Here is a 57,671-nt window from a genome sequence, read left to right on the forward strand (position 1 = left end):
ATCACCGTGGGCGGGCAGGGCACCTATGACGTGGTGCGGCGCAAGGCCGACCTGCTGCTGTCGCGCTACACCAGCCGCCCGGTGGGCGCGCGGGTCACGCTAACCCGTGGCATCACCGACGTCGAGACCATCTGGAACCACCTGTTCAACGAAATGGGCTTCGCCGAAGTGGGCTTTGCCCCGGTCACCTCCGGCGACATGGCCGACTTCAACCTCACTGGCGAAGAGCTGGTGCAGGTGTTCGCCAATATGAAAGCGCTGGGCCGCAAGTACCTGGAGGCGGCGCTGGAGCACCGCAACATCGGATTCTCCAACCTGCACCAGTTGATTACCGACATCCACGAAGGCCACAAGAAGGCGCTGCCGTGCGGCGCCGGGTTGAAGATGCTGGCGGTGGACCACGAAGGCGAGCTGAACCTGTGCCACCGCTTCACCGGCTCTAGCCTGCCGACCTTCGGCAACGTGCACCAGGGCGTGAAGCAGGCGCAGCTCAACGACTTCCTGTCGCAGCGCCTGGACCGCAGCAACACCGGCTGCGAGAGCTGCCGTATCCGCAACCTGTGCTCTGGCGGCTGCTACCACGAAAGCTATGCGCGCTACGGCGACCCGCAGCACCCGACGTACCACTACTGCGAACTGATGCGCGACTGGGTCGACTTCGGCATCGAAGTCTACAGCCGCATCATGGCCGCCAACCCGGCCTTCATCGATCGCTACATCACTCCGCGGAAGGCGCACTGACATGAAGCACTTGAAGCCCCTGAACAACAAGGCGCGCATCCTCGAACAGGCCGCTGCCGAAGACCGCGTCGAAGAAGTCATGGCCATGAGTGCAGTGGCCGGCTGTACGGCCACCACCGACCCGGGTTGGGAAGTGGACGCCTTTGGTGGCGTGAGCTCGCTGTGCCAGCCGATGGAAGCCGACCTGTATGGTTGCTCCGACCCTTGCTGGTGGCCGGCCCAGGTGCCGGACATGATGAGCACCTATCAGGACTGGAACGCCCAGGCCACCAACTCGGCGGATGACTGGCGCAACCTCGGCACTGTGTTCCCGAAAGACAAGTGACCGGCCCAACAAGAATGACAAGGGGAAACCGCATGAAAGCTGGACGCTGCGCGTCACTCGCGCTCACCATCGCCGCCATGGCGTGTACCGGCCTGGCACAGGCCGACGATACCGGGCCGGCACTGAAGGCTGGCCACGAATACATGATCGTGACCAACTACCCGAACAACCTGCATGTGGTCGATGTGGCCACTGATACGGTGTACAAGAGCTGTGTCATGCCCGACAAGTTCGGCCCCGGCACCGCAATGATGGCGCCGGACAACCGCACTGCCTACGTGTTGAACAACCACTACGGTGACATCTACGGCATCGACCTGGACACCTGCAAGAACACCTTCCACGCCAACCTGTCCAGCGTGGCAGGCGAAGTGGGCCGGTCGATGTACTCGTTCGCCATCAGCCCCGACGGCAAGGAAGTGTACGCCACGGTCAACCCGACCCAGATGCTGAACGACCACTACGTGGTCAAGCCACCACGGCTGGAAGTGTTCAACACCGCCGATGGATTGCAGGCAAAGCCAGTGCGGACCTTCCCGATGCCGCGTCAGGTGTACCTGATGCGTACCGCCGACGATGGCACCTTGTATTTTGCCGGGCCGGATATTTACAAGATGGACGTGAAGACCGGCAAGCATTCGGTGGCCTTGCCGCTGCGCAACTGGAACCGTAAAGGCTACAGCGCCCCGGACGTGCTGTACTTCTGGCCGCACCAGAACCCCCGCCACGAGTTCTCGATGCTGTACACCATTGCCAAGTTCAAGGATGCCAAGCAGGACCCGAACGAGGCCGAGCTGTTGTACGGCTACCTGAGCGTCGACCTGAAGACCGGCAAGACCCACACGCAGGAGTTCGCCGACCTGACCGAGCTGTACTTCACCGGCTTGCGTTCGCCCAAGGACCCGAACCAGATCTACGGCGTGCTCAACCGCCTGGCCAAGTACGACATCAAGCAGCGCAAGCTGATCAAGGCGGCTAATCTGGAGCACACCTATTACTGCGTCACCTTCGACAAGAAGGGCGACAAACTGTACCTGGGCGGCACCTTCAACGACCTGGCGGTGTTCAACCCGGATACGCTGGAGAAAGTGAACAACATCAGGTTGCCGGGTGGTGACATGTCGACTACGACGCCGCAGGTGTTCATCCGCTAGATCGGTGTTGGCCTCTTCGCGGGCAAGCCTGCGAAGAGGCCGGCTCAGACAATACAAAAACAACAAGAGAACACCCATGCCCCAGCCAAGCTACTCCCAGGGCAACCCCGACAAAGCCCTGCTCAGCCAATGCATCGGCGATGCCTTCGACGCGACCGTCGCCCGCTACCCCGACCGCGAAGCGTTGGTAGTCCGCCATCAAGCCCTGCGTTACACCTGGCAGCAACTGGCTGAGGCCGTCGACCAGCACGCCCGCGCCCTGATGGCCTTGGGCGTACAACCCGGCGACCGCCTGGGCATCTGGGCACCCAACTGCGCCGAGTGGTGCATCACCCAGTTCGCCAGTGCCAAGGTTGGCGCGATCCTGGTCAACATCAACCCGGCCTACCGCTCCAGCGAGCTGGACTACGCCCTGGGCCAGTCCGGCTGCCGCTGGGTGATCTGCGCCGACGCGTTCAAGACCTCCGACTACCACGCCATGCTGCTGGGCCTGGTGCCGGGCCTGAGTACAGGCCAGCCGGGGGCGCTGATCTGCGAGCGCTTCCCGGAGCTGCGCGGCGTGGTCAGCCTGGCGGCCGCACCACCATCAGGATTTCTGGCCTGGCATGAATTACAGGCCCGTGCCGACGCAATCAGCCGTGAGGCCCTGACCGAGCGCCAGGCGCAACTGCGCTGCGACGACCCGATCAACATCCAGTACACCTCGGGTACCACCGGTTTCCCCAAGGGCGCGACCCTCAGCCACAGCAATATCCTCAACAACGGCTACATGGTCGGCGAAAGCCTGGGCCTGACCGAGCACGACCGGCTGGTTGTGCCGGTGCCGCTGTACCACTGCTTTGGCATGGTCATGGCCAACCTTGGCTGCATGACCCACGGCAGCACCCTGATCTACCCCAACGATGCCTTCGACCCACTGGCCACGCTACGCGCTGTGGCAGAGGAAAAGGCGACCGCGCTGTATGGCGTGCCGACCATGTTCATCGCCGAACTGGACCACCCGCAACGCGCGGAATTCGACCTGTCGAGCCTGCGCACCGGGATCATGGCCGGTGCGACCTGCCCGATCGAGGTGATGCGCCGGGTAATCGGCGAAATGCACATGGCCGAGGTGCAGATTGCCTACGGCATGACCGAGACCAGCCCGGTGTCATTGCAGACCGGGCCGGACGATGACCTGGAGCGCCGGGTGACCAGTGTCGGTCGTACCCAGCCACGGCTGGAGAACAAGGTGGTCGACGTTGACGGCAACACCGTGCCGCGTGGCGAGATAGGCGAGCTGTGTACCCGTGGCTACAGCGTGATGCTCGGTTACTGGAACAACTCCAAGGCCACGACCGAAAGTATCGATGAAGAGGGATGGATGCACACCGGTGACCTGGCGGTGATGGACGAGCAGGGCTATGTGCGCATCGTCGGGCGCAGCAAGGACATGATCATTCGTGGCGGCGAAAACATCTACCCGCGCGAGCTGGAAGAGTTTTTCTTCACCCACCCGGCGGTGGCCGATGTGCAGGTGATTGGCGTGCCGTGCAGCAAGTACGGCGAAGAGATCGTGGCCTGGGTGCGGCTGCACCCGGGGCATACCGCCAGTGAGCATGAACTGCGTGAGTGGGCGAGGGCGCGGATTGCGCACTTCAAGGTGCCCCGGTACTTCCGCTTTGTCGACGAGTTTCCGATGACGGTGACTGGCAAGGTACAGAAGTTCAGGATGCGAGAGATCAGTGTCGAGGAATTGTCTGCCGGATGACTTACTGCCTGTTCCGGCCTCTTCGCGGGCTCGCCCGCAAAGAGGCCGGAACAGGCGGGAGATGCCTTCAGCCTTTCAGCAACTCCGGGCTATTGAAGTTGCTCAACCGGGAATCATTTTCGGTACATTCCAACCCCTGAACCGACTCGCGCAGCAAGGCCCTCTGCAAACTCCGCTCACCCTGTGCCCAAGCCTGCTCCAGCATCGGCAGCACCCGCCGTGGCAGCACGCTGAACATCGGCTGCCAATACCCACCCTGGCGCACCATCGCCGCACTGTCATTCGCCACTGCCAACCGCAGCAGATCCTCGATCAACGCGCGGTCAACCTGCGGCGCATCGCATGCCAGCAGCACCACCCACTCATACCGCGCCACCTTGAGCCCGGCAATCACCCCCGCCAGCGGGCCGGGGAAGTCCGCCTCGGCATCGCCCACCAACTGGTCGGCATACGCCCGGTAGGCCTCCTGGTTGCGGTTGCAGGAAATCACCAGGTCGTCGCTCAGTGGCCGCACCACCCGCTGCACATGCGCCACCAGCGGTTCGCCCTTCCATTCGATCAGCCCCTTGTCACGGCCGCCCATGCGCTGGCCACGGCCGCCGGCAAGGATGAGGGTGGAGCAGGGGGGGAGTGAATCAGGCATGAAAAAGGGCTCCGGGCAGTCATTGCCGGGAACCCTCCCATGTCACGCGGGGCTTGTCCAGTCAGCTTTCCTTGGCAACCGGTTGTGTGTCGGCGTAATGCGCTTGGCGATGCCCCGCCAGCCGCATCACCACTACAAAGAACACCGGCACAAACACCACCGCCAAGGTGGCGCTGAGCATGCCGCCGATCACCCCGGTACCGATGGCCTGCTGGCTGGCCGAGCTGGCGCCGCTGGCGATGGCCAGCGGTACCACGCCGAGGATGAATGCCAGCGAGGTCATCACGATGGGGCGCAGGCGCAGGCGGGCGGCCTGCACCGCAGCGTCGACGGCATCCACGCCCTGGTCGACCAGGTGCTTGGCGAACTCGATGATCAGGATGGCGTTTTTCGCCGACAGACCGATCAGGGTAATCAGGCCAACCTTAAAGAACACGTCGTTGGGCATGCCGCGCAGGGTCACGGCCAGCACCGCACCCAATACGCCGAGGGGCACTACCAGCAGCACAGCGGTGGGTATCGACCAGCTTTCGTACAGCGCCGCCAGGCACAGGAACACCACCAGCAACGACAGCGCCATCAGCATCGGTGCCTGGCTGCCGGACAAGCGTTCCTGCAGCGACAGCCCCGTCCATTCCAGGCCGGCGCCAGGCGGCAGCTGGGCGACCAGGCGCTCGACTTCCGCCATCGCCTCGCCCGAGCTGTAGCCTGCTGCCGGTTCGCCGGAAATCGACACCGCCGGGTAGCCGTTGTAACGGGTCAGCTGCACCGGCCCGCTCACCCACTTGGCCTGGACGAACGCGCCCAGTGGCACCATCTTGCCGCTGTTATTGCGCACGTGAATTTTCAGCAAGTCTTCGACCTGGCTGCGCTGGTCGCCTTCGGCCTGCACCACCACCCGCTGCATGCGGCCCTGGTTGGGGAAGTCGTTGACATAGCTGGAGCCCACCGCCACGTCCAGTACCGAGCCGATATCGGCAAACGAAACGCCCAGGGCATTGGCCTGGCGGCGGTCGATTTCCAGTTGCACCTGCGGGCTTTCGGCCAGCGATGCTTCACGCACGTTGGTCAATACCTTGCTTTTGCCGGCACTGGCCAGCAGCGTGTCGCGGGCAGCCATCAACGCGGCGTGCCCCATGCCCCCACGGTCCTGCAGGCGGAATTCGAAGCCGGTGGACTCGCCCAGGCCGTCGATAGGCGGCGGCAGCACGGCATAGGCCACGGCATCCTTGAGCTGGGTGAAGGCCATGGTCGCGCGGTCGGCAATCGACTGGGCGCTGTCGTCGGCACCACGCTCGGACCAGTCCTTGAGCGTGGTGAATGCCAGTGCTGCGTTCTGCCCGCTACCCGAGAAGCTGAAACCCAGGATCAGCGTGGTGTTGCCTACGCCCGCTTCCTCGGCGTTATGCGCCTCGATCTGCGCGGCCACCTGTTCGGTGCGCATGCGGCTGGCGCCGGGTGGCAGCTGAATGTCGGTAATGGTGTAGCCTTGGTCTTCGGTGGGCAGGAACGCTGTGGGCAACTGACTGAAACCGTAGCCCAGCACCGCCAGCAGCACCGCGTACACCAGCAGGTAGCGGCCGCTGCGCTTGAGCGCCTGCATCACCCAGCCCTGGTAGCCATTGCTCAGGCTTTCGAAGCGGCAGTTGAACCAGCCGAAGAAGCCTTTGCGCTCATGGAGCTCGCCCTTGGCGACCGGTTTGAGCAAGGTGGCGCACAGCGCCGGGGTCAGGCTGAGGGCCAGGAATGCCGAGAACAGGATCGACACCGCCATCGACACCGAGAACTGCTGGTAGATCACCCCCACCGAACCTTGCATGAAAGCCATGGGCAGGAACACCGCCACCAGCACCAGGGTGATGCCGACAATCGCGCCGCTGATCTGGCCCATGGCCTTGCGCGTGGCCTCTTTGGGCGGCAGGCCTTCTTCGGCCATGATGCGTTCGACGTTTTCCACCACCACGATGGCGTCGTCGACCAGGATGCCGATGGCCAGCACCATGCCGAACAGGGTCAGCACGTTGACGGAGAAACCCATGGCCAGCATGACCGCGAAGGTGCCCATTAGCGCCACCGGCACCACCAAAGTCGGGATCAACGTATAGCGCAGGTTCTGCAGGAACAGGAACATCACTGCGAACACGAGCAGCATGGCTTCGAACAGGGTGTTGATGACCTGCTCGATCGACACCTTGACGAACGGTGAGGTGTCGTAGGGGATGTCGTACTTGACGCCTTCCGGGAAGTAGCGCGCCAGGTCCTGCATTTTCGCCCGCACCAGGGTGGCGGTTTCCATGGCGTTGGCCCCCGGCGACAGCTGCACACTGAACGCGGTGGCCGGCTTGCCGTTCAGGCGGGTGCCGTACTGGTATTCCTGGGCGCCGATCTCGACCCGGGCGACGTCACCGACAGTGACCGTGGAACCGTCCGGGTTGGCGCGCAGGACGATGGCGCTGAACTCTTCCGGTGTGCTGAGCTGGCCTTTGACCACCACGTTGGCGGTGATTTCCTGGGTGCCACGGGTGGGCAGGTCGCCAATGCTGCCGGGCGCGACCTGGGCGTTCTGCGCGGCGATGGCCTCGGCCACGTCGTTGGGCGTGAGGTTGAAGCCGATCAGCTTGCGCGGGTCGATCCAGATGCGCATGGCGCGTTCCGAACCGTACAGCTGGGCTTTACCGACGCCCTTGAGGCGGCGGATTTCGTCCATCACGTTGCGCGCGAGAATGTCCGACAGCGCGGTTTCGTCGAGTTTGCCATCTTCAGAGGTGAGGGTGGCCAGCAGCAGGAAACCGGTAGACACCTTTTCTACCTGCAGGCCCTGCTGGGTGACCGGGCGCGGCAGGCGCGACTCGACCACCTTCAGGCGGTTCTGCACGTCAACCTGGGCCAGGTCCGGGTTGGTGCCCGGGGCGAAGGTGGCGGTGATGGTGGCGCTGCCCAGGCTGCTTTGCGACTCGAAGTACAGCAGGTTGTCGGCGCCGTTGAGCTCCTGCTCGATCAGGCTGACCACGCTTTCGTCCATGGTCGCGGCGGAGGCGCCTGGGTATACGGCGTAGATTTCCACCTGCGGCGGGGCCACGTTCGGGTACTGGGCTACCGGCAACTGCGGGATGGCCAGCGCGCCGGCCAACAGGATGAACAGTGCGACCACCCAGGCGAACACCGGGCGGTCGATGAAGAATTGCGGCATGAATCAGGCCCTCACTGGCCGGTGTGCTGTGCGATGGGCGCTGTGCCCGTTGCGTTGTCGACCTGCACCTGGTCACCGGCCTTGACGTGTTGCAGGCCTTCGACCACCACCTGCTCGCCTGGCGTCAGGCCTTCGCTGACGACCCAGCGATCACCCTGGGCGCTGCCCAGTACCACCTGGCGGTCGCTGACCCGGGCCTGTGCGTCGACCACCAGCACCTTGGGCACCCCGGCACTGTCGCGCAGGATGGCCCGCTGCGGCACGCTCAGGCCTTTGGGTTGTACGGCCTGCTCCAGGCGCACACGCACATAGCTGCCGGGCAGCAGGTCGAGGTCCGGGTTGGGGAACTCGCTGCGCAGGGTGATCTGGTTGGTGCTGGGGTCGACGCTGATGTCGGAGAACAGCAGCTTGCCTGGCAGCGGGTAGGCACTGCCATCGTCCTGGATCAGCGTGGCGCGGGCCTGGCCGTCGCCCACCTGCTGCAGCTCGCCTGCGCGCAAGGCGCGGCGCAAGGCGTTGAGCTCGCGGGTGGACTGGGTGACGTCGGCATGGATCGGGTCCAGCTGCTGGATGGTCGCCAGCGGCGTGCTTTCGTTTTGCCCGACCAGGGCGCCTTCGGTGACCTGGGCGCGGCCGATACGGCCGGAAATCGGCGCGGTTACCGTGGCGTAGCCGAGGTTCAGGCGGGTGCGCTCCAGGGCAGCCTTGGCGGCGGCCACGTCGGCGTCGGCCTGCAGGAAGCTCGCTTTGGCGTTGTCGTATTCCTGGCGGCTGACGGCCTTGTCGTCGACCAGCTCGCGGTAGCGCTGCTCTTGCAGGCGTGCCTGGTACAGGGTGGCCTCGGCCCTGGCCAGGGTGGCGCGGGCACTGTCATGGTCGGCCTTGAATGGCGCCGGGTCGATCAGGAACAGCACATCGCCTTGCTTCACGTCACTGCCTTCGCGGTAGACGCGTTTGAGTACCACGCCCGCGACCCGTGCGCGCACTTCGGCGGTGCGCGGGGCGAGAATGCGGCCACTGAGCTCGCTGCTTATCGCCAAGGGCTGCAATTGCAGGGTTTCCACCCGCACCTGCGGGGTAGGGGCCTTTTCGTCTTGCTCGGCGCTGTCGCCACAGCCGGCCAGGGACAAGCTCATAAACGTCAGAAGCGCCACTGGGCGCAGGCGAGGGGGGAAGTTAGTAGGCATGCGGATCTTCCGATGATGACCGGGTGTATGCTACGGCAGCTGTTGCACTGGCGGCTGTTAATACCTGTAGGGTGAGTGTGAAAAAGTGTGAAGATCAATCCTCTGGGCCGGTAGGGTTATATATTCTGCGTACACCTGCACCCGGATTCTCTATCGCCTATGCCGAATATTTTCCTGGTCGAAGACGACAGCGCCCTGTCCGAACTGATCGCCAGCTACCTGCAACGCAACGACTTTCATGTCCAGGTGATCGCCCGGGGAGACCATGTGCTGGACGAGTACCGCCGGCAAAAGCCGGACCTGGTCATCCTCGACCTGATGCTGCCGGGCATCGACGGCTTGCAACTGTGCCGCCTGTTGCGCCAGGAGTCGCAGAGCCTGCCCATCCTGATGCTGACGGCTCGTGATGACAGCCATGACCAGGTACTGGGGCTGGAAATGGGGGCCGATGATTACGTGACCAAACCCTGTGAACCACGCGTGCTGCTGGCCCGGGTGCGTACGCTGCTGCGTCGCAGCAGCATCAATGAGCCGCGCCTGGACCACGACCTGATCCTGATCGGGGGGTTGCGCATCGACCTGGCCGAGCGCACGGTCAGCTGGCGTGGCGAAGAAGTGGAGCTGTCCAGTGGTGAGTACAACCTGCTGGTGGTGCTGGCACGCAATGCGGGCGAGGTGATGAACCGCGACCGTATCCTGCAACAACTGCGCGGTATCGAGTTCAATGGCACCGATCGTTCCGTGGACGTGGCCATCTCCAAACTGAGGCGCAAGTTCGACGACAACGCCGGCGAAGCACGCAAGATCAAGACCGTGTGGGGCAAGGGTTACTTGTTCAGCCGTGTCGAGTGGGAGTGCTGATCGACCATGCTCAAGATCCTGGTGCGGCTGTACCTGGTGATCATCGTTGCCTACGCCGGTGCGTTGCTGTTCATCCCCGACACCATTGTCGGCCTGTTCCGCGACCGCTTCATGGCCTACAACCTGGACCAGGCCAAGGGCGTGCAGGCGTTGATCGTGCGCCAGTTCCGCCAGGCCCCGCGCGAGCAGTGGCCAGCCGTGGCGCAAGAACTGGCCAGCGATTTCGCGCCGCTGGAATTGCAACTGCTGCGCATTGACCAGGCCAGCCTGAGCGATGAGGAACAGGCGCGCCTGGAGCATGGTTTGTACGCGGTGCGCATTGCCGAGTGGGGTTACTACGAAACGGTGCTGGCACCGCTGGACAAGGAATGGCTGGTGCGCCTGCACTCACCGCCAGACCCGCTGGACATCAACGTGTTGTCGTGGGGGGTGACCGTACTGATCGGTGCGGCCATGCTGGGGTGCCTGCTGCTGTGGGTATGGCCGCACTGGCGCGACCTGGAGCGCCTGAAGGAAACCGCCCGGCGCCTGGGCCAGGGGCAGATGGCCGAACGTACGCACATTTCGCCGCACTCCAACATTGGTGAGCTGGCCGGCGTGTTCGACACCATGGCCAGCGACCTGGAGCGCCACGTCAACCAGCAGCGCGAGCTGCTGAATGCAGTGTCGCACGAATTGCGCACACCCCTGACCCGGCTGGATTTCGGCTTGGTATTGCTGTTCGACGAAGTACCGCCGGCCAGCCGCAAACGTCTGCTGGAACTGGTGGGGCATGTGCGTGAGCTGGATGAACTGGTGCTGGAACTGCTGTCGTACAGCCGGCTGTACAATGCTGACCAGGCCCGCGAGCGGGTTGAAGTATCGTTGCTGGAGCTGGTCGACAGCGTGCTCGGTGGTTTTGCCGAGGAACTCGATGGCCGGGGTATCCGTTGGGAAGTGCAGGCCGAGGGTAATCTGCCCCGGTTCGTGCTGGACCCGCGCTTGACGGCGCGTGCGGTGCAGAACCTGGTGCGCAATGCCATGCGTTATTGCGATGAAAGCCTGTTGCTGCGCCTGCGGCTGGAGGGCGATGGTGCCTGCCTGCTGACAGTGGAGGATGACGGCATTGGCATACCGGTTGAGGAGCGCGAGCGGATTTTCCAACCGTTCTACCGCCTGGACCGCAGCCGCGATCGCAACACCGGCGGGTTTGGCCTTGGCTTGGCGATCAGCCGGCGAGCGATCGAGGGGCAGGGCGGGACCTTGACGGTCGCGCAGTCGGCACTGGGCGGTGCGCAGTTCAGGATTCGGCTGCCAGCCGGGTAGTCCACAACACAAACCGGTCTTTGCCCGTGTGCTTGGCTTCATACAGCGCCTGGTCAGCCTTGATCAGCGCCATGGTCAACGTATCGCCTGGGGACACCTGCGCCAGGCCGATACTGATGGTTACCGGGTGTGTGCCTGCATCTTCACGCACTCTGCGTACCAATGCCTCCACCTGCTGTTCAGCACTTTGCTGGTCGAGCCCTTCAAGAAAAATGGCAAATTCCTCACCGCCCAATCTTGCAAACTCGGAATCGACCATCGCCGCCTTGATGTGCAGTGCCACGCGTCTGAGCACTTCGTCACCCACGTCGTGGCCAAAACGGTCATTGACCTTCTTGAAATTGTCTATGTCGACCATCGCCAGATACTGCCTGGGCGTCGCCCGTTTCAATTGCTGCTCTGTTTTTGCCATGAACGAGCGGCGGTTGGGGATTCCGGTCAGGGCGTCGACATAAGCCTGCTCAAGCAGCACCTTCGACAGGTAGAAATTGTGCAGCTTGGCCTTGCGGATTTGCAGGTAGCTGTAGCTCACCAGGCTGCTGAGAAAAATGGCGTAGCTGATGAGCATGGCGCCTTCGAGTGCGTCCGGTTCAATGCGCGTGTGGTAGAAGGGGTTGAGCATCACCCAGGTGATGACCATGGCGCAGAAGAACGACCAGCGCCGCACCGGCTGCACCGACACGGCATACAGCACGGTGGAGACGCCGAGCACCAGCCACACCGGGCGCAGGGCTACCGGGATGCCTTCGATCACCAGGCGCATGCCCAAGGTGATGACGGTAATGAACAGCAGGTTGAGCACGTCGAAGTGATGGCTGCGCCGTGTGAAGCGCAGCACGATGGTCAGGCAGCCCAGCAGGGCGATGAACAGGTAGGACAGCCAGGTGAAACCCTGGCCGCCGAGGAAGCTGACGATCAGGTCGAAGACCAGCCAGATCAGGATACTGATGCAGAACACCAGCAGGCAGAACGGGCGCATGGACTCGAATTCGTGCTGGCGGAATTCGGCGCGCAGGGCGGCGGGGGCGACCTGCTGGCGTACGTGTGCTTCGATGGTCTTGAACATCGGTGGGCTCCTGAGACTACTGCTTGTCCAGGCCCGGCCCTATCGCTGGCCGGCGATAGGGCCGGGCCTGGTGACTCAATTCTGTGGCAACACACCTCGGGCCCAGGGCCGGTAGCGCAAGGCGAACACCGCCTCGGCATGGCACCCGCTACCCAGCTTCGGTTCGGCAGGCTCAGCCCTGAATGCCTGCCCTGGCCCGCTCACCTGGCGGAACGCCTCGCGCACCACGCCCACCCGGCACGGCAAAGCCTGTTCGTAGCTTTGGCGCACCAACGCGGGCAAACGCCCGGTCCCGGCGCCATCCTGCCACCAGACAGTCAAGCCCAACCCGGCCAGTTGCTCCAGCCACGCGGCGTTGATTCCTGGCGACAATCTGCCCGCGCTGAACGCACTGATATGCAACGGTTTGTCCAGCTGGCGGTTGAAGGCCTGCAACTGGATGTACAGCGCATCGCGCCGTTCAGCCTCGCGAAAATGCTGGTCGTCCAGCTCCATGGGGAGGTACCAGCCATCCACCGGCAACTGCCAGGCGTTGCGCAGGTGCTGGTATTGGCTGAGCGAGCGGCCCAACTGCGCTTTCCAGTAGCTGTTCTGACCTTCGCCGTCCAACGCTTCAAGGCGTTGGTAATAGGCCGGGTCCATGTACAACCCCAAGACCAGTTGCAGCCCTTGGGCATGCGCCGAGCGCAGGCTGTTTGCCAGCCAGCCCTGGGCACCGCCAAAATCGCTGTCACCATACGCGCTCCACTGCACGATCAGGGTCTTGCCACCCTGCGCCACGGTGGCGTGCCACAGCTGTTGCCACTGGGCAGGGGTGATACTGGCGTCGCGGTTCAGGGGTTGGTAGAACAGGCGTTGGTCAGCTGTGGCCGGCAGGCACAGGGCAAGCAGGCAGAAGGCGAGGATCTTGCGCATCAGAAGGTCATCTCCGCACCGACCAGCACGCCGTTGGCGCGCTCGTAAAGATTGCCGCCCAGCGACTGCTGGTATTCGGCGCGCACTTTCAGCGAGCCGCGGTAGGCGTTGTAGCGGTCGTCGTCGAACCACCATTGCCAACGCACACCCACCCCCGCACGGGCGTCCTGGCGCCAGTCGTTGCTCGGGTCCTGGCTGGAGAACTCGACAAAACCGTAGGGCATTATGGTTTGCGGTGAGCTGCCCGGCAGCTTCCAGGCATGCCCCTGCTGGTAGCGCGACAGCCAGGCATGGTCGCCGGCGCGTGTCCACCAGGCGGCGTCGAGATACAGGAAGCGCTCGTTCCAGTCGTCTTCATCCACCCGCCAGTCGTTGCGCCAGTCACCTTGGTCAAGGAATGAGGCCGTGGCGCGCAGCAACAGGTCGTTGCTCGACTCGGCGTTGTGGCGCAGGTCGCCCCAATTACCGCCGACCTTGGCCGGGCTCAACAACTGCCCCAGGCTCAGGCCGCGATAATGATCTTCGTCGATCTGTCGTTGGTGATACAGCTCGGCGTACAGGTTGAGGTTGGCCTGGCCGAGCGGCTTGTAGCGCAGGCCAACGCCGGTGCCCATGCTTTGCGCGTAATCGGTACGGCTCTGACCACCGAACAGTACCCTGCCATAGACCGAGAAGGTGCTGCCGTTGCGGCTGGGCTCTTCACCCAGGGCGTGGTCCCACATGGCCAGTTGCACGTTTTGCGATTGTGCGCGGCGCGAGCTGCCGCTGCGTTGGCCGTTGTCGAGGAACTTGTCGTTGGTCGAGGTGCCGGCGGGCGACCAGGTGCTGGCCAGGGTGATGGTGTCACGGCGTGACAGGGCTTCATGGGCCCTGCGCTGGCGGTATTTGCGGGCTTCCAGGCTGCCGTACTCGTCGTCACCGTCGACCAGGTTCTGCTCCACATCGAGGATACGGCGCAGTTCGCGGCGTGCCGAGGCGCTGTCTTCGGCTTCGTCGTAGCGCAAGGCCAGCGTTTCGCCGAGGCGGTAGTCCTCGGGGAAGTCGTGGGTCGCCCGCTCCAGGTATGGGATCGACTGGCGGCGCTGGGCCTTGTCTGTGGCGCCGGCCAGGCGCATGCCGTAATCGGCGCGGTAGCGTGGCTGATCGGGGGCCAGGCGCATCGCTTCGGCCAGCCAGGCCATGCTCTGCGCGCTGTCGCCGGCCAGCTGCGCGGTGCTTGCGGCCGCATAGTAGTGGTCGGCGCGAGGGTTGCTGGCCAAGGCTTGGCGTTGGAAGCCCAAGGCGGACGGGTAATCGCCCTGGCGCTGGGCAATGGCGGCGCCCAGCGCCCAGTCATCAGCGCTGTGGTGCGCGGCGGCGTCCCAGTAGCGTCGAGCGGCTTCTGCATCGCCGGCATTCAGCGCGCCACGGGCGGCAGTGAGGCGGGCGTTGTCGGTCCAGGCGCCGTCCGGGACGCTGCGCCAGATGGGCAGGGCCGCCTCGGAGTCGCCCGCCGCTTCGAGGGCATAGGCCAAGGGCAGGCGATCGCCGCCGCCGCCAAAACGTTCGGCGGCCTGGTAGTAGACCACCGCTTCGCCGGGCTGGTCAGGCATGGCACAGCGGCCCAGTGCGCGGTACTGGCCGGGTTCGCTCGGGGTGGCCGGTATCGCCTGGTGTACGGCATCGCACTGGCCGGCTTCGGCCAGGCGGCCGAGCAACTGGGCGCGGGTGTTGGCATCCACCCGGGGTATCAGGCCAAGCATGCGGCGGCTGTCCAGCGCCCCGTCAGTACGTGCATACAGGTTGCCCAGGCGCTGCAGCAACGACGGGCTGAGGCGGCCTTGGCGGCGGTCGTAGGCGTGCTCCAGCAGTTCCCGGGCATGTGCCACCTGGCCTTGTTCCACCAACAGGAAGGTGGCTTGCTCCAGCGCGGCCAGGTCGCCGCTTTGTCGGTAGCGCTTTTCCCATTCGCTGGCGGTACGCGGTTGCGGCGGCTGTGGCGGGTCGCCGTACAGGCGTTGCTTGAGTACAGCGTAGGCGCGTGGATCGGTGCTGGGGGTGCAGCCTTTGAACTGCTCGCGGGCTTGGTCAGGGTCCTGACGTGACAACCAGTCGACGGTTTCCAGGCAGGGGCGCTGCAGGTCGTTGCTCAGGCGGCGCAGCAGTATGGCATCATCACCTTCGCGGGCCAGCTCCCACAATTGCTGGCGCTGGTCGGGCTGATTCAGCTGATCGGGCGGCAGCGACTGCAACCAGCGTTGGGCCTGTTGGTTGTGGCCCACGGCAATGGCGCGGTTGGCCATGGCCAGGCGTGCCTGGTTGGCTGCCTGGGGGGAAGGCGCGCTGGCCAGCAGCGTGTTCAGCCCTTTTTCGTCCACCTGCTGGATATACGCATTGGCCAGGCGTTGCCAGTCTTCGGCGGGTAACTGGCCCTTGTCGGCGAGCGGCTGCAGTTGCTCGATGGTTTCCTTCCAGTTGCGCAGCTGTTCGGCAAAGTTGGCGCGGGCCAGGCGCAGTACCTGACCATCATCGCGCGGTGGCAGCTGGTTGAGCCATTCCAGCGCTTTGCCAGCACCCCCGAACTTGGCCAGGCTCAGGCTGTAAGCCTGCCACAGGCGCACCCGGTGCATGCCATCGCTGGTGGCCAGCCATTGCTCGACATGGCTGGCTGGCGGTGGATCCTGCTCGATCCACGTCAGGCGAAGTTCGAGCAGCGCGTCGGCGTATTCGGGGCTGCCGTCCAGTTGTTCGGCCAGCGCTTCGGCCTCCTTGTAGCGGCGTTGGTGGGCCAGGGCCTCTACCAGCAGTGCGCGGGCTTCGTCGTTGTTCGGCACGCGGCCCAGCACGTGACGGGTCAGGCGCTCGACCTCGGCCCAGTTCTCTTTCTTGGCCTCACGATAACTGCGGTCCATGAACGGAAAGCTGGTGAACCGCTGGAAATCGGTCATCGGTGCCGAGGCGGCGACGGGCAGTGCGGCGGAGCACAGCAACAGGCCAGTGAAGGTGAGAGTAAAACGCGGCTTCATGCCACCTCCCGGGTCAGGTCAAGGGCAGCCTGCTGTTCGCTGGCCTGTTCGTCGAGTGCTTGCTGCAACACCTGCTCGGTGATGATGCCGCGAGCGATCAGGTGCTCGCCCAGGCTCTGGTGTTCGGCGTCGAAGTCGATCAATGCCTGGTTGAACAAGGTGACGGGCACCATACCGCGCACCTGCAGCAGGGTACCGAGCATGACCTGGTGGTGGCTGACCCGTTCCAGCAGCGCCTCGTCGTCCTGATGGCGTGCGAGCGTGGCCAGCATGTCGCGGGTTTCCGGCTTCTGCCAGGGGCTTGGGTAGTGGTAGCGCAGGCCCAGGGTTACCCGGCCTTGTGGTGCCAGGCGCACGCGTACCGGGCGCTTGAGGTGGCGGCTGATTACCCCCAGTGACACTTGGCTGACCGGGCTTTCGCTGGCCAGGATCAGCGTGTCGCCGTCCTCGGCCACCGGCAGCACGCCATAGTGCGTCGCCAGTTTACGCGGCAGTTTGGCGATCAGTTGCGGTTCGAGCTTGAACGGATTCAGCGGGGCCCATGGAATGTCTAGCTGCTCGGCCAGGGTGGCCACCAACTGTTCGCTGCTTACCCAACCACGCAGCAGCAGTTCGCGGCCCAGGCGGCGGCGTACAGGGCTGTTGATTGCCTGTTGCAGCTGTTCGTCGCTGATCAACCCTTTGGCCACCAGTCGCTGGCCCAGTGGCGTGCGGGCAGGGGCAGCGATGGCGGGGAACTCGTGCGTGGTCTTGTCCCAGGCCACACGCCGCGAGTCGCCCATCTCCATAACCTGGCGCAGGGCACGCAGGTTGGCGAAGAAGTTGACGAAGTTGCTCCACATCATGCGCGGCGCCGACAGCAGGCCTTCGCCAATGCCGTAGAAACGGGTAACGAACCAGCCGCGCTGGAACAGGCGGTTGAACAGCATCAGACCGTTGAGCCACAGCAGGGTCGAGAGCAGCCAGCTGTCGCTAAGGATCGACATGAAGCGCCACGAATCCGGCGCAATCACCGTGACCAGCCACATCGCCAGCAATACCAGCAGCAACAGGTTGACCAGAAAACTCAGCAAATAGGCGAACAGCCCGCGGCGGTCGCGCCACAGGAAGTAGTTGAGCGCGCCTTTGCGGCTCCAGCCCAGGTTGCTGGTGCCCTGGAACACAATGCCGACGATCCACCGCGACTTTTGCCGGATGGCATGCTGCCAGTCGCGCGGGAAGTGCTCGCGTACGCAGATTACCTGGGAAAACTCACGGCTCATGCCCGGGCGCCATTCCTGTTTCAGGGTCAGCGCCGGGTCGCTGATGGAGTAGCGGGCGAAAATGCACTTCATGCCTTTTTGCTTCAGGCGAAAACCAATGTCGTAGTCTTCGGTGAGGCTTTGCACGTCGAAGGCGATGCCGTCGCCGTCCTCCAGCAGTGCACTGATGGCGCGACGGCTGAAACAGGTACCGACCCCGGCACTGGGTACCTGGCCCGTGAGTGCTTCGCGAACGACAACGTCCTTGCCGTGGTTTTCGGCGAACTCGTCGACATAGTGGCCGGCGGTAAAGCCCTTCCATTCGGGTGCATAGGGGTACACCGGGATCTGGATCATGTCCTTGTTCGGCAGCAGGTAATTGAACAGGCGCAGTTCCATCGGCGAAATCACGTCTTCGGCGTCGTGCAGGATAAAACCGGCGAACTCGATACCGGCGTCCTGCTGAAAGCGCAGCAGCGCGTCGATGATGTTGTTCAGGCAGTCGGCCTTGCTGGTGGGGCCGGGGCGGGCGCACACCACCTTGTGCACGTTGGGGTAGTGCAGGCACACCGCGTCGACGTCGGCCTGGGTTTGCGGGTCGTTCGGGTAGGTGCCGACAAAGATCTGGTAGTTCTCGTAGTCGATGGTGGAGGCCGCCAGGCGCGCCATTTCACCGACCACGCCCACTTCATTCCAGGCCGGGACCATGATGGCCAAAGGTTTTTCCGGGACTTCGTACAGGCGTTTCTCGTCGGCCTTCTCAAACTTGTCGTAGATGCGAAAACGCCGGATCAGCTTTCGCCCCCAGTAGCACAGGTCGATGAACAGGTCGTCCAGGCCCAGCAGGAACATCAGCGAGGCGAGGGTGATCGCCAGGATCTTTAGGCCGAACAGCACATAGGTGAGAAAATCGATGAATGCCAGGCTCATGCGGCAGTCACCGGCAGGGTGGAGTAGGCCATCGTCTGTATCCTCGCTCGGTTCCCTCGACGAAGTTGTACGACATGTCGCCGTTTGTACGGGATAAATACAAGCAGCCGAATACGAGGTTGTCCAAATTTCGGGCTTTTTCTTGTGGGCCACATCTTGTAGTTTTACAGGTCGTTTACCCAGGGAGCTGAACATGCAAGGCAAGGCGCGCAAGATCGTCCAGGCCATTCTTTACGAGGCCATCGCTGTGGCCTGCGTGGCGCCTGCACTGGAGCTGGCGTTCGGTGCCGGTATGGCGCAGTCGACCGTGCTGTCGGTGCTGATGTCGGGCATCGCGATGAGCTGGAACATGGGCTACAACTGGGTGTTCGAGCGTTGGGAAGCGCGCCAGCATCAGCGTGAGCGCACCTTCATGCGGCGCTTGCTGCATGCGCTGGGTTTCGAGGGTGGTCTGGTGGTGATTTTGCTGCCGCTGGTGGCGTACTGGCTGGACGTCAGCCTGTGGGCGGCGCTGCTGACCAACCTGGCGTTGTTCGTGTTCTTCTTCGTTTACGCCTTTGTCTTCCAGTGGGGGTTCGACAAGGTGTTCGATGTGCCGCTTTCGGCGCAGCAAGCCAAGTGTTGACTTTGTGCTGCGCTACCGGCTAAGTTCCTACCCCATGAATACTTTCCCGCACGTGAACGCCATTATTATTACCGCCATTATCAGCTTGGCGGGCTAGCGCGTACGTGCACCGAACCCGCCCTGGAGGCGGGTTTCTTCTCTCTGACTCCTGGGCACACTGAAAACAGCCAAGGAGTCATCGATGACCAGCTTCAGCGTCCCGCGTACTGCAGTCACCCCCCAGCAACTGCTGTCGGAACAGGTGCGGCGCATTCTTGCCGCCCCGGTGTACGACCTGGCCATCGAAACGCCCCTGCAAGCCGCGCCTGCCTTGTCTGCCAGCCTGTGTAACCAGGTATTGCTCAAGCGCGAAGACCTGCAGCCGACCTTCTCGTTCAAGATCCGTGGTGCCTACACCCGGCTGTCGCGCCTGACCCGTGCGCAGCGTGAGCGGGGGGTCATTACCGCTTCGGCCGGCAACCATGCCCAAGGTGTGGCCCTGGCAGCCTCGCATCTGGGCATGAAGGCTACCATCGTCATGCCCACCACCACGCCATCGCTGAAGGTGGAAGGGGTGCGTTCGCGTGGCGGCCATGTAGTGCTGCACGGTGAGAGCTTCCCGCACGCCCTGGCACACGCGTTGACACTGGCCGACAGCGAAGGCGCTACCTTCGTGCCGCCGTTCGATGACCCGGACGTGATCGCCGGGCAGGGCACGGTGGCCATGGAAATTCTGCGTCAGCGCCCGGGTGCGCTGGATGCCATCTTCGTACCGGTCGGTGGTGGCGGCTTGATCGCTGGCATTGCTGCCTATGTGAAATACCTGCGCCCGGAGGTGAAGGTGATCGGCGTGGAGCCGGAAGACTCCAACTGCCTGCAGGCTGCCATGGCTGCTGGTGAGCGGGTGATCCTGCCGCAAGTCGGCACGTTCGCCGATGGTGTAGCAGTGGCGCAGATCGGCGCCCATTGTTTCGAGCTGTGCCGGCACTTCGTCGACGAGGTGGTGACCGTGAGCAGCGATGAGCTGTGTGCGGCGATCAAGGACATCTACGACGATACCCGCTCGATCACCGAGCCGTCCGGCGCCTTGGCGGTGGCCGGGATCAAGAAGTACGTGGCACGCGATGGCGTACAGGGGCAGACCTTGGTGGCCATCGATTCCGGGGCGAACGTCAACTTCGACCGCCTGCGCCATGTGGCCGAGCGGGCCGAGCTGGGGGAACGGCGCGAGGCGATCATTGCCGTGACCATTCCGGAACAGCCGGGCAGCTTCCGCGCGTTTTGCCAGGCGCTGGGCAAACGGCAGATCACCGAATTCAACTATCGCTATTACCCCGGCAAAGAGGCGCGATTGTTTGTCGGGGTGCAGACCCACCCTGTTCACGACCCGCGTGAGCAGTTGCTGGCCAACCTGCGCGAGCAGGGCTACAGCGTGCTGGACCTGACCGAAAACGAGCTGGCCAAGCTGCATGTGCGTCATACCGTGGGTGGCCACGCCGCGCCGGGTGCGGATGAGCGGGTCATGCGCTTCGAGTTCCCCGAGCGGCCTGGGGCGTTGTTGGGCTTTTTGGAGCGGCTGGGCAAGCGCTGGAACATCAGCCTGTTCCACTACCGCAACCATGGGGCGGCGGAGGCCCGGGTATTCGCGGCGTTGGAGGTGCCGGGGGACGAGGTAGCGGGGTTGCCGTTGGCGCTGGATGAGATGGGGTATCGGTATTGGGATGAGACGGATAACCCGGCTTACAAGCTGTTCCTAGGGTGACCTGAAAGCTTGGGGCTGCCTGTACTGAGTACTGCGTAGCTATTCAGCATTGCGCGGTCCCCGTGGGAGCTGGCTTGCCGGCGCTGGGCCGCGAAGCGGCCCTAGGATTTCAGCGTTCACGCATGAAAAAGCCGGCAACGAACTTGCGGAAGGTTTCCAGGCTCTTGAAGTCGGCATAGCGCTTGAAGTTCTCGGCATCTGGCTCGGGCCCGATCGGCTGCTCCAGCAATGACACCGACAGCACGCGGTCCTGGTCCGAGGTCAGCACCAGTTCATCCATGACCTGCCCGCCGATGACCGGCCGGCGCATTTGCACTTTCACACCTTTGCTGGCCATCCAGTCAATCAACGACACCAGCGCCTTGAGCGGCTCACGCTCTTCATCGCGATACACAGGGAACAAGTGGGCACGGGACAGCACCGGTACGCTGGCCACATGGATCAGCTCATAGAAATGGCTACCGGCGCTGGTGGGTGAGTAGATCATCAGCGCCAGTAATGGCCCGGTGGTACGGCTACCGCCCCAATACAGGTGGTGCCCCTGGAAGTCGAAACCATCTTCACTGCGGTTGTTGAACAGCTTGCGCCCTTTGATCTGGTCGACACAGTCCAGCAGCAAGCCGTGGCGGCGGTGGTTACCGAACACCGTGGCTTCGCGAAGTCGGGACTTGAGCATCATCATGTGCTTCATGTCCAGGCGGGTTTCCAGGTAATTGCTGGCGGGCACCCGCTCCAGCAGCGGGTAGCGGCTGGCCACGCTGCGCAATTCAGCAAACTGGGTGGTCAGGTCCTTTTTCAGGTGGGTGGCGTAAAGATTGAGGCCGCTGGTTTCGATCCAGGTCAGCAGCAGTGACAGCAGGCGCTGTTGTTCGCGGCGGTCGTTGCTATCGCCGCTGGCACTGCTGGTGGCGCTGCGAAAGTCGCCGATCAGGCGCAGTGGCGTGTCGGGCGGCAGCCAGGCTGCAGGGGGGGCAGGGTCGTTTTCACGCTCGTCGGCCTCACGCTCGTCCTTGGTGAACGGGCAGCCGGGTGTGTGTTCTGCCGTGCCCGGGTTGTTTTTGAGAAACAGCGTGCCGGTGCTGCCGTTGAGGGTGACATTGAGCACCGGCAAGGCGTCGCTGCGGCAGTCACAGGCCAGCCACTGGTTTGCATTGCGCACTTTCATCAGCAGCTGGTTGGCCTGCAGCAGGCGTGGGCCGCCGAGGCTGCCGGTGGCAAAGCCGACCAGCAGGTCTTCTTCGGCGGGGGTCAGGCTGCGCACCTGTGCGGCGGATTTGTCGATGATTCGCATGAAGCAGCTCCGAGCTACGAGCCTCAAGCTTCAAGCAAAGTCGCGCCGCTTTCAACTTGCCGCTCAGTTGCCGCCAAACATCTTCGCGGCGCGGGCACGAATTTCGTCCGGGGTGAGGTCCTCCTTGTGGGTGGAGACGAACCAGATATTGCCGAACGGGTCTTTCAGGGTGCCGCTGCGGTCGCCGTAGAACTGGTCCGTCAACGGATGCAACTGGGTGCCGCCGGCCGCCAATGCTTGGTCGTAGACCTTGTCGCAGTCCTCGACATACAGGTGCAGGCCCACGCCTGCGCCGCTGAGTTTCTGGCTGGCGGTGAGGCCGCCCTCCATGTCGCAGGGGTCGCCCAGCATCAGTGACGAATCACCGATTTTCAGCTCGGCATGGCCCACACGGCCACCTGGCGCATCGAGGCGGAACATCTCGACCGCACCAAAGGCCTGCTTGTAGAACTCGATGGCCTTGGCGGCGTCGTTGATGGCCAAGTACGGGGTAATGCTGTGCTGGCCTTCGGGGATGGGTTTGGCTGCCATGTTCGACTCTCCTTCGCAGTGGGCGCCGGAGGGCGCCCTGTTGCTTAGAGTCGTTTGCACCGGTGGAAAATCGACAAGGGCGCTAGATCGATTTCCTATAAGCGCGGCCGTCAGAAGATGTAGTCGGTGGTCAGGAAGCTCGACTGGCGGTTGCGGATGATTTCGCTGATCAGCGCCTTGTTGGCCTCCTGGAAGCGGGTGGCGACCAGTGTGCGGATGGAGAACACACGCAAGGCGTCATGCACCGACAGGGTGCCTTCGGCGCTGTTCTTGCGTCCGTTGAACGGGTAGGTGTCCGGGCCACGTTGGCACTGGGCGTTGATGTTGATGCGCCCGACCTGGTTGGCGAAGGTGTCGACCAGGCTGCCGATGGTAGCCGGGTCGTTGCCGAACAGGCTCAGTTGCTGGCCGTAATCGGAGTCCAGTACGTAGTCGATCACGGTTTGCAGGTCGCGGTAGGGCACTACAGGCACCAGGGGGCCGAATTGCTCTTCATGGTATATGCGCATTTCGTGGTTAACCGGGTACAGCAAGGCGGGGTAGAAGAATGAGCCGCGGCTCTGCCCGCCACCTTCGTTGAGCACGCGTGCGCCCTTGGCCGTGGCATCGGCGACCAAGGAGTCGAGGTAGTCGACCTTGCCAGGCTCGGGCAGCGGTGTCAGTGCTACACCGGGCTCCCACGGCATGCCAGGTTTGAGCGCGGCCAGTTTGCGCTGGAACTTGTCGAGGAAGGCGTCGACCACATCCTCGTGGACAAACAGGATTTTCAGTGCCGTGCAGCGCTGGCCGTTGAACGACAGCGCACCGGTCACCGCCTCTTCGACGGCGTTGTCGAGGTCGACCTGCGGTAGCACGATACCCGGGTTCTTGGCATCCAGCCCCAGTGCGGCGCGCAGGCGGTGAGGGCGTGGGTGCAGCTTTTTCAGGTCGCTGGCGGCCTTATGCGTACCGATGAAGGCGAACACATCGACGTTGCCGCTGGCCATCAGCGCGCTGACGGTTTCCCGGCCTCGACCATAGATGACGTTGATCACCCCGGGCGGGAAGCTGTCACGGAAGGCTTCGAGCAGCGGGCGGATCAACAGCACACCGAACTTGGCGGGCTTGAACACCACGGTATTGCCCATGATCAGCGCGGGGATCAGCGTGGTGAAGGTTTCGTTGAGCGGGTAGTTGTAGGGGCCCATGCACAAGGCGACACCCAGCGGCGCCCGTCGGATCTGGCCCAGCGTGCCTTGTTCAAGCTCGAAGCGGCTGGAGCGGCGGTCGAGGTCCTTGAGGGCGTTGATGGTGTCGACGATGTAGTCGCAGGTGCGGTCGAATTCCTTTTCCGAGTCCTTTAGGTTTTTACCGATCTCCCACATCAGCAACTTGACCACAGCCTGGCGCTGCTCGCGCATGCGTGCCAGGAAGGTTTCGACGTGCTGGATACGCTCGGCCACACGCATGTTCGGCCAGGCACCGCGGCCCTTGTCGTAGGCCTGAACGGCAGCGTCGAGCGCGGTAAGGGCGGTGTCGGCATCAAGCAGTGGGGCGCTGCCAAGCACCACTTGGCGTTCTTCGCCGCCTTCCTTGAGCCAGATCGGGCTGCGTACCGTGGCCAGGGGGCCGTCCCAGCGCCTGAGCTCGCCGTTCACCAGGTAATCACGTTGTTCCAGGGGGGCTTCCAGGCGCCAGATTTGGGGGATGCTTTCGGCGTTGGGGAAGAGTGAATCGAGCAGACGGTCCATGGGTACTGCACCTCACTTGGCAGGGCGGTTTTCAAGCCGGGTGAATCGCTTCAGCTGCGAGCATGCACCGGCTGCCGAAAAAACACCAGTCTGGCTCAACATGGCCCCTCGTGCTTGTCGACAGGTCAACGTAGGGTTCCAGGGCTGTTATGCAAAGACGGCATCAAGGGTTATCAATTGATAGCGAAGTGATAATTGCAGCGGCCCGCGCCGGGCACGGTTATAGCAAAGTACTTGTTGGGTATGCACTTCATGCAGGAATTTTGACGCCATTAAACTTGATCTAAAGTTAGCGGGGAGCCGCTTGCCAAAGCGTTTGCAGGCATCTTAAATTGTTACTGAATGTGATAAAGAAGTTTAAGTCCATACTATAAAAATCAAGACGTTAGGTGTTTTTGCTGATTTTTTCTCTTTTTCCGATAGACCATAGAGCACTTCAAAGGACGTCGAAGAAGAAATGAAAGAGACCTTGACGGCTGTGGCGCGAAAATTCCTGTCGCCCTCCATGCGCTACGAAATGAGGCTGCTGGCCAGCAAGGTGCGTGAAGTGTTGGCGCGTGCCTGTTTCTGGCGTTGGGAAGTTGCCAGGTTTCGGATGCAGGAGGAAAGCCCGTACGAAATCCTCTACATAGGGCGCAAGCAGCAACGGGAAATGGCCAAACTGCTGATTGGCGGCAAGGGCCAGGGCAGCGCATCGGTCGTGGAGGGTGCAAGCGCGACTGCGGCGGCCAACCATGTTGTGGTGATCAGCGAAATGCCGACGTCGGGCGCGTTGTCGGTGCCACATTACCTGAGCGCCGTGGTTCCGCTGGGGCGCCCGCTGGAAGACATCACGGCCCGCTACGACAGCGAACTGCGCCGCAGCATCCGCAAGAACCGCCCGCTTTACCAGATGCGTAAAACCCTCTCGGACGACGAGATCGCCATGGCTGACCGGGACCTGCTGCGCCCCTATGCCACGGCCAGGCAAGGCATTCATGCGGCACAGTTCCCCACGGACGAAGTGTTCCGGATTGCCAAGAGCGTTGGCCGGCTCGACCTGATTACCTTGGGCGATGAGGTAATCGGCTGCCACTTGGGGTGCGAAGTGGTGCGCGGCGGCAAACGCTACTGGAGCACCTTGCGCTTTGGCTATTGCGAAGCGGTGTTTTCCGATGCCAAGAAGCTACGTGAGGTGAACTCCATCACCACGTTCATGGCCCTTGAGTGGGCCTTGGAACAGGGCTTCGATTATTACGACATTGGCCTGTGCCTGGCGCGGCCAGATGACGGGCTGTTGAAGTGGAAGCGCCGGCGTGGCGGCGATATCGACTCGTTGGGCAACCATGCCTACCTGTTCGTTCGCTTGCCCAAGGCCGGCGCGGCGAAGTTTTTGTGGGACACGCCGATGTTCGCGGTCGAAGGCGACAAGCTCACGTTGCACCTGGGGTTGCCCGAGGGGCCGAGTGAAGAAGAATTTGCCAGCCGCTACCACGAAATGGTGTTTGGCGGGCTGCACAAGATTTACCTGTATGGCGGCAACGGCGCAGGCGAACCGTTCGTGGAAGCGCTGCGCAGCCGGTATGCCAACCTGCAATCCCCTCCCGCGATGGAAAGGGTGATGTCCAACTGAGTGTTAGCCAGGGATGCGTAGAGAGGGCGCGATGCGCCCGGTTTCTCATTTCGTTACCAAGGGAGGACGCTTCATGGGAAGCGACATCTCGCAGTTCAGTGCATCGCTCGCAGCCAGGCAGCACACCTGGACACTGGCTGCCTACCGCTACATGGCCCGCAAGCGCCTGGGCAAGAACACGGCCATCGACCTCAAGAGTGTGGCTGCCAAGAGCTGGGACATTGCGCCGGGCGAGACCACGGTGTCGCCACCAGCCATCTACCTGCCCGGCCAGCTGGAGCGGGTGACGGGCTGGGAGGGCAAGCGTTTTTACCCCTACGTACACCCTGCGCGCACCATGGAGGGCGGCATCAGTACGCTGCAAGGGCCAACCCGGGGCTACCTGATCAAGAATGTGTGGTTGGTCGATGGTGCGTTGTACAAGGGCAAGGCCAGCCATTGGTTGTCACTCAAACCCAGCACCTTTCCGGGCATCATCGTGGACAACGAAATTGACCGGGCAGCCATTTATTGCACGCAAAACGGCAATTCCTGGTTCGGTACCTGGCTGATGGAAGATTGCCCGACCTATGCGCTGGCTTGCAACGAGGGCGTCCCGGTGACCACCGCACCCTCTGCCAAGTACCCGTTGTTTACCCAGGCGCCCGCCTATGAAGACTGGCTGGATATGAAGCCGCTGCGCTTGCGCAGTGCGTTTTTCCGTGAGCTGGTGCTGTTCGACGACCAGAGCAACAACCGCAGCCGGCACGCCCGCTACCGGGCCATGGGGGACAAGCTGCTGTCGCATGTGCCGCATGCCCCACACCCGGGTGTGTTCCTGCTGCGGGGCGGTGACGGCGACCTGCGTCTGCTGCGTAATGAGCTGGAGCTTGCCGAACACTTGCGGGTTACGCGTGGTTTTCGCGTGGTCAACCCGCTCAAGTCTGACGTGCCGAGCATTGTCGCAGCCTGTGCCGGGGCAAAAGTGGTCATTGGCGTAGAGGGTAGCCAACTGGTGCATGGTGTGAATGTGCTGCAGCCTGGCGGTAGCCTGCTGACCTTGCAGCCGCCTAACCGGTTCGTCAGCTACTACAAATACCTGACGGACCGCGACCACCAGCAGTTCGGCTTTGTGGTGGGCATACCGGAGGGCGATGGTTTCAGGATCGATATTGGTGAAGTGGAACGCACGCTCGATCTGTTTGCGCGATAACCGTGTAGTATCGGGGGGATCTGAGCAACGTGTGGGCGAGGGGATGATCGAGGTATCACGGTTCTGGCGTGACCCTGCGTTGCCCTTTGTCGAAGCCCGGCGGGTAGGGGACGGGCGGCAGGTGTGTTATGCCGCACACTCCCACGAGAGCTTTTCCATCGGGGTGATCACCGGTGGGCGCAGCACTTACCTGAACGGGGGCCTGCGCATTGAGGTGGGGGCCGGCACCACGGTGCTGATGAACCCGGGCGTGGTGCATACCTGCAACCCCATCGATCGCGAGCCTTGGTCCTACCTGATGCTGTTCGTCGACTTGCCCTGGCTACAGGCGTTGGGTTTCACCTTGCCGACGCAAACCTGGAGTAGCTCGCCTGCGTTGTACCAACGTTTGATGCAGGCCTTTGCCGACCTGTTCGACGCCAGCGTGCCTGACAGGGAGGCGCGCCTGGCGACCCTGTTTAGTGCATTGCCGGGCTTTCTCTCGGGTGAAACTGGCACGGGTGAAGCAGGTAACCCACGGCTGGACGCGGCGGCAGCCTTCATACGTGCCCATCGTAGCGATCCGCTGAGCCTGGAAGACATCTGCACCGCCTGCGGCCTGTCACGTTCCTACCTGATTCGTGCTTTTGGCCAACGCTTCGGGCTGACGCCGCATGGCTACCTGCTCGATCAGCGCGTACAGCTGGCCAGGGCGCAGCTGCGCCAAGGCCGCGCGATTGCCGAGGTTGCGCAGGAGGCCGGGTTTGCCGACCAGGCGCACCTGCAGCGGGCATTCAAGCAGCACCTGGCGGCGACACCGGGGCATTACCGCGATGCCGCTGGCGTCAGATAACCAGGTAGACCGCACTGCCCACCAGCAATACCGCCAACCCTCGATTGAGCAAGCGCACGTGCCGTGGGTTGCCCAGATACTGGCGAATCATGCTCCCGGCCCATGCCCAACACGCGACCGAAACAAAACAGATCGGGCCATATATCCAGGCAAAGAGCCACAGCAGGTGCTGCTCACCCCCCGTGTAAGCGCCGACCCCGGCCACTGCTGCCAGCCAAGCCTTGGGATTCAACCATTGCATCGCCACGCCGTGCCAGGCTGAAGGCGCTGTTGTCGAGTGTGTATTGGTCAGCCGGCCGTTGTCGCTGGCCAGCTTCCACGCCATGTACAGCAGAAACGCGACCCCGCCCCAGTGCAGCAGCATGCCCAGTAGCGACCAGCGTAGCAGGAGTTGATGCAGGCCCAGCCCGACCAGCACCAGCAACAGGCAGAAGCCCAGCGTGGCGCCGGCCACATGCGCCAGGCTGGCGCGTAAGCCATGGTTGGCCCCGCTGCTCAGGGCAACGATGTTGACCGGGCCGGGGGAAATCGACGCCGCCAGTGCGAAGGCGGCCATGGACAGGGACAGGCTCATGAGAAAGATCCGGTGGCTGGAAGGAACCGTGATTTTCAGCCGTTGGCTGTCGAGGGTATTGAAGAAAAGTACCCCCAAATACCGCCTCACAACTGATACAGGTTTTGTAATAGTTTTGCGCTATCACAGAAACCAGCGCTGCTTGTACGATCATTTTCCCAATTTTTTAACAAGGTCTATATGAGCACCTTCGCGGAGCCCCCCAGTTTTCGGCCGTTCTGGCCATCCTTCCCCCGTCCTCGTGACGCTTCCCCGGTGAGTACCCGCTAATGGAATGGCTAGCCGATCCCACGGCCTGGCTAGGCCTGTTGACGCTTATCGTCCTTGAGCTGGTGCTGGGTATCGACAACCTGGTGTTCATCGCCATCCTGGCAGACAAGCTGCCGCCGCATCAGCGTGACCGTGCGCGGGTGATTGGCCTGAGCCTGGCCTTGATCATGCGACTGGGCTTGTTGGCGAGTATCTCGTGGATGGTCACCCTCACCGCGCCACTGTTCGAAGTGTTCGAAAAGAGCTTCTCCGGCCGTGACCTGATCATGCTGTTTGGTGGTGTGTTCCTGCTGTTCAAGGCCACCATGGAACTGCATGAACGCCTTGAGGGCCATGTAACCCAGGCCAGTGGGGCGGTACGTCATGCGGCGTTCTGGCCGATCGTTGCGCAGATCGTGGTGCTTGACGCGGTGTTCTCGCTGGACGCGGTCATTACCGCGGTGGGCATGGTCGAACATCTGTCGGTAATGATGATCGCGGTGATCTTCTCGATCGGTATCATGATCGTTGCCAGCAAACCGCTGACCCGCTTCGTCAACGCCCACCCCACGGTAATCATGCTGTGCCTGGGCTTCCTGATGATGATCGGTTTCAGCCTGACCGCCGAAGGCTTGGGCTTCCATATCCCGAAAGGCTACCTGTACGCGGCCATCGGCTTCTCGATCCTTATCGAGCTGTTCAACCAGCTGGCCCGTGCCCGCCGCAAGCGCAGCTTGCAGCAGCACCGGCCGTTGCGTGAACGCACTGCCCATGCCGTGCTGCGCCTGCTGGGTGGCCGCCGTGTCGAGGCGGACGAAGTGGGTGAGGAAATCGCCGACCTGGTCGAGGGTGGTGAGGAGCAGGTGCTGTTCGACCGGCGTGAGCGGGTGATGATCAGTGGCGTGCTGAACCTGGCCGAGCGGCCTATCCGTACGGTGATGACCGCCCGCACCGAGGTCGACATGATCGACCTGGCGCAACCGGCCGACGCCATTACCCAGGCCCTGGCCAACTCGCCGTACTCGCGCCTGCCGCTGATCCGCAATGGCCGTGTCGACGATCCTCTGGGCTTCGTGCACAAGAAGGAACTGCTCAAGGAGCTGCTGTCGGGCAGCCAGCCGGACCTGGAAGGCATGGCGCGTGTGCCGCTGAACCTGCTGGAGAGCTTCAGCATTCTCAACGCCCTGGAGCAGATGCGAGGCCAGTCGACTCACATCGCCTTCGTGGTCAACGAGTTCGGTGACTTCACCGGCCTGCTGACCATGACCGACATCCTTGAGTCGATTGCCGGTGAACTGCCGGATGCCAGCGAGGTTGAAGGCCCCGGCATCGTCCAGGAGGGCGAGGGCTTCGTGGTCAGTGGTGCACTGAACCTGAGCCAGGTCCAGGCGCGTACCGGCTTCAGTGCCCGTGCTACCGAGGATTACCAGACCCTCGCGGGCTTGGTGATGAGCCTGCTCGACCGCCTGCCGATGGTGGGTGACCGCCTGGCCTGGAATGGCTGGACGCTGACCGTGGAGGCGGTGGAAGAGCGGCGGGTGCGCCAGGTTCGGCTTACACCGAACGGCGACGTTGACGCAGCAGGTGCTTGAAACCCTCGAGCACCAGCACCAGCACTGCGGCCCAGATCGGCAGGTAGGTCAGCCACTGATCCGGGCCGATGGTTTCGCCCAGCAGCAATGCCACGCCCACCAGCAGTACGGGCTCGACGTAGCTGAGCAGGCCGAACAGGCTGAATGGCAGCATGCGGCTGGCCAGCACGTAGGCGATCAGGGCCGAGGCGCTGATCGCCCCAAGGATCGGGATCAACGCATACAGCCCAGGGTGGGTTTGCAGGTCAGCGCTGGAAAGCGGGCCCTGGATAACGAAGTACAACGCCCACGGTAGCAGCAGGCACATGTCGCACCACAGGCCGCCCAGGTGGTCGGTGCGGCAGCGTCGGCGCAGCACGAAATAGATCGGGTAGCCGATCGTCACCAACAGGGTTTCCCAGGCAAAACTGCCGTTTTGGTACAGCTCGTGGCCCACGCCCAGTGCGGCACAAGCCACGGCCACCTTTTGCAGGCGTGACAGGCGCTCGCCGTACACCAGCCGCCCGGTAAGAACCATGGCCAGTGGCAGCAGGAAATAGCCCATCGACACTTCCAGGCTGCGCCCATGCAAGGGTGCCCAGAGGAACAGCCACAACTGTACGCCCATCAGCCACGACGTGCCGACCATGCCCAGCAACAGCACAGGCGTGCGCTTTACCCGGGCCAGCAGCTCGCCCACCCGTTTCCAGTCTTTCGAGACCAGCATGAACAAGGTGAGGCAGGGCAGCGTCAGCAGGGTGCGCCAGCCAAAGATCTCTTCGCCATCCAGTGGCGTGAGCAGCGAGGTATAGAAGTACATCACAGCGAACAGACAGGACGCCATGACCGATGAAACGATGCCTTTTGACACGAGTGCCTCGAATAGGGGAGTTGAGCGGGTGGATCAGCCGCGCATGATCTCAGGGGCCGCGCGTTGCGGCAACTGCGCAGCGCCCGGGCGTGTGGCCAGTGCCTCCAGGAACTGGGCGGCCGGCATGGGCCTGGCAAACAGGTAGCCCTGCTGGAAGTCCACCCCATGGCAGGCCAGGTAGTCGCGCTGGGTGTTCGTTTCCACACCTTCGGCCACGATACCCAGGCCCAGCTTGGCCGACAGGTCGATGATGCTTTCCAGAATGTGCACGGACAGCGCATCGCCGCCGATCATGGCGACAAAGCTCTGGTCGATCTTCAGGTAGTCGACCTGGAACTGGCGCAGGTAGTTGAGGCTCGACTGGCCGGTGCCGAAGTCGTCGAGCGCAATCATCACGCCCATGGCGTGGAGCTTTTCGAACAGTTCCAGGGTCACCGGGGTAGGCTCGATGAGTTTGCGCTCGGTCAGTTCCAGGGTCAGCACCACCCGGCCCGGCGGAAAGTGCTGCAGGAAGGTGCGGCAGTCGTCCAGCAGGCTGAGGTCGCGGCAATGATCGGCGGTGATGTTGACACCGATATGGAACCCGTCCTCCAGCAGCCCGGCATAGGGTGCCAGGCTTTGCGCGGTATGCATCATCAGCGCCCGGGTCATGGCGACGATCTGCCCGCTGTGCTCGGCATAAGGGATGAACAGGTCGGGCCTTACCAGGCCCTCGCGCGGGTGGTTCCAGCGCATCAGCACTTCGGCGCCGGCCCAGCGGTAGTCGCCTTTGCGCACCACAGGCTGGAAATACGGCAGAAATTCGTCGGCCTGCAGCGCGCGGTCCAGCTCGGCGCGGGGTGAGGTGGCCCGGCGAATCTGCCAGCGGCATACCAGCGCCGCCACGGCACCCAGCACCAGCAGCAAGCTGATAAGGGCAGGGTAGTGGCTGCGTAACAGCTGGCCCTGTTTGCCGGTGCTGTAGCCGCCCTGCACGCTGAACGGGTAACGGGTCGAACCCAGCAGTACGTTGGCGCTGGCGGCGGCAGGTGGTACGCCTTTGTGCACGACACCGTCCTTGCCCATCCAGGCATCGCCCACGCGGATTTGCAAGTCTTCGTCAGGGCCGATCAGGCGCAGTGCCGTTAGCAGGTGGTCGCCATCCACCGTGGTGATTGCCCCTTTGTCGCCCTCGCTGGCACGGTACACCAGCAGCGCGTGCCCCGGGGTGACCGAGTTGCCGTCCATCAGCCACAGTTTGCCGTCGGTATAGTCGGTGGCGTTGACCGGTTCGTCGAACTCGCCGAACAGCGAGGTGCAATACAGGTTGTTGTGCCTGAACAGGTTGGTCGAGCGCACGAAGGCGTTGCGGGTCACCTGGGCACGCAGCGTAAGCTGGGTCTGATCGCAGGGGCTGCCAGCCAGGGGCAGCAATGCATTGGCAGCACTGGACAAGTTGTCGAGGATGCGCTCGACGTGCTCCACCGTCTGGCGGGTGGTGGCCTGGCTGCTGGCCTGCATCTCGCGCTCGACCTGCCAGTTCATGATGGCCAGGCCGCACACCACTGGCAGCACACCGACGCCCCAGGGCAACAGGGTACGCCAGCTGAATGCGGCGCGGCGTTTTACGGTAAGGGGCATGCTGACCTGGCTACGATGAGAGATAACGAGAGAATAGCCGTTTGTCGGCGCTCAGGACCAACTAAAACGCGACAAACCATTTTACGCAATGTAGAATCCGTTTACGAATACAACAATAAGGTCCTTCAGCTCCGAAGGATCAAGCCCGCCGAGAATGGGTCCATATGACATACCATGGGTTCAAGCTGATCATAGGTGACTTCCTCGCCCGCAGCGTGCGGGGCATCCCGTGCTCACCGCCGTTTCTGTTCCACATCCCACGCAATCAATAATTTTTCGCTGCAGATGAGGACACGAACATGGCTGATATCTTCGACAATCCAATGGGCCTGATGGGCTTCGAGTTCATTGAGCTGGCTTCGCCTACGCCTGGCGTACTCGAGCCGGTCTTCCAGATACTCGGTTTCACCAAGGTGGCTACCCACCGCTCCAAGGATGTGCACCTGTATCGCCAGGGTGGCATCAACCTGATCCTGAACAACGAACCCAAGAGCATCGCCTCGTACTTCGCGGCGGAACACGGCCCTTCTGTGTGCGGCATGGCGTTCCGCGTGCGCAATGCCCATGAAGCCTATGCCCGCGCCCTGGAGCTGGGTGCCCAGCCGGTAGAAATCGAAACCGGCCCGATGGAGTTGCGCCTGCCGGCAATCAAAGGCATTGGCGGTGCGCCGTTGTACCTGATCGACCGCTTCGACGAAGGCAGTTCGATCTACGACATCGACTTCAACTTTATCGAAGGCGTGGATCGCAACCCGGTAGGTGCCGGCCTGAAAATCATCGACCACCTCACCCATAACGTTTACCGCGGGCGCATGGCTTACTGGGCCGGCTTCTACGAGAAACTGTTCAACTTCCGTGAGATCCGCTATTTCGATATCAAGGGTGAGTACACCGGCCTGACCTCCAAGGCCATGACTGCGCCCGATGGCATGATCCGCATCCCGCTCAACGAAGAGTCGTCCAAGGGTGCCGGGCAGATCGAAGAGTTCCTGATGCAGTTCAACGGTGAAGGCATCCAGCACGTAGCCTTCCTCACCGACGACTTGCTCAAGACCTGGGACGCGCTGAAGGGCTTTGGCATGCGCTTCATGACGGCGCCACCGCAGACCTATTACGAAATGCTCGAAGAGCGCCTGCCTGGCCACGGCGAGCCGGTGGATCAGCTGCAAGCGCGAGGCATCCTGCTCGATGGCGCCTCGCAACCTGAAGACAAGCGCCTGCTGCTGCAGATCTTCTCGGAAACCCTGCTTGGTCCGGTGTTCTTCGAGTTCATCCAGCGCAAGGGTGATGATGGCTTTGGTGAAGGCAACTTCAAGGCGCTGTTCGAATCCATCGAGCGGGACCAGGTGCGCCGTGGTGTGCTGAGCACTGACTGATCCGACCTGAGGGGCGCCGCCATCATGCATGCTTGGTGGTCGCCTCACGCCTGTGGGCGCTCGCCCTGTACAGGCCCAGATACACGATCGAGCCGGTCACGATCCCTACCAGCATCAGTGAGGGAAAGATCTGCACCATTGACTGCTGTATTTCCTGGGCGGTGAAGCCTTCGGCGTAACCGCCTTTGACCCTATACCCATACTTGCTCGACAGCGCGCTCGCAAAAAACTCGGACTGCGAAGGGCGCTGTGGGTCTCGACTATCGCCTTTGCTCCAGATGTAGCGGTCGTCGAACTCCAGCAGCAGTGTCAGCCCATCCTGAAAAGCGTCCAGTTCGTTGCGTAGCGAAATGGCATAGGCGGTCACGATCACCCCGCCATGATTCCCCTGCAAGTAATAGTTGACCAGCAGCTTGCGGCGCTTGTCGGGTTGCCCATAGGACAACTCGACCTGCTGGCCGGATCCGGCAAAGGACGATAGGTATTCCAGAGAATCTGAAGTACTGCTGCAGGAGGCTTCATTACCTTCTACCAAGGTCAGCGATCTGATCATGGAGCGGCTCACAACTTGCTCCTGTAATGCGCTCCTGACCCTGTCGCAAGGCTTGCCTGCGAGCGGCAAGGCACGCTGGGCAGCTTCATGCATCCGGTTCAGCGCCTGGTCAATGCTGAACACTGCCTCCTGAACGGAGATGGCGGCATTTTCCGCAAGTTTCATTTCCAGTTGAACAACCATTACCAGCAAACCGGAGATCACAGGCACGAGGCCCACCGTGGAGAGCAGTAGCAGCTCTCGCAGGCGGTATCCTGCGTTCAGGATTTTCAACATAGGGCAATCGCTCTCCGGGCCGAGGCTGTTCGTGGTGAACAACTGAACCCTGAGCCTATGCACTCAATGACCGATCGGCTGTAGTCCTTTTGCAGTGTGCGGCAGAGGAAAACTACAAGGTTGATGTCAGGCTTTGGCCGGCTTGAGTTGCGCCAGCACGTGTTCGGCGAGCAAGGCGGTCGAGGCCGGGTTCTGCCCAGTGATCAATCGACCATCTTCGACCACGTGTGGCATCCACGGATCATCATGCTTGCTGTAAACGCCGCCGCGGCCAACCATCTCGTTTTCGGTCAGAAAGGGAACCACCTTATCCAGTTCGGCCAGCTTTTCTTCGGTGTTGGAAAAGCCGGTGACCTGACGGTGTTTCAGCAATAGGCTGTTGTCGCTCAGTTTGATATTGAGCAGGCCAACTACACCATGGCAGACCGCCGCGATGATGCCTCCATTTTCGTAGAGTTTGCGCGCCAACTCTTGCAGCGGCTGATTGTCGGGAAAGTCGTACATCACTCCATGCCCACCGGTGTAATAGATGACGCTGTAATCGTCGGCCTTCACCTGCCCGGGGCTCAAGGTGGTGCCCAAGCGTGTCATGAAGCGTTTGTCGTCATACCATTGCCAGTCCAAGTCTGGCGCCATCTGCAGGCTGTGCGGGTCGATGGGCACGTAACCGCCCTGTGGGCTGACATAGTCCACCGTATAGCCGGCCGCATCGACCTTCTCGACAAAGTGCACGGCCTCACCCAGCCACAACCCGGTCGCCCGCTTGAGGGTTGGGTATTTGGCTGTGTTGGTCAGCACCACCAGCATTTTCTTGCTCATGACCGTGCTCCTTTCTGCAGCCTGGATAGCCGATGCTCCCTGGCCCAAGGGAAAACCTAATCAGCATAGCTGCCCCCTGCAAGTGCGCCATGGTAAGTGGTGCGTGCTGTGCTAACGTGAACAGATTCCATGGGTGAGCCTGTCTGTTCAGGCAGCACCGTGGCCAACCCGGAGCATTGCTGGAGTCACGATATTGGTCGCAAACAGTACGCCACGCGGGCCTTCGCAGCCGGCCATGCCGCAGCCGCCTGTTTCCCAACCGGTCGATTTGATGGCGCAGCGGATTGCACGTTTCGACTGGGGGCGTACTTCGCTCGGGCCATTGCCGCGCTGGCCGGCTTCGTTGCGTATTGCCGTCGACATGATGCATTTGTCACCGTTCCCTTGTGCCGTGGTCTGGGGGGCTGACCTTTGTGTGCTGCACAACGAAGGCTACAGGGCGCTGCGGGCCGTGCCGGACGCCTTGGGTACAGCGTTCGACAGGCTGTGGCACGATGTCTGGCCGGCAGTGGGACCCCAGGTGTTCCAGGCGCTGGAGGGGCGCTCGAGTTTTGTCGAGGATCCCCCCCTGAGTATTCCCGGCGTCGCGGACGAGGAGCCGATATGGTGCGCGTTCGGTTTTGCACCGTTGCATGATGAGCTGGGCAATGTGGCGGGTTTTCTGCATACGGTGATTGAAACCACGGCCAGTGTCGAGGCGCACCGCCATTGGCGCGCGCAGGCGCTGGGGTTCGAGCAGCAGGCCGAACGCTATGTTGCTGAGCGCGAACAGTTCTGGCAACTGTCGCGCGACGCGATGATGACGGTGACTGCGGAACTGAAACTGCGTGCCGTGAACCCGGCCTGGTACCGTATTCTGGGCTGGACCCAAGAGCAGGTGCAGGATATGCCGGTGCTGGAACTGGTACACCCGGCAGATCGCACCGACGTGCAGCTGGCAGTGTCGGGGCTGCTGCAAGGCATCAACCCGGAACAGATCGAGACCCGCCTGCGGCACCGTGATGGTCATTACCACTGGTTTCGCTGGAGCGCGCGGTTTGATGGCAGGCTGCTGACGGCGGTTGGCCGGGACATCACCGCAGACCGTGAAGAGGCTGTACGGCAGTCCAAGGCGCTGATTCGCAACAGCGAGCGTATGCAGGTGGTCGGCCAATTGGCGGGGGGCGTGGGCCACGAAATGAATAACCTGCTGTCCGGTGTTGGCGGCAGTCTTGAGTTGTTGCAACGGCGCCTGCAGGAGGGGCGCCTGGAGCGGGTGGAGGCCTACGTGGAAGTAGCCCGCGAGTCGGTGCAGCGCGCCATGGAACTGACCCGCCGCTTGCTGGCGTTGTCTAGCCAACAACCCTTGGCCAAGCGGCCGCTGGACTTGAATCGGCAACTGCGCCTTTGTGAGCCATTACTGCTGAAGACGTTGGGCGCGGAGGTCGGCTTGCACTGGCAGCTGGATGTAGTGGCATGGGCGGTAGACCTGGACGTTAGTGAGCTTGAAGGTGCCTTGATCAACCTTTGTACCAACGCCCGGGAAGCATGCCTGACGCAGGGCAATGTTACGCTGCGTACTGTCAACAAGCGGTTGACCGCCCCATTCACGGATGCATGTGGCCTGCCACCTGGCGATTATGTAGCGTTGGATGTCGAGGATGACGGCCTTGGAATGTCGGTAGCGGACATCGCCAGGGCCTTTGAACCGTTCTTCACCACCAAACCCATCGGTCGGGGAGCCGGATTAGGGTTATCGACCGTGTATGGTTTCGTCAGCCGATCGGGAGGGTATGTCTGGATCGAGTCTGCCCCGGAGCAGGGCACCAAAGTTTCCATGCTTTTTCCAAGGTGTCATGACCCGGTCCCGGAAGAGCCCAAGCCTGTGCCGCCGTCGCAGCGTATGGCCCGGGGCGAACGTCTGCTGCTGGTGGATGACGAAGTGAATTTGCGCGTGGTCATGCATGAATACCTGGCCGAGCGTGGTTTCAACGTGACGGTAGCAGGCGATGCGAATACTGCCCTGGCGCGCTTCCGCCATGATGGCCCCTTCGACCTGGTGATCACCGACATCGGCTTGCCAGGTGGCTTCAGTGGCCGGCAAGTGGCCAGGGCCATGCGCATGCAGATTGCGCAACAGAAAATCCTGTTCATCACCGGTTATGCGGACCAGCCCATCGAAGCGCAATTGCTTGATCAACCAGGCACCGCATTGATGAACAAGCCGTTCCTGCTGGCAGAGCTTGCTGACAACGCACTGCGCATGCTTGATGCATAGTGGGCATCACGGCTTGCCAAGAATCTGCGTCACTTGTGCTTGCAGCTGCTTCAGCTCGAACGGCTTGCAGATCAAGTGCATGCCTGCCCCCAGAAAGCCGGCTCGGGCCATGGCCGTTTCCGCGTACCCAGTGATGAACAGCACCGGCAGCTGGGGGCGCAGTGTGCGGGCTATCTCGGCCAGTTGCCGGCCGTTCATACCGGGTAAGCCGACATCGCTGATCAGTAAATTTACCGTTTGCGCCGAGCGCAGCATCTTCAGCCCCTCGTTGCCGTTGGCGGCGCTGTGGCAGGTGAAGCCGTCATCGCGCAGCGCTTGGCACAGCAACTGGCGCACATGCGGGTCGTCCTCGACGACCAGTACATGTCGGCCGCCGTCAGGGTACGCAGGTTGCACCGGCTGGCCCGATTGCCTCGCCGGGCCGGTATGACGCGGCAGGTAAAGGTCTACCCGGGTACCCTGGCCGGTCTGGCTGTGCAGGGTCACATGCCCATGAGACTGTTTGCAGAAACCGTACACCATCGATAGGCCAAGACCGATGCCTTGGCCTATCGCCTTGGTGCTGAAAAATGGCTCGAATGCATGTTCCAGTGTGCTTTGCGCCATGCCTTGGCCGTCGTCGATGATACGCAGCCGCACGTAATCGCCATTGGCCAGGGCGCCGCTGGCGAACTGGCCAGAGGTCACGTGCAGGTTGCTTGCTTCGATGCGCAAAAGGCCGCCGCTGGGCATGGCCTCGCAGGCATTGGCCGTCAGGTTGTCCAGGGCTTCGTGCAGCTGCTCGTCATCAGCCTCCACGGCCCAGAGGCCTTTGGCCATGTGTACCTGAAGGGATACCGCCGGGTTAAGGCAGGCTTTCAGGCGTTTGGTCTGTAGCAGGGTATGCAGGTCTATGCGTTGGCTGTGCAGCGATTGCCGCGACGAGAAAGCCAGCAGGCGGTGGGTCAGGCGGGCGGCCCGTGATACGGCCTCGCGGCCCATGCGCAGCAGCCCGTCCAGACCGTCGCTACGGCCCTGTCGCAGGCGTCGGTCGATCAGTTCAAAGCTGCCGCCGATGCTGGTGAGCAGGTTGTTGAAGTCGTGGGCAACGCCGCCGGCCAGTTGGCCAATGGCTTCCATCTTGCGTGCCTGGTAGCGGGCGAACTCGTCGTGTTCGGGTTCGTTGTCTGGCGGCGAACGTCGGGTTTCCAGGCGTTGCTGCAGGCCGTGCAACTGGTCGCGTGTGAGGTACTGCCTGCGCCGATTGCGCAGGGCGGACTGGGTCATGTGCAACAGCTGGGCATTTTCAAAGGGGGCGACCAGCAATACCAGGTTGCCCACTGGATGGTTGCTAACGCCACTGGCCGACCAGGCGCCCTCGGTGACCAGTACGATAGGCAAATCCGACCAGCTCGGTTGCTGATCGATGAACGCCTGCAGCGATGCGCTTGGGCCTTGGCTGAACGCTTGTTCGGCGATGATCGCCAACCCTGCACCTTCGGCCAGGCGCGCCTGCAGGTTGGCCAGGTCGACCGCGCACAGGCTATCGATGCCGGCGGAGGCGAGTAGACGCGAGGTATCCGCCGCCAGCGTCGGGGGTGCCAGGATCAAGGCACGTTCGTCCAGCGCCAATGAATTGGCCAACACGACTCTCCTGTAGGGTGACCTGATATCCACTGGACCCTGGGCACAGACTCAGGGTTCAACAAAAGTCAGTCGTTACCTACAAACCCTGTTGCAGCACGGGGTCGTCAGGGTTTTGCCGCTCCAGCTCGGCCAGCAGCACCTGGACGTTCTGCAGCTGGCCGGACTCTTTCCAGTACTGAATCAGCAGCACCCGCGCCCGGCGGTTGGCAGGCTGGCGATTGAGCACGGTTTCCAGTTGCTTCTGTGCGGCGTCGAGTTGGCCCAGCTCGTGCAGCGTAACTGCCAGGGTATAGCGGTAGTCGGCGTTGTCCGGCTCCAGCTCGACGGCGCGGGACAGGGCCAGCAAGGCATATTCGCGCTGTTCGTGGCGGTTCAGCCAAAGCCCTAGCTCGTACTGCAGAAAGGACGAGTCGGGGCTTAGCGCCAAGGCTTGGCCCAGCACCTGCCGCGAGGCATCGTGATGCCCCTGGCGCTCGAGCAGGCGTACCTGAGTAGCCAGGGCGTCAAGGTTGCCGGGGGCGACCGCCAGCGCTCGTTGCAGGGCTGTGGCGGCTTGGGTGTAGTCGTTTTCATGCAGATAAAGGCGTGCCAGGTGCACTTGGGCATCGGCATCCTCGGGCTGTTGCTCCAGCGCTTGCTGGTATTGCTCGAGGGCTGCTTGCAGCGGGCCGAAATACAGGCCGATGGCGTCGGGGTCGAGGCCCAGCAGGGCATCCACGGCGGCAAAACGCACGCTTTGCTCGTCGTCGTCCAGCAGCGGGCCGAGCACCAGGCTACGCTGCGCCGCCGGTAACAGGCGGCGGATACCGGCAATGGCCGCTCGGCGCACCAGTGGGTCGGCATGCTCCAGGTCCTGGCGGGCGAGCTTCAATGCCAGTGGCGAGGGGTAGTTGGGCAACTCGGCGTACAGGGCCGCACGCCGGATGGCGGGCAAGTCGTTACGTTGCAATTGCTGATACAGCACCCGTGCCGCACCGGGCTGGCCTTCGTGGGCCTGGCGCAGGGCCTTGGCGTAGCTGTGTGCCGGCAGGGTCGGTGCGGCTGGCGGGGTGTCGCGCCATAGGTAGCCGAACAGGGCCGATACCAGGATCAACAACAGCAAGGCGATCAGGTAGCGGTTGCGTCTGGGCATCGGACGATCCGTGGCGGGGGAAGGGCAGAGCTTGGGCCAGGTGGGGGGTAAATGCAACCGAGCCCTTGTAGTTTGGCGGCAAAACGTCGCCAATGCTTATCCACGATAAAAAAGCCCCGCAGACCAGGGCCAGCGGGGCAAACGGTTGGGGGAGGAACCAACCAAAGGAGTCGTTGAAACGGGGGGGTATCAGTGTGCGCTGGCCACAGTCTCCGGTTGCCAGCCGCCGCCCAGGGCCTTGTAGATCGAGACAATGCCGCGGTACAGCTCGACTTCGCCCTGAGCCTGCGCATCTTCTGCGCTCAACCGCTCACGCTCGGCATCCAGCAGCACCAGGTAGTCGACCGTACCCTCGCGATAGCGGATCGAGGCCAGCTCTGCCGCCTTGCGGCTGGCGTCGCTCTGGCGCATCAACGACAGCAGCCGCTGCTGGGTCTTGTCGTAATCGCTGAAGGCATTGGCCGACTCTTCCAGAGCCAGCAATACCTGCTGCTCGTAATTGGCCAGCGCCCCTTCGGCATCGGCCTTGGCGCCGCGCAGGCGGGCCCGCACGCTGCCCAGGTCGAAGGCCGCCCAGGTAATGCTTGGGCCCAGTGCCCAGGCATTGGCGGCCGAGGAGCCTATCTGCGAGCCACGCGCGGCGGTAAAGCCCAGGAAGCCGCTGAGGCTGACGCGGGGGAACAGGTCTGCCGTGGCTACGCCTACGTTGGCGGTGGCGGCCGCCAGTTGGCGTTCGGCGCTGCGGATATCCGGGCGGCGGCGCAGCAGTTCGCCCGGATCGCCTACCGGCAACGCCTTGGCGATGGCCGGCAGGGCCTTGGGCGACAGGTCTACGCTGAGTGCCTCTGGGCGCTGGCCGAGCAGGGTGGCAATGCGATGACGCGCCCGAGCCTGTTCAGCCTGCAGTTGCGGCACAGTGGCCTCGACCCCGGCCAGGCGTGCATCGGCACGCACCACGTCCAGGTCGTTGCCCACACCGGCATCGCGCAGGGTTTCGGTAATGGTCCGCGATTCTTGCTGGGTCTTGAGGTTGGCCAGGGCGATCTTCTCGCGCAACTGGGCACCGCGTAGCTGCCCGTAGGCATCGACCAGCTCGGCGATCAGGCTCACCTGCAACTGCTGCAGGTCGGCGGCGGCCGCCGCTTCCTGGGCTTCGCTGGCCTCGATCTGGCGCTGGATGCGGCCGAACAGGTCAAGCTCCCAGGCCATGTCCAGGCCCAGGTCATAGCGCTCGCTGTTCACCCGCTGCGTGGTCTGGCCGGGGATCTGGCCCTTGCCAATGTCGCTGCTGGCGCGGCTGGTGAGCACCGGGAACTGGTCGTTCTCGGCGTCTTCACGGATCGAACGCGCCGATTTCAAACGGGCGAAGGCCACGCGCAAATCACGGTTGCCGTCAAGCGAGGCCTGCACCAACTGGTTCAGCACCGGGTCATCGAACTGCTTCCACCACAGGCTTTCGAAGCGGCTACGGTCGTAGGCCTTGGCCTGCGCGTCGCTGTTCAGTTGCGCAGGTTCGGTGGCCGGGGCCTGGTAGTCCGGGCCTACCGCACAGGCCGCAAGGGCCAGTGCCAGCAGGCTTGGGGTCAGGGGTTTGAGCAGGTTCATGCATGGTTCTCCAGCACTTGAACGTGTTCGGCCTTGCGGGCCTGGCGACGCTCGACGAAACGGCGAATCAGGAAGAAGAACACCGGGGTCAGGAACAGGCCGAACACGGTCACGCCGATCATCCCCGAGAACACTGCCACACCCATGGCATGGCGCATTTCGGAACCTGCACCGGAGCTGAACACCAGTGGCACCACACCCATGATGAAGGCGATCGAGGTCATCAGGATCGGCCGCAGACGCAGGCGGCAGGCTTCCAGCACCGCAGCCAGCGGGTCGAGGCCTTTGGCCTGTTCATCCTTGGCGAACTCGACGATCAGGATCGCGTTCTTGCACGCCAGGCCCACCAGTACGATCAAACCGATCTGGGTGAAGATGTTGTTGTCGCCACCCGACACGATCACACCGGTAATGGCCGACAGCAGGGTCATCGGCACGATCAGGATCACCGCCAGTGGCAGGCTCCAGCTTTCGTACTGGGCAGCCAGTACCAGGAACGCCAGCAGTACGCACAGCGGGAACACCAGCAGTGCGGTATTGCCCGAGAGGATCTGCTGGTAGGTCAGGTCGGTCCACTCGAAGGTCATGCCGTTGGGCAGTTCCTCTTTCAGCAGTTTCTCGATCGCAGCTTCGGCTTGGCCAGAGCTGTAGCCCGGGGCGGCGGCACCGTTGATTTCTGCGGTAATGAAGCCGTTGTAGTGCATGACCCGGTCTGGCCCGGAGGTGTCGCTGACCTTGAGGAAGGTCGCCAGCGGGATCATCTCGCCCAGGTTGTTACGCACCTTCAACTGGCCGATCTGCTCGGCATCGAGGCGGAACTGCTGCTCGGCCTGGACGTTGACCTGGTAGGTGCGGCCAAAGCGGTTGAAGTCGTTGGTGTACAGCGAACCCAGGTAAACCTGCAGGGTGTCGAAGATGTCGGTGATCGCCACGCCATGGGTCTTGGCCTTTTCCCGGTCGATGGCGGCATCGACTTGCGGCACGTTGACCTGGTAGCTGGTGAACAGCCCTGCCAGCTCTGGCACGTTGTGGCTTTTGGCGATGATGTTCTGGGTTTCCTTGTACAGTGCTTCGTAACCCAGGTTGCCACGGTCTTCGATTTGCAGGCGGAAGCCACCAATGGTACCCAGGCCCTGTACCGGCGGCGGTGGGAAGATGGCGATGTAGGCATCCTGAATGTCGGCAAACTGTGCATTCAGTGCAGCCGCGATGGCTGCCGCCGACTGGCTCGGGTCCTTGCGTTCATCGAACGGCTTGAGCGGGGTGAACACGATGCCGCTGTTCGGGCTGTTGGTGAAACCGTTGATCGACAGGCCCGGGAAGGCTACCGAGTCGGCAACACCGGGTTGTTTCAGGGCAATTTCGCTCATGCGCTTGATCACCGCCTCGGTGCGGTCAAGGCTGGCGGCGTCAGGCAGTTGGGCGAAGGCCACCAGGTACTGCTTGTCCTGCGCCGGCACGAAGCCGGTCGGGGTGGAGGAGAAGCCCAGGTAGGTCAGGCCCATCAGGCCGGCGTACACGAACAGCGCGATGCCGCTGGAGCGGATGACCCGGCGTACGCCACCGACGTAGCGGTTCGAGGCGCGGTCGAAGAAGCGGTTGAACGGCGCGAACAGCCAGCTGCCCAGCAGTTTTTCCAGGATGCGCGAGAAACGGTCCTTGGGTGCGTGGTGGTCCTTGAGCAGCACGGCAGCCAGGGCCGGCGACAGGGTCAGCGAGTTGAAGGCCGAAATCACCGTGGAAATGGCAATGGTCAGGGCGAACTGCTTGTAGAACTGCCCGGTAAGGCCGGAAATGAACGCCGCTGGCACGAACACGGCGCACAGCACCAGCGCCGTGGCGATGATCGGCCCGGTCACTTCGCTCATGGCCTTTTGCGTGGCTTCCAGCGGTTTCAGCCCCAGCCCGATATTACGTTCGACGTTTTCCACCACGACGATGGCGTCGTCCACCACGATCCCGATGGCCAGCACCAGGCCGAATAACGACAAGGCGTTGAGCGAGAAGCCGAACAGGTGCATGACTGCAAAGGTACCGATCAACGACACCGGCACAGCCAGCAGCGGGATGATCGAGGCACGCCAGGTTTGCAGGAACAGGATCACTACCAGCACCACCAGCACCAGTGCTTCGAACAGGGTATGTACCACCGCTTCGATGGAACCGCGCACGAAGATGGTCGGGTCATAGACGATGCTGTAGTCCATCCCTTCCGGGAAGTCCTTCTTCAGCTCGGCCATTTTCGCCCGCACTTCGTCGGAGATCTCGATAGCGTTGGAGCCTGGGCGCTGGAAGATCGGGATGGCCACGGCCGGCTGGTTGTTCAGCAGCGAACGCAGGGCATACTGGCTGGAGCCGAGTTCGACTCGGGCGATGTCCTTCAGGCGGGTGATTTCGCCATTGGCACCGGCACGGATGATGATGTTTTCGAACTCTTCCTCGTTGACCAGACGGCCCTGGGTGTTGATCGACAGCTGGAAACTGGTGGAGCCGGGGGCGGGCGGTGCGCCCAGCTGGCCTGCTGCCACCTGGCGGTTCTGCTCGCGGATTGCAGCGACCACATCACTGGCGGTGAGGTTGCGCGAAGCGGTCTTGTTCGGGTCCAGCCACACGCGCAGCGAGTAGTCGCCCATGCCGAACAGTTGCACGTCGCCTACGCCGCCCAGGCGCGCCAGTTCGTCCTTGATGTTGAGGATGGCGTAGTTGGACAGGTAGAGCATGTCGTAGCGGTTGTCCGGCGAGGTCAGGTGCACGACCATGGTCAGGTCGGGCGAGGCCTTGTCGACGGTGATACCGATGCGGGTCACTTCCTCGGGCAGCTTGGGCTGGGTGCGGGTAACGCGGTTCTGCACCTGTACCTGGGCGTTGTCCAGGTCGGTGCCCAGGGCGAAGGTAATGGTCAGCGTCAGCTTGCCGTCAGCGGTGGACTGGGAGGACATGTACAGCATGTTCTCCACACCGGTAATGGCCTGCTCCAGCGGCGCGGCGACGGTTTCGCCGATGACCTTGGGGTTGGCACCGGGGAAGTTGGCGCGCACCACCACGGTGGGGGGCACCACTTCGGGGTATTCGCTGATCGGCAGCTGGAACAGCGAGATGGAGCCCGCGATCAGCAGCACCAGCGACAGCACCGCGGCGAAGATTGGCCGGGTAATGAAGAATTTCGAGAAGTTCATCGGTGTGGTCCCTTAACCGCGTGGCGCCTGGGCGCTGGCGACTTTCACGTTATTGCCCGCCACCTTCGGCGCCGGGTTGCTGGCCTCCAGGGCCTGGCGCTGCTGGGCGAGGGCGGCGAGGGTCTGTTCGCTGGCCATCTGGGTTTCTTCCGGCGTGACAGGTGAACCAGGGCGCACGCGTTGCAGGCCCTTGACCACGATGCGGTCATCCTTGCCCAGGCCGCTGCGCACGATGCGCAGGCCTTCCAGCTTCGGCCCCAGCTCCACGGCGCGGTAGGCAGCCTTGTTGTCCTTGTCCATGACCAGCACGAACTTCTTGCCAAGGTCGGTGCCCACGGCTTCGTCGTTGATCAGCACGGCGTCGTACTGGGCACTGCCCACCAGTTTCAGGCGCGCATACAGGCCCGGCGTGAACTGGCCGTCGCTGTTGTCGAACACCGCACGGCCACGGATGGTGCCGGTACGCGGGTTGACCTGGTTGTCGACGAAGTTCATCTGGCCCAGGTGCGGGTTGCCGCTTTCGTTGGTCAGGCCCAGGTACACCGGGGTGCTCTGGCCACGCTGGCCTTCGCGGGCCAGCTGGGTGTACTTGAGGTACACGCGCTCGTCGGCGTCGAAGTAGGCGTAGACCTTGTCGGTAGACACGACGCTGGTCAGCGGGGTGACATCGGCGCTGACGATGTTGCCGGCGGTGAACTCGGCGCGGCTGACACGGCCGCTGATAGGCGCGGTGACACGGGTGAAGCTGAGGTTAAGGCGTGCCAGGTCGAGCTGGGCCTGAATGGCATCGACCCCGGCACGGGCTTCGGCGGCAGCGCTGCTGCGCGATTCGGCCAGCTCGGCGGAGATGGCGTTGCTGTCACGCAGGCGTTCGCCACGGCGGGCTTCGTTGGCACTGCGAATGGCAGTGGCCTTGGCCTGTTGCAGCTGGGCTTCAAGGCGGCGGACTTCAGCCTGGAACGGGCGTGGGTCGATCTGGAACAGCAGGTCGCCTTTCTTGACCTGGGCGCCTTCGGTGAAGGCCACCTGATCGATCTGGCCGGAGACCCGTGGGCGTACTTCGACGGTTTCCGGGGCTTCCAGGCGGCCGGTGAACTCGTCCCATTCGTTGATCGGTTGCTCGATCACCTTGGCCACACTGACCTTCGGCGCGGCGGGAGCCTGCACGGCGTCGGGGGTTCGACCGCAAGCGCTGATCACCACCACTGCCAGGGCAGCGAGGGGGAAGCGTAAGGGTTTGAGTGATTGTTCCATGGAGAACTCCGCCAATGTATTAGTAGTGGGCGGAGTGTGAGTGTGTTGCGCGTGAGGCACGAATCGAACGGCGCGAAGGTTATTATCACGCTGAATGATATGTGTGGATCACACATCGACGTGGGCGATTATAAAGATGTGAACATGAACGCACCACGTCATTGCGAACCCTTGGGCTTGGTGTCTCAGTGAATGCTTGAGGCCAGTTCGAAGATCGGCATGTACATCAGGATCACGATCAGGCCGATGAGCAGGCCGATGAACGTCATCAGCAGCGGTTCGAACAGTTTGACGAACCATTCCACCCAGCGGCCGATTTCCTGGTCGTGGAAGTCGGCACAGCGCTCCAGCATCTCGCCCAGGTTGCCGGACTGCTCGCCGGCCCGTAGCAGGCGCAGCGACACCGGCGTAACCAAGTGCCCGGCCTCCAGCGCATCGGACAGCGGCAGCCCTTCACCTACCCGCTGGCTGGCCTGTACCAGGCCCTGGCCGGCGGCACTGCCGAGCAGGCCGCGCGCCATGCCCATGGCAGTGAGGATGGGAATGCCGCCTTGCAGCAGGATGCCCAACGAGCGATAGAAGCGCGCCAGCTCGTACATCATCAAACGTTGGTGCAGCGCTGGCAGCCGGCGCAACTGACAAGATGCCCAGCGTCGTACCCGAGGGTGGCGGCGCAGCAGCCACAGCGCCGTGACGCCACCTGCAGTGCCCAGCGCCAGTGGCAGTTGCTGCGCGTGCAGAAACAGACCGATCTGCATCAACACCCGTGACAGCCAAGGCAACTCGGTGCCCATGCCTTCGAACACCTGGCTAAAACGCGGTACCACATAGCCGAGCAGGAACAGCACCACGCCGCCACCTACCAGCAACAGCAGCAACGGGTACACCGATGCGCCCACCAGCTTCTGCCGCACCAGGTCCAGGCGCTGGCGATAGCTGATGTAGCGGGCAAGGGCGTCGCCCAGCGCACCGGTGCGTTCGCTGGACTGCACCAGCGCCACATACAGCGGCGGAAATACCCGGGATTGCTGACCAAGGGCCTGGGACAGCGAGCGCCCTTCGTACAGCTGACGCACCAGTTCGGCCAGCACCTTGCGCGTGGCGGCAGCGGGGGCCTTTTCTGCCAAGCTTTCCAGTGCGTCGATCAGCGGCAGGCCGGCATTGAGCAGGGTCGACAGCTCCTGGCTGAACAGCACTAGGTCGAACGCCGCCTCGCGGCGCCAGGCCATGCCGCGCAAGGCGCCGCCGTTGCTGCGCAGGCTGAGCACACGCAGGCCTTGGTCCTCGGCCTGGCGGCGGGCCTGGTCGGCGTCCTCGGCGTCGATCTGCAATTGCACCACACCCTGTCTGCCCAGGGCCTTGAGGCTGTAGCGCATGGCCGCTCTCCTTACTGCCAACTGGTAATTTCGGCGTTTTCCCCGTCACCACCGGGCTGGCCGTCCTTGCCCATCGACAGCAGGTCGTATTCACCGCCGTTCTCGCCGGGCTGCCGGTAGATATATGGCCGGCCCCATGGGTCTTGCGGCACGGCCTTCTGCAGATACGGGCCGGTCCAGCGAGCCTCGCCACTGGGGGCGACCACCAGGGCCTGCAAGCCTTGCTCACTGTTGGGGTAGTGGCCGACTTCCAGGCGGTACAGGTCCAGGGCCTTGCTCAGCCCCTCGATCTGCGCCCGTGCCACCTTGGCCTCGGAGCGGCCGAGCTGGCTGAAGTACTTGGGCGCGACGATGCCGGCCAACAGGCCGAGCACCACCAGTACCACCAGGAGTTCAAGCAGGGTGAAGCCACGTTGCGGGTTGGTTCTGCGCTGCATGGTGAAGCCCTCCACTGCATGGGAACACGCGTTGACAGGCACCATGCAACAGCCATGCACGTCTGCCTCGGGGCCTTGCGCCATGCGGCACAGGAAGCGGCACAGTGCTTGCGTCGTGGTCATCGACCTCGGGTTTTCCGGGGCATTTCCCCCACATCGGGGGCCACGACGAAGAGGCGACCGACATGCGTGGACTCATCCTCGGTTTGATCTGGCTGGCGGCAGGGGCTGCCCAGGCTGATGTGTACATCTCAATCGATGCCAAGGGTGGCTACGTACTGACCAACGTTCATCGGCCCGGACGCCACTATGAAAAGGTGATCAACGAACCGCTGGCCCAGGCTGGCCCGGCCAATGCGCAGATGATCACTGGGCGCCCCTATGCCGAGGTGGTTGCCACTGCGGCACGCATCCACAATGTGCCCCCGGCGTTGTTGCACGCGCTGATCAAGGCCGAGTCCGGCTATAACCCCAAGGCCCGTTCGCCGGCGGGTGCGGTGGGGTTGATGCAACTGATGCCCGATACCGCTCGCGAGATGGGCGTGGAAGACCGCCTGGACCCGGAAGACAACGTGCAGGGTGGGGCACGCTACCTGAAGCGCATGCTGACTCTGTTTGATAACGACATCACCTTGGCCGTGGCGGCTTACAACGCGGGGCCGGATGCCGTGTTGCGGCGCGGAGCGGTGCCGCCATATGCCGAAACTCGCCGTTATGTACCTGCTGTGCTGCGCGAATACCGCAAATTGCAGGGGTTGGCAGACGATGGCGCTCTCTGAGGGGGTCGGGTACGGCTGCCGTTTCTGCAGTGACCGGCTGTACGAAGTGAAAAAACGTTACCCTTCGGCGGATGCCATCAATTTAATACTATGGTTTCCCCAACTCTGGGCTATAACCTTCTGAAGGTGCCCAGATGTGGAGTCCGCCATGGACATCGCCCCTCGTTCCGAGACCATCGAAGTGCCTGTCGGTAACGAGTTGGCTGCCCCGCGCAAGCCATTCAACCTTTTGCGTTGGTATGCCTGGGTCAGCCTGGCCATCATCCTGTCGGTGGCTGCCGGGCTGGGGCTGATTTCCAGCCGTTTCATCATCGATGAGAGCGTGGAGCGCGATGCCTTGCTCACCGCGCAATTCATCACCTCCATCGCCGACGCCGAAGTACGCCACGTGTCGATCCCCAACGTGCGCACCATGGGCGAGCTGATCGACCCGCGTACCGACCGCAGCAACCTGCCAGATGTCGACCCGGATGCCCGACGCAAGGCGCGCGGTGAGTTTCTCGACCATATCGCCCACCTGCCCGACATGCTGCTGGCCAATATCTATGCGCCGGACCGTACGGTGATCTGGTCCAGCAACCCGGCGCTGGTCGGTAAGCTGATCAATGGCGACGACGACCTGGAGCGGGCCTTCGAGTACAAGATGCGGGTCTCGGCCAGCTACCATAACTTCGAACAGGCCCGCGCCGAGCAGAAATTCGTTACGCCGCCCGAGCAGCTGTTCATCGAAAACTACATTCCGCTGTTCGATGCCGATGGCGAGAACGTCACGGCAATGGTCGAAATCTATAAAGAGCCCCATGACCTGATCGTGCGCATCGAGCATGGCCTGATCCTGATCTGGCTGGCTATCACCGTGGGGGCCGCGCTGGTCTATATCGGCCTGTACGGCATCATGCACCGTGCCGCGCGGTTGCTGGCGGTGCAGCAGAAGCGGCTGATTAACAACGAGACCTACGTTGCACTGGGCGAGGTGTCGTCGGCGGTGGCCCACAGCCTGCGCAACCCGCTGGCGAGTATCCGCTCGAGTGCCGAACTGGCCCAGGCGTTCGACGACGGCCCGGCGCAACGTCAAGTCAACGATATCATCAGCCAGGTCGATCGCATGTCGCAGTGGATCCGCCAGATGCTGCAGTCACTGCGCCCGCTGAACGACGAGGCCGTGGCGGTGGACTTGCCACAGGCGTTGCAGGAAAGCTTGCAGACCTATGCCGTGCCGTTGGCACGCAGTGGGGTAAGCCTTGACCTGCAACCGTTACCGGCAGTGCAGGTATTGGGGCACCCGGCGTTACTGCGGCAGGTGTTCAGCAGCCTGGTTGCCAATGCCCTGGAGTCGATGGAGCAGGGCGGGCGTCTGCGTATCGAGGTGGTGCGCCAGAACCGTCGCTGCCTGACACTGCGCCTGTCCGACAATGGCAAGGGCATGAGCGAAGAGCAGCAGCGCATGGCCTTCCGGCCGTTTTTCACCACAAAACAGGGTGGGCTAGGAGTGGGCCTGGTGCTGGTGAAACGCATCATGGAGCGCTTCGGCGGTTCGGTTCGGCTCGGCAGCAGCGAGGGCCATGGTACGCGGGTATCTTTGACGTTCCGGTTGGTATCCTGCTTATAACAAACATTAATTAAAGTATTTAAGCTGTTGATGCTTAACGATTTTATAGGGATTGGGTGGCAATTACCCAAATGTGGGGGTTTTTCCTCAGTCTGTATTTAGAAAAGCTTTATAACGTACTGAATTATTTTGGTTTGTTACTGGCTGGCTGAGTTCTTGCTACGTGATGTGCAGAGCGCAACACGCAACACGCAACACAAGGCAGCTATCAGGCTGCCCAGGCGGGGTGCTTTCAATTGGCTGTTGGCCTTGAGGCATTTCTGGACGGACGCCCTGTGCGGGAACCACGCGATGCAGATGCTGGAAAACGAAGTTCGCGACAAGCCCGGTGCGACCGCCAGCGGCCTGGCTGTGCCATTGCGTGAGTTCAACCTGCTGCGGTGGTTTTCGGTCATCAGCCTGTTGATCATCACCGCCGTGGCGGGCGGGTTGGGTTATGTGTCAACGCGGTTCGTGGTTCGCGACAGCGTGCAGCGCGATGCCATGCTTACCGCGCAGTTCATTCAGGCCATGGCCCAGGCCGAGGTACGCCATTCGCAGTTGCCGCCAGGCACCACCATGGGTGAGCTGCTTGACCCGCGTCTGGACCTGCAGCACTTGCAGTTCACTCCCGCACTGGCCGAGTCGACCCGGGTCGAGTTCCTGGACCATGTCGAGCACTTGCCAGATACCTTGCTGGCCAACGTCTACGCCCGCGACCGCACCATCGTGTGGTCCACCAACGTCGAGCTGATCGGCAAGCGGATAGAAGCCGACGGCGACCTCGACCGTGCCTTCCGGTCGCGCAAGGCGGTGTCCGCCAGCTACCACAAGGCCGAGGAAGATCGCGAAGAACAGAAGTTTCAGCGTGAACCGCGCTACCTTTTCATCGAAAACTACATTCCGCTGTTCGACAGCCAGGGCGAGCAGGTATTGGCCATGGTGGAAATCTACAAAGAGCCACAGGACCTGGTGCGGCGTATCCAGCGGGGTTATGTGCTGATCTGGGCTTCGACCTTGGTGGGCGGGGCGCTCATCTATTTCGGGCTGTTCTGGATCGTGCGCCGGGCGGCGCAGATGCTGCATCTGCAACAGGACCGGCTGGTGGCCAGCGAAACCTACGTGGCGCTGGGCGAGATGTCGTCTGCGGTAGCCCACAGCTTGCGCAACCCGCTGGCCAACATCCGCTCGAGCGCCGAGCTGGCCCAGGAAACCGCCAACGTCGCCGCGCAGAAGAACATCACCGATATCATCAGCCAGGTCGACCGAATGTCGCGCTGGGTACGTGACCTGCTGGTGTCGTTGCGCCCGACCAGCGACGAACCTGAAGCCGTGGACCTGGTGGCCGCCATCGAAGACACCCACCTGGCCTTCGCCCAGCAGATCGAACGAAACGGCGTGCGCTTCCATTTCGAGGGGCCTGACGTGCAGTGGGTGGCCAGCCAGCCGTTGCAGCTGACGCAAATTCTCAACAGCCTGTTTTCCAACGCTCTGGAGGCCATGCCCTGCGGCGGTATGTTGAATGCCCATGTCAATGTGCAGGGTGGCCTGCGTGCCGAATTCGTGCTCACCGACACGGGCAAGGGCATGAGCCAACAGCAGGAAAGGATGGTGTTCAAACCGTTCTTCACGACCAAACAGGGGGGGCTCGGTATAGGCCTGGCCCTGGTCAAACGCATCATGGAACGTTTTGGCGGCTCGGTCAGCCTGAGCAGCCGCGAAGAGGAAGGAACCCGCGTCAGCCTTACATTCAATATCGCAGCGGGAGGGGACCATGGAGCACAGCATCCTGGTAGTCGAGGATGATGAAATTCTCGCCGACAATATTCGCACCTACCTCAGCCTCAAGGGCTACGAGGTCACCGTATGCCATAGCGCGGAGCTGGCGCTGGAGCAGATCAAACGGGCCCGGCCCGACGCGGTGCTGACTGATAACTCGCTGCCTGGCATGAGCGGGCACGACCTGCTGCGGACCTTGGTGGCACAGGTGCCGGACCTGAAAGTGATCATGATGACCGGCTACGGCAATGTCGAAGATGCCGTGCAGGCGATGAAGGAGGGCGCCTTCCATTACCTGAGCAAGCCCGTGGTGCTGGCCGAACTCAAGCTGACCCTGGACAAGGCCCTGGCTGCCGAGCGCATGGAGCGCACGCTGTCGTTCTACCAGGAGCGAGAGGCGCAGAAGTCCGGGTTGCAGGCGTTGATCGGCGAGTCGCCTACGATGCTGACCCTCAAGCACACCCTGCGCCAGGTGCTGGATGCCGAACGGCGGATGGCCAGTGACGACCTGCCACCGGTGCTGGTCGAAGGCGAAACCGGCACCGGCAAGGAACTGGTGGCCCGCGCCCTGCATTTCGATGGCACGCGCAGCAAGGGGCCGTTCATCGAGTTCAACTGCGCCTCGATCCCGGCCAACCTGCTGGAGGCCGAACTGTTCGGCCACGAGAAAGGTGCATTCACCGACGCCAAGGAGCGCCGGGTAGGCCTGGTGGAGGCGGCCGATGGCGGCACCTTGTTCCTCGACGAGATTGGCGAGATGGACCTGGTGCTGCAGGCCAAGCTGCTCAAGCTGCTGGAAGACCGCAGCATCCGCCGGATTGGTGCGGTGAAGGAGCGCAAGGTTGACCTGCGGGTGATCAGTGCCACCAACTGCAATCTGGAGCAGATGGTGCAGCAGGGCAAGTTCCGCCGCGACCTGTTCTTCCGCCTGCGCATCATTGCCCTGAAGGTGCCGCGCCTGTATGCCCGTGGGCAGGACATTCTGCTGTTGGCCCGGCATTTCCTGGCCCACCATGGCCGGCGTTATGGCAAGCCGAACCTGCGTTTTTCTGCCGAAGCCGAGAGCCTGATGCTGGGCTACAGCTGGCCAGGCAATGTGCGCGAACTTCGTAACATGCTGGAGCAGACCGTGCTGCTGGCACCGAACGAGGTGGTGCAGGCGCACCAGCTGAACCTGTGCATGACGTTGATCGACGAGCCATTGGCAGCTCAGCAGGCGCCCGTAATGTTCGAAATGCCACGGCACGAGCCGGAGCCCGGCACCAGCCTGCCCGACATGGAGCGCGACCTGGTGTGCAAGACCCTGGACCGTACCGACTGGAACGTGACCAAGTCGGCGCGGATGCTGGGGCTGTCGCGGGACATGCTGCGCTACCGGATCGAGAAACTGGGGCTGACCCGGCCAGACAAGCGTCAGTGGTAGGGCAGGCGTCTAGTGCTGACTATCGTCAGCTGCGCCACTTTGCCGGCGAATGCCCTCCTGGCCACTGCCATCCATTCCCGGCAGGTCACGGTTGTCATTCTGCTCTGCCGGCGGGCTGTCCGGGTCGTTGCCCTTGATGCGCGGGTCGGTATCCCGCGGCATGGGCTTCTCGATCGGGTTGAGGGTGCTGTCCACGCCTGGCCTTGGCGCAGTACTGTGCGGGTCGTCAGGGTAGGTCGGGCCGGTGCCGGCGGCCAAGGCCAGCGGCGAACCAAGCAGGGTGATCAGCAGAATGCTTGTGCGGGTCATGGCAGACTCCATTGCGTTGGGTAGGGCTCATACTTTTCTTCGGCCCTACCCGACCCATCCAGGTGCCATTGCCCCGATAAACGGTTACACCATCAGCGACAACAACATGATGAAGATGATGCCGACTACCGAGAGAATGGTCTCCATCATGCTCCAGGTCTTGAAGGTTTCCGCAACGGTCATGTTGAAGTATTGCTTCACCAGCCAGAAGCCGGCGTCGTTCACATGCGACAGGATCAGCGAGCCGGCACCGGTGGCCAGTACCAACAGCTCACGGTTCACACCCGGCACCAGATCGATCACCGGAGCAACGATGCCCGCACCGGTAATGGTGGCGACCGTGGCGGAGCCGGTAGCGATGCGGATCACTGCCGCCACCAGCCAGGCCAGCATGATGGGTGAAATTTCCGCCTGCACGGCCATCTGCCCGATCACGTTGCCCACACCAGTGTCCACCAGCATCTGCTTGAAGCCACCGCCAGCACCGACGATCAGCACGATGGCAGCAGTGGGGGCCAGGCTCTGGTCGAGCATCTTCATGATCTGCTGGCGGTTGAAGCCGCGAGCCGAACCAAAGGTGTAGAAGGCCAGCAGCAGGGCGGCGAGCAGGGCGGTGATCGGGTGGCCGATCAGGTCCATCCACTGGCGCACGATGTGCTCGGCCGGCAGCACCACGTCGGCGAAGGTTTTCAGCAGCATCAACGCGACTGGCAGCAGCACGGTGATGAGGGTGATGCTGAAACTTGGCAGGTTGCCCTGGTCGGACTCCTTGGCGATCTGGTCCATCAGTTCCTGCGACGGGTTGCCCGGGATGTAGCGGGAAATGAAGTTACCGAACAGCGGGCCAGCGATGATCGCGGTGGGCAGTGCGACGATCAGGCCATAGAAGATGGTCTTGCCGATGTCGGCGTGGAAAATGCCGATCGCCAGCAGCGGGCCCGGGTGAGGCGGGACCAGGCCGTGCACCACGGAAAGGCCGGCCAGCAGCGGAATGCCGATCTTCACCAGCGACACCCCGGAGCGGCGGGCGACGATGAACACCAGTGGAATCAGCAACACGAAGCCGATTTCGAAGAACAGCGGTATGCCCACCAGGAACGCGGCGAACATCATGGCCCAGTGCACGTTCTTCTTGCCGAAGGCGCGGATGAGGGTTTGCGCGATCTGGTCGGCGCCCCCGGAGTCGGCCATCAGCTTGCCGAGCATGGTGCCCAGGGCAAGGACGATGCCGACAAAACCCAGCACGCCGCCAAAACCGTCCTGGAACGATTTCATGACTTTGGCCACCGGCATGCCGGAGGTCAGGCCCAGGAAGCCGGCCGCGAGGGTAAGGGCGACGAAGGGGTGCACTTTGAAGTGGGTGATCAGCAGGATCAGCCCGACGATGGTAACCAGCGCGTCGAGCAGCAGGAAGGTATCAGTAGCCAGTCCGAACATGGTTTTAAGGCCTCGGTCTTATCGTTGTTTTGGGCGTAGCTTTTTGGAACTTTTCCCGCGTTTGCGGGATGGGGTAGCGCTGTCTTTGGTGAGCCGGAAAACCGCCAGGGTCAGGCGGTTTGCGCCAGCCCCAGCTCACCGCAGGCCTTTAGCCAGCGGTCCACCGCTTCGGCCAGTGCTTCGACGGGTTGGGTCGCATCCAGTGGCAGGGTCAGTGGCTCGCCGCGTGGCGATTCCAGGGCAGCGAACTGGCTGTCGATCAGGCTGGCCGGCATGAAGTGACCGGGGCGGGCACGCACGCGTTTTTCCGCTTCGGCAGGTGACAGTTCAAGGAACACGAACACCAGCCCAGGCATGGCATCGCGCAGGGTGTCGCGGTAGCGGCGCTTGAGTGCCGAGCAGGTCAGGATCGGGCGCTCCCCAGCCTGGGTGGTGGCCTGCAACTCCTGACCAAGGCGTACCAGCCAGCCGGCGCGGTCGCCATCGTCCAGCGGGATGCCAGCGCTCATCTTGCGGATGTTTTCGGCAGGGTGGAAAGCGTCGCCTTCGATCAGGCGGCCGCCGCTTCTGGCAGCGATGGCGGCGCCGATGCAGCTTTTGCCGCAACCGGCCACGCCCATCACCACGATGGCGGACAGGGGAGAATTCATCAGTACCTCCTGCGGGGTGAGATAGCGCTGTCTCGTCAATGACGAACAACGACCTCCCCGGTGTTATTGGTCTTGTCCTTACGCAGTATGGACGCCTGGTGGCGAGCGCGTGATGGCTGCTACCAAAGATTACATTGCCTGCGTCCTGAGACAGCGCTACCTTAGTGGCCGTTCCCTCTCCTTGCAAGTAGTAAAATTACAACATCCATGTCCCGCACCGGCTCCCGTACTACAGGTCGTCCCACCCTGGCAGAAGTTGCCAGGCTTTCCGGGGTTTCCCCGATTACCGCTTCGCGCGCCTTGCGCGGAGTCAGCACGGTTGCGCCGGAGCTGGTGGAAAAGGTTTTCGCCGCAGCGGCAAACCTTGGCTATGTCGCCAACCCGGCGGCCCGGGCGCTGGCCTCGGCGCGTAGCCAGTCGGTGGTGGTGTTGATCCCGTCACTGTCCAACCAGCTGTTCATCGATACCCTGGAGGCCATCCACGAGGTCATGCGCCCGCGTGGGCTCGAGGTGTTGATCGGCAACTATCACTATGACCTTGCTGAAGAAGAGAACCTGATCCGCAACTACCTGGCCTATCAGCCCTGCGGCATGCTGCTGACCGGCTTCGAGCGCAGCGATGCGGCCCGCCAGATGCTGGCTGCCAGTGGTGTGCCTTGTGTGCACATGATGGAGCTCAATGGCGAGCCTGGGGCATTGTCGGTCGGGTTTTCGCAGCAGCAGGCCGGGCGTGCCGCTGCCCGGCACCTGATCGAGCGCGGGCGCAAGCGCCTGGCATTCATTGCCGCGCAGCTCGACCCACGGGTGATGCAGCGAGCCGAAGGTTTCCGCCAGGCGCTGGCCGAGGCCGGTTTGCAGGCGACCGAGCTGGAGGTACTGGCGCCGGAGCCGTCATCGATTGCACTGGGCAGTGCGCTGTTCAGCCAACTGATGCAGCAGGCGCCGGATGTCGACGGCATTTTCTTCTGTAACGACGACCTTGCCCAAGGCGCGGTGCTGCAGGCCTTGCGCCAGGGGGTGGAGGTACCACGCCAGGTGGCGATGGTCGGGTTCAACGATTTGCCGGC

At 62.8% G+C, this 57,671-nt stretch carries 44 protein-coding genes (2 of these 44 cut by a window edge); 19 read left to right on the forward strand and 25 right to left on the reverse strand.

From position 1 onward, the window contains the following. The 4 genes from peaB to D906_RS11535 all read left to right on the forward strand — a co-directional run. On the forward strand, positions 1 to 741 hold the 3' portion of the coding sequence (gene peaB / locus D906_RS11520; RefSeq protein WP_019099064.1) for a quinohemoprotein amine dehydrogenase maturation protein. 690 nt of this gene lie to the left of the window's left edge; only the last 741 of its 1,431 coding nucleotides appear in the window; the start codon falls outside the window, past its left edge; the stop codon is at positions 739 to 741. A gap of 1 nt (position 742) precedes the next feature. Beyond that, entirely contained in the window at positions 743 to 1,066 is a 324-nt protein-coding gene (gene qhpC / locus D906_RS11525; RefSeq protein ID WP_012272119.1) for a quinohemoprotein amine dehydrogenase subunit gamma, read from the forward strand. 32 nt (positions 1,067 to 1,098) lie between these two features. Next, a complete protein-coding gene (gene peaD / locus D906_RS11530) occupies positions 1,099 to 2,220 on the forward strand; it encodes a quinohemoprotein amine dehydrogenase subunit beta (RefSeq protein WP_020424250.1) in 1,122 nt (373 codons plus the stop codon). A 76-nt stretch (positions 2,221 to 2,296) separates the two neighbouring features. After that, on the forward strand, positions 2,297 to 3,970 hold the full coding sequence (locus D906_RS11535; protein WP_019099066.1) for a fatty acid CoA ligase family protein: 1,674 nt from the start codon (positions 2,297 to 2,299) through the stop codon (positions 3,968 to 3,970). Between the two features lie 67 nt (positions 3,971 to 4,037). On the opposite strand, the gene mobA is transcribed toward D906_RS11535, so the two are convergent. The 3 genes from mobA to D906_RS11550 form a co-directional block, all read right to left on the reverse strand. Further along, positions 4,038 to 4,613, reverse strand: a complete 576-nt coding sequence (mobA, locus tag D906_RS11540) for a molybdenum cofactor guanylyltransferase MobA (protein ID WP_027609812.1) — start codon at positions 4,611 to 4,613, stop codon at positions 4,038 to 4,040. 61 nt (positions 4,614 to 4,674) lie between these two features. Continuing rightward, a complete protein-coding gene (locus D906_RS11545) occupies positions 4,675 to 7,803 on the reverse strand; it encodes an efflux RND transporter permease subunit (protein ID WP_027615199.1) in 3,129 nt (1,042 codons plus the stop codon). 11 nt (positions 7,804 to 7,814) lie between these two features. Then, positions 7,815 to 8,990 carry an efflux RND transporter periplasmic adaptor subunit gene (locus D906_RS11550; RefSeq protein WP_019099069.1) on the reverse strand — a complete coding sequence of 392 codons (1,176 nt, stop codon included), beginning with the start codon at positions 8,988 to 8,990 and terminating at the stop codon, positions 7,815 to 7,817. Positions 8,991 to 9,149: 159 nt separating this feature from the next. On the opposite strand from D906_RS11550, the gene D906_RS11555 reads away from it, so the two are divergent. After that, the gene (locus D906_RS11555; RefSeq protein WP_019099070.1) at positions 9,150 to 9,851 is read left to right on the forward strand and encodes a response regulator transcription factor; all 702 of its coding nucleotides are present in this window, start codon (positions 9,150 to 9,152) and stop codon (positions 9,849 to 9,851) included. Between the two features lie 6 nt (positions 9,852 to 9,857). Then, on the forward strand, positions 9,858 to 11,156 hold the full coding sequence (locus D906_RS11560; protein WP_019099071.1) for an ATP-binding protein: 1,299 nt from the start codon (positions 9,858 to 9,860) through the stop codon (positions 11,154 to 11,156). On the opposite strand, the gene D906_RS11565 is transcribed toward D906_RS11560, so the two are convergent. From D906_RS11565 to nrfB, 4 genes are all read right to left on the reverse strand, one after another. Further along, positions 11,131 to 12,222 (reverse strand): diguanylate cyclase, encoded by a 1,092-nt coding sequence (locus tag D906_RS11565; RefSeq protein ID WP_027609809.1) that lies wholly within the window; start codon positions 12,220 to 12,222, stop codon positions 11,131 to 11,133. The genes D906_RS11560 and D906_RS11565 overlap by 26 nt on opposite strands. Positions 12,223 to 12,297: 75 nt before the next feature. Next, a complete protein-coding gene (locus tag D906_RS11570; RefSeq protein WP_019099072.1) occupies positions 12,298 to 13,137 on the reverse strand; it encodes a DUF4434 family protein in 840 nt (279 codons plus the stop codon). Next, positions 13,137 to 16,142: a phage receptor gene (locus D906_RS11575; RefSeq protein ID WP_027615200.1), complete on the reverse strand. Its 3,006-nt coding sequence runs from the start codon at positions 16,140 to 16,142 to the stop codon at positions 13,137 to 13,139. The genes D906_RS11570 and D906_RS11575 overlap by 1 nt, the downstream gene beginning before the upstream one ends. After that, entirely contained in the window at positions 16,139 to 18,313 is a 2,175-nt protein-coding gene (gene nrfB, locus D906_RS11580) for a cyclic di-3',5'-guanylate-activated glycosyltransferase NrfB (protein ID WP_019099288.1), read from the reverse strand. The genes D906_RS11575 and nrfB overlap by 4 nt, the downstream gene beginning before the upstream one ends. A gap of 193 nt (positions 18,314 to 18,506) precedes the next feature. Between nrfB and D906_RS11585 the strand changes: the two genes are divergently transcribed. Then, a complete protein-coding gene (locus tag D906_RS11585) occupies positions 18,507 to 18,938 on the forward strand; it encodes a PACE efflux transporter (protein ID WP_016713990.1) in 432 nt (143 codons plus the stop codon). Positions 18,939 to 19,119: 181 nt separating this feature from the next. After that, on the forward strand, positions 19,120 to 20,679 hold the full coding sequence (gene ilvA / locus D906_RS11590) for a threonine ammonia-lyase, biosynthetic (RefSeq protein WP_019099287.1): 1,560 nt from the start codon (positions 19,120 to 19,122) through the stop codon (positions 20,677 to 20,679). 109 nt (positions 20,680 to 20,788) lie between these two features. Here ilvA and D906_RS11595 read toward each other — a convergent pair whose 3' ends face one another. The 3 genes from D906_RS11595 to D906_RS11605 all read right to left on the reverse strand — a co-directional run bounded on the left by D906_RS11595 (position 20,789) and on the right by D906_RS11605 (position 24,231). Beyond that, positions 20,789 to 21,970: a hypothetical protein gene (locus D906_RS11595; RefSeq protein ID WP_019099286.1), complete on the reverse strand. Its 1,182-nt coding sequence runs from the start codon at positions 21,968 to 21,970 to the stop codon at positions 20,789 to 20,791. A 63-nt stretch (positions 21,971 to 22,033) separates the two neighbouring features. Further along, the gene (locus D906_RS11600) at positions 22,034 to 22,501 is read right to left on the reverse strand and encodes a VOC family protein (RefSeq protein ID WP_019099285.1); all 468 of its coding nucleotides are present in this window, start codon (positions 22,499 to 22,501) and stop codon (positions 22,034 to 22,036) included. 110 nt (positions 22,502 to 22,611) lie between these two features. Next, complete coding sequence (locus tag D906_RS11605) at positions 22,612 to 24,231, reverse strand: NADP-dependent glyceraldehyde-3-phosphate dehydrogenase (protein ID WP_019099284.1); 1,620 nt, start codon at positions 24,229 to 24,231, stop codon at positions 22,612 to 22,614. A 457-nt stretch (positions 24,232 to 24,688) separates the two neighbouring features. On the opposite strand from D906_RS11605, the gene D906_RS11615 reads away from it, so the two are divergent. The 3 genes from D906_RS11615 (at position 24,689) to D906_RS11625 (ending at position 27,867) form a co-directional block, all read left to right on the forward strand. Further along, positions 24,689 to 25,843, forward strand: coding sequence for a hypothetical protein (locus D906_RS11615; RefSeq protein WP_019099283.1), 1,155 nt, complete (start codon positions 24,689 to 24,691; stop codon positions 25,841 to 25,843). Between the two features lie 73 nt (positions 25,844 to 25,916). Beyond that, positions 25,917 to 27,035: a glycosyltransferase 61 family protein gene (locus D906_RS11620; protein ID WP_019099282.1), complete on the forward strand. Its 1,119-nt coding sequence runs from the start codon at positions 25,917 to 25,919 to the stop codon at positions 27,033 to 27,035. A gap of 43 nt (positions 27,036 to 27,078) precedes the next feature. Beyond that, positions 27,079 to 27,867, forward strand: a complete 789-nt coding sequence (locus tag D906_RS11625) for an AraC family transcriptional regulator (RefSeq protein WP_019099281.1) — start codon at positions 27,079 to 27,081, stop codon at positions 27,865 to 27,867. Here D906_RS11625 and D906_RS11630 read toward each other — a convergent pair. After that, on the reverse strand, positions 27,860 to 28,441 hold the full coding sequence (locus D906_RS11630; protein ID WP_019099280.1) for a LysE family translocator: 582 nt from the start codon (positions 28,439 to 28,441) through the stop codon (positions 27,860 to 27,862). The genes D906_RS11625 and D906_RS11630 overlap by 8 nt on opposite strands. A 269-nt stretch (positions 28,442 to 28,710) precedes the next feature. Here D906_RS11630 and D906_RS11635 point away from each other — a divergent pair, with 269 nt between their 5' ends. After that, positions 28,711 to 30,282 (forward strand): TerC family protein, encoded by a 1,572-nt coding sequence (locus tag D906_RS11635; protein WP_019099279.1) that lies wholly within the window; start codon positions 28,711 to 28,713, stop codon positions 30,280 to 30,282. Here the strand turns inward: D906_RS11635 and rarD are convergent. Beyond that, positions 30,245 to 31,132, reverse strand: coding sequence for an EamA family transporter RarD (rarD, locus tag D906_RS11640; RefSeq protein ID WP_025752941.1), 888 nt, complete (start codon positions 31,130 to 31,132; stop codon positions 30,245 to 30,247). The two genes, D906_RS11635 and rarD, sit on opposite strands and share 38 nt — an antisense overlap. Before the next feature lie 33 nt (positions 31,133 to 31,165). Further along, positions 31,166 to 32,752 (reverse strand): EAL domain-containing protein, encoded by a 1,587-nt coding sequence (locus D906_RS11645; protein ID WP_019099277.1) that lies wholly within the window; start codon positions 32,750 to 32,752, stop codon positions 31,166 to 31,168. Between the two features lie 299 nt (positions 32,753 to 33,051). On the opposite strand from D906_RS11645, the gene hppD reads away from it, so the two are divergent. Next, a complete protein-coding gene (gene hppD / locus D906_RS11650; RefSeq protein ID WP_016714000.1) occupies positions 33,052 to 34,128 on the forward strand; it encodes a 4-hydroxyphenylpyruvate dioxygenase in 1,077 nt (358 codons plus the stop codon). Positions 34,129 to 34,150: 22 nt separating this feature from the next. Here hppD and D906_RS11655 read toward each other — a convergent pair whose 3' ends face one another. After that, complete coding sequence (locus D906_RS11655; protein ID WP_019099276.1) at positions 34,151 to 34,957, reverse strand: CSS-motif domain-containing protein; 807 nt, start codon at positions 34,955 to 34,957, stop codon at positions 34,151 to 34,153. 126 nt (positions 34,958 to 35,083) lie between these two features. Continuing rightward, positions 35,084 to 35,776, reverse strand: a complete 693-nt coding sequence (locus D906_RS11660; protein ID WP_019099275.1) for a type 1 glutamine amidotransferase domain-containing protein — start codon at positions 35,774 to 35,776, stop codon at positions 35,084 to 35,086. A 193-nt stretch (positions 35,777 to 35,969) separates the two neighbouring features. On the opposite strand from D906_RS11660, the gene D906_RS11665 reads away from it, so the two are divergent. Continuing rightward, the gene (locus D906_RS11665; protein WP_019099274.1) at positions 35,970 to 38,033 is read left to right on the forward strand and encodes an ATP-binding protein; all 2,064 of its coding nucleotides are present in this window, start codon (positions 35,970 to 35,972) and stop codon (positions 38,031 to 38,033) included. A 6-nt stretch (positions 38,034 to 38,039) separates the two neighbouring features. Here the strand turns inward: D906_RS11665 and D906_RS11670 are convergent, their stop codons facing one another. From D906_RS11670 to gspG, 7 genes are all read right to left on the reverse strand, one after another. Next, positions 38,040 to 39,656 (reverse strand): response regulator, encoded by a 1,617-nt coding sequence (locus tag D906_RS11670; protein ID WP_019099273.1) that lies wholly within the window; start codon positions 39,654 to 39,656, stop codon positions 38,040 to 38,042. 79 nt (positions 39,657 to 39,735) lie between these two features. Then, the gene (locus D906_RS11675; protein ID WP_019099272.1) at positions 39,736 to 40,791 is read right to left on the reverse strand and encodes a tetratricopeptide repeat protein; all 1,056 of its coding nucleotides are present in this window, start codon (positions 40,789 to 40,791) and stop codon (positions 39,736 to 39,738) included. A 189-nt stretch (positions 40,792 to 40,980) separates the two neighbouring features. Beyond that, a complete protein-coding gene (locus D906_RS11680; protein WP_019099271.1) occupies positions 40,981 to 42,396 on the reverse strand; it encodes an efflux transporter outer membrane subunit in 1,416 nt (471 codons plus the stop codon). Further along, positions 42,393 to 45,572 (reverse strand): efflux RND transporter permease subunit, encoded by a 3,180-nt coding sequence (locus D906_RS11685; protein WP_016714007.1) that lies wholly within the window; start codon positions 45,570 to 45,572, stop codon positions 42,393 to 42,395. Before D906_RS11685 ends, D906_RS11680 begins: the two co-directional genes overlap by 4 nt. A gap of 12 nt (positions 45,573 to 45,584) precedes the next feature. After that, a complete protein-coding gene (gene mexE, locus D906_RS11690) occupies positions 45,585 to 46,826 on the reverse strand; it encodes a multidrug efflux RND transporter periplasmic adaptor subunit MexE (protein ID WP_019099270.1) in 1,242 nt (413 codons plus the stop codon). A 185-nt stretch (positions 46,827 to 47,011) separates the two neighbouring features. Then, on the reverse strand, positions 47,012 to 48,202 hold the full coding sequence (locus D906_RS11695; protein ID WP_019099269.1) for a type II secretion system F family protein: 1,191 nt from the start codon (positions 48,200 to 48,202) through the stop codon (positions 47,012 to 47,014). A gap of 11 nt (positions 48,203 to 48,213) precedes the next feature. After that, positions 48,214 to 48,639 (reverse strand): type II secretion system major pseudopilin GspG, encoded by a 426-nt coding sequence (gene gspG, locus D906_RS11700; protein ID WP_003253843.1) that lies wholly within the window; start codon positions 48,637 to 48,639, stop codon positions 48,214 to 48,216. Positions 48,640 to 48,824: 185 nt separating this feature from the next. Here gspG and D906_RS11705 point away from each other — a divergent pair, with 185 nt between their 5' ends. The 4 genes from D906_RS11705 (at position 48,825) to D906_RS11720 (ending at position 54,208) form a co-directional block, all read left to right on the forward strand. Next, the gene (locus D906_RS11705) at positions 48,825 to 49,418 is read left to right on the forward strand and encodes a lytic transglycosylase domain-containing protein (protein ID WP_019099267.1); all 594 of its coding nucleotides are present in this window, start codon (positions 48,825 to 48,827) and stop codon (positions 49,416 to 49,418) included. A gap of 148 nt (positions 49,419 to 49,566) precedes the next feature. Continuing rightward, the gene (locus D906_RS11710) at positions 49,567 to 51,027 is read left to right on the forward strand and encodes a HAMP domain-containing sensor histidine kinase (RefSeq protein ID WP_019099266.1); all 1,461 of its coding nucleotides are present in this window, start codon (positions 49,567 to 49,569) and stop codon (positions 51,025 to 51,027) included. 291 nt (positions 51,028 to 51,318) lie between these two features. Then, the gene (locus D906_RS11715) at positions 51,319 to 52,812 is read left to right on the forward strand and encodes a HAMP domain-containing sensor histidine kinase (protein ID WP_019099265.1); all 1,494 of its coding nucleotides are present in this window, start codon (positions 51,319 to 51,321) and stop codon (positions 52,810 to 52,812) included. Then, positions 52,781 to 54,208, forward strand: coding sequence for a sigma-54 dependent transcriptional regulator (locus D906_RS11720; RefSeq protein ID WP_027615202.1), 1,428 nt, complete (start codon positions 52,781 to 52,783; stop codon positions 54,206 to 54,208). The genes D906_RS11715 and D906_RS11720 overlap by 32 nt, the downstream gene beginning before the upstream one ends. Before the next feature lie 9 nt (positions 54,209 to 54,217). On the opposite strand, the gene D906_RS11725 is transcribed toward D906_RS11720, so the two are convergent. From D906_RS11725 to D906_RS11735, 3 genes are all read right to left on the reverse strand, one after another. Continuing rightward, positions 54,218 to 54,517 (reverse strand): hypothetical protein, encoded by a 300-nt coding sequence (locus D906_RS11725; protein ID WP_019099263.1) that lies wholly within the window; start codon positions 54,515 to 54,517, stop codon positions 54,218 to 54,220. A gap of 84 nt (positions 54,518 to 54,601) precedes the next feature. Then, the gene (locus tag D906_RS11730) at positions 54,602 to 55,954 is read right to left on the reverse strand and encodes a GntP family permease (protein WP_019099262.1); all 1,353 of its coding nucleotides are present in this window, start codon (positions 55,952 to 55,954) and stop codon (positions 54,602 to 54,604) included. 110 nt (positions 55,955 to 56,064) lie between these two features. Continuing rightward, complete coding sequence (locus tag D906_RS11735; RefSeq protein ID WP_019099261.1) at positions 56,065 to 56,604, reverse strand: gluconokinase; 540 nt, start codon at positions 56,602 to 56,604, stop codon at positions 56,065 to 56,067. A gap of 207 nt (positions 56,605 to 56,811) precedes the next feature. Here D906_RS11735 and D906_RS11740 point away from each other — a divergent pair, with 207 nt between their 5' ends. After that, positions 56,812 to 57,671: the 5' portion of a LacI family DNA-binding transcriptional regulator gene (locus D906_RS11740; RefSeq protein WP_025752930.1), read on the forward strand. 160 nt of this gene lie beyond the right edge of the window; the window shows 860 of its 1,020 coding nt (coding positions 1–860); it begins with the start codon at positions 56,812 to 56,814; its stop codon lies off the right edge, out of view.

The organism is Pseudomonas sp. LAIL14HWK12:I1 (assembly GCF_003202095.1).
In the GTDB taxonomy this organism is placed as follows: Bacteria; Pseudomonadota; Gammaproteobacteria; order Pseudomonadales; family Pseudomonadaceae; genus Aquipseudomonas; species Aquipseudomonas monteilii.

Excerpts from the sequence above, each read along its gene's own strand:
- qhpC (WP_012272119.1), top strand. The coding sequence starts at position 743 with ATGAAGCACTTGAAGCCCCTGAACAACAAGGCGCGCATCCTCGAACAG.
- peaD (WP_020424250.1), top strand. The coding sequence starts at position 1,099 with ATGAAAGCTGGACGCTGCGCGTCACTCGCGCTCACCATCGCCGCCATG.
- D906_RS11535 (WP_019099066.1), top strand. The coding sequence starts at position 2,297 with ATGCCCCAGCCAAGCTACTCCCAGGGCAACCCCGACAAAGCCCTGCTC.
- mobA (WP_027609812.1), bottom strand. The coding sequence starts at position 4,613 with ATGCCTGATTCACTCCCCCCCTGCTCCACCCTCATCCTTGCCGGCGGC.
- D906_RS11545 (WP_027615199.1), bottom strand. The coding sequence starts at position 7,803 with ATGCCGCAATTCTTCATCGACCGCCCGGTGTTCGCCTGGGTGGTCGCA.
- D906_RS11550 (WP_019099069.1), bottom strand. The coding sequence starts at position 8,990 with ATGCCTACTAACTTCCCCCCTCGCCTGCGCCCAGTGGCGCTTCTGACG.
- D906_RS11555 (WP_019099070.1), top strand. The coding sequence starts at position 9,150 with ATGCCGAATATTTTCCTGGTCGAAGACGACAGCGCCCTGTCCGAACTG.
- D906_RS11560 (WP_019099071.1), top strand. The coding sequence starts at position 9,858 with ATGCTCAAGATCCTGGTGCGGCTGTACCTGGTGATCATCGTTGCCTAC.
- D906_RS11565 (WP_027609809.1), bottom strand. The coding sequence starts at position 12,222 with ATGTTCAAGACCATCGAAGCACACGTACGCCAGCAGGTCGCCCCCGCC.
- D906_RS11570 (WP_019099072.1), bottom strand. The coding sequence starts at position 13,137 with ATGCGCAAGATCCTCGCCTTCTGCCTGCTTGCCCTGTGCCTGCCGGCC.
- D906_RS11575 (WP_027615200.1), bottom strand. The coding sequence starts at position 16,142 with ATGAAGCCGCGTTTTACTCTCACCTTCACTGGCCTGTTGCTGTGCTCC.
- nrfB (WP_019099288.1), bottom strand. The coding sequence starts at position 18,313 with ATGAGCCTGGCATTCATCGATTTTCTCACCTATGTGCTGTTCGGCCTA.
- D906_RS11585 (WP_016713990.1), top strand. The coding sequence starts at position 18,507 with ATGCAAGGCAAGGCGCGCAAGATCGTCCAGGCCATTCTTTACGAGGCC.
- ilvA (WP_019099287.1), top strand. The coding sequence starts at position 19,120 with ATGACCAGCTTCAGCGTCCCGCGTACTGCAGTCACCCCCCAGCAACTG.
- D906_RS11595 (WP_019099286.1), bottom strand. The coding sequence starts at position 21,970 with ATGCGAATCATCGACAAATCCGCCGCACAGGTGCGCAGCCTGACCCCC.
- D906_RS11600 (WP_019099285.1), bottom strand. The coding sequence starts at position 22,501 with ATGGCAGCCAAACCCATCCCCGAAGGCCAGCACAGCATTACCCCGTAC.
- D906_RS11605 (WP_019099284.1), bottom strand. The coding sequence starts at position 24,231 with ATGGACCGTCTGCTCGATTCACTCTTCCCCAACGCCGAAAGCATCCCC.
- D906_RS11615 (WP_019099283.1), top strand. The coding sequence starts at position 24,689 with ATGAAAGAGACCTTGACGGCTGTGGCGCGAAAATTCCTGTCGCCCTCC.
- D906_RS11620 (WP_019099282.1), top strand. The coding sequence starts at position 25,917 with ATGGGAAGCGACATCTCGCAGTTCAGTGCATCGCTCGCAGCCAGGCAG.
- D906_RS11625 (WP_019099281.1), top strand. The coding sequence starts at position 27,079 with ATGATCGAGGTATCACGGTTCTGGCGTGACCCTGCGTTGCCCTTTGTC.
- D906_RS11630 (WP_019099280.1), bottom strand. The coding sequence starts at position 28,441 with ATGAGCCTGTCCCTGTCCATGGCCGCCTTCGCACTGGCGGCGTCGATT.
- D906_RS11635 (WP_019099279.1), top strand. The coding sequence starts at position 28,711 with ATGGAATGGCTAGCCGATCCCACGGCCTGGCTAGGCCTGTTGACGCTT.
- D906_RS11645 (WP_019099277.1), bottom strand. The coding sequence starts at position 32,752 with ATGCCCCTTACCGTAAAACGCCGCGCCGCATTCAGCTGGCGTACCCTG.
- hppD (WP_016714000.1), top strand. The coding sequence starts at position 33,052 with ATGGCTGATATCTTCGACAATCCAATGGGCCTGATGGGCTTCGAGTTC.
- D906_RS11655 (WP_019099276.1), bottom strand. The coding sequence starts at position 34,957 with ATGTTGAAAATCCTGAACGCAGGATACCGCCTGCGAGAGCTGCTACTG.
- D906_RS11660 (WP_019099275.1), bottom strand. The coding sequence starts at position 35,776 with ATGAGCAAGAAAATGCTGGTGGTGCTGACCAACACAGCCAAATACCCA.
- D906_RS11675 (WP_019099272.1), bottom strand. The coding sequence starts at position 40,791 with ATGCCCAGACGCAACCGCTACCTGATCGCCTTGCTGTTGTTGATCCTG.
- D906_RS11680 (WP_019099271.1), bottom strand. The coding sequence starts at position 42,396 with ATGAACCTGCTCAAACCCCTGACCCCAAGCCTGCTGGCACTGGCCCTT.
- D906_RS11685 (WP_016714007.1), bottom strand. The coding sequence starts at position 45,572 with ATGAACTTCTCGAAATTCTTCATTACCCGGCCAATCTTCGCCGCGGTG.
- mexE (WP_019099270.1), bottom strand. The coding sequence starts at position 46,826 with ATGGAACAATCACTCAAACCCTTACGCTTCCCCCTCGCTGCCCTGGCA.
- D906_RS11695 (WP_019099269.1), bottom strand. The coding sequence starts at position 48,202 with ATGCGCTACAGCCTCAAGGCCCTGGGCAGACAGGGTGTGGTGCAATTG.
- gspG (WP_003253843.1), bottom strand. The coding sequence starts at position 48,639 with ATGCAGCGCAGAACCAACCCGCAACGTGGCTTCACCCTGCTTGAACTC.
- D906_RS11705 (WP_019099267.1), top strand. The coding sequence starts at position 48,825 with ATGCGTGGACTCATCCTCGGTTTGATCTGGCTGGCGGCAGGGGCTGCC.
- D906_RS11710 (WP_019099266.1), top strand. The coding sequence starts at position 49,567 with ATGGACATCGCCCCTCGTTCCGAGACCATCGAAGTGCCTGTCGGTAAC.
- D906_RS11715 (WP_019099265.1), top strand. The coding sequence starts at position 51,319 with ATGCAGATGCTGGAAAACGAAGTTCGCGACAAGCCCGGTGCGACCGCC.
- D906_RS11720 (WP_027615202.1), top strand. The coding sequence starts at position 52,781 with ATGGAGCACAGCATCCTGGTAGTCGAGGATGATGAAATTCTCGCCGAC.
- D906_RS11725 (WP_019099263.1), bottom strand. The coding sequence starts at position 54,517 with ATGACCCGCACAAGCATTCTGCTGATCACCCTGCTTGGTTCGCCGCTG.
- D906_RS11730 (WP_019099262.1), bottom strand. The coding sequence starts at position 55,954 with ATGTTCGGACTGGCTACTGATACCTTCCTGCTGCTCGACGCGCTGGTT.
- D906_RS11735 (WP_019099261.1), bottom strand. The coding sequence starts at position 56,604 with ATGAATTCTCCCCTGTCCGCCATCGTGGTGATGGGCGTGGCCGGTTGC.